The sequence below is a fragment of the Achromobacter sp. FW305-C-30-7 genome, assembly GCF_058783105.1.
The window spans coordinates 329536-385324 of record NZ_JBYSYI010000001.1; the positions used below are offsets into that span (position 1 = coordinate 329536).

The 55789-nt window shown below is 66.0% G+C and carries 55 protein-coding genes and 1 tRNA gene (1 of these 56 cut by a window edge); 24 read left to right on the forward strand and 32 right to left on the reverse strand.

What is annotated here, in order from left to right:
* The 4 genes from rimO to AC3WOB_RS01680 form a co-directional block, all read right to left on the reverse strand.
* A protein-coding gene (rimO, locus tag AC3WOB_RS01665) for a 30S ribosomal protein S12 methylthiotransferase RimO (RefSeq protein WP_492274601.1) crosses the window boundary here: on the reverse strand, positions 1–1187 show its 5' portion. Its footprint begins 151 nt before the window's first position; the window shows 1187 of its 1338 coding nt (coding positions 1–1187); the start codon lies at positions 1185–1187; its stop codon lies beyond the left edge, outside the window.
* Between the two features lie 179 nt (positions 1188–1366).
* Complete coding sequence (locus AC3WOB_RS01670; RefSeq protein ID WP_013396689.1) at positions 1367–1624, reverse strand: helix-turn-helix domain-containing protein; 258 nt, start codon at positions 1622–1624, stop codon at positions 1367–1369.
* Between the two features lie 113 nt (positions 1625–1737).
* Positions 1738–3174 carry a heavy metal sensor histidine kinase gene (locus tag AC3WOB_RS01675; protein WP_492273975.1) on the reverse strand — a complete coding sequence of 479 codons (1437 nt, stop codon included), beginning with the start codon at positions 3172–3174 and terminating at the stop codon, positions 1738–1740.
* On the reverse strand, positions 3171–3869 hold the full coding sequence (locus AC3WOB_RS01680; RefSeq protein WP_492273976.1) for a heavy metal response regulator transcription factor: 699 nt from the start codon (positions 3867–3869) through the stop codon (positions 3171–3173). Before AC3WOB_RS01680 ends, AC3WOB_RS01675 begins: the two co-directional genes overlap by 4 nt.
* Positions 3870–4044: 175 nt before the next feature.
* Here AC3WOB_RS01680 and AC3WOB_RS01685 point away from each other — a divergent pair, with 175 nt between their 5' ends.
* Positions 4045–4260: a hypothetical protein gene (locus AC3WOB_RS01685; RefSeq protein ID WP_013396686.1), complete on the forward strand. Its 216-nt coding sequence runs from the start codon at positions 4045–4047 to the stop codon at positions 4258–4260.
* Between the two features lie 19 nt (positions 4261–4279).
* Here the strand turns inward: AC3WOB_RS01685 and AC3WOB_RS01690 are convergent, their stop codons facing one another.
* The 12 genes from AC3WOB_RS01690 to AC3WOB_RS01745 all read right to left on the reverse strand — a co-directional run bounded on the left by AC3WOB_RS01690 (position 4280) and on the right by AC3WOB_RS01745 (position 15724).
* Complete coding sequence (locus AC3WOB_RS01690) at positions 4280–4831, reverse strand: cob(I)yrinic acid a,c-diamide adenosyltransferase (protein WP_492273977.1); 552 nt, start codon at positions 4829–4831, stop codon at positions 4280–4282.
* Positions 4832–4867: 36 nt separating this feature from the next.
* Positions 4868–5620, reverse strand: a complete 753-nt coding sequence (locus AC3WOB_RS01695; RefSeq protein ID WP_492273978.1) for an SDR family oxidoreductase — start codon at positions 5618–5620, stop codon at positions 4868–4870.
* 11 nt (positions 5621–5631) lie between these two features.
* The gene (locus AC3WOB_RS01700) at positions 5632–7065 is read right to left on the reverse strand and encodes an aldehyde dehydrogenase family protein (protein ID WP_492273979.1); all 1434 of its coding nucleotides are present in this window, start codon (positions 7063–7065) and stop codon (positions 5632–5634) included.
* 71 nt (positions 7066–7136) lie between these two features.
* Positions 7137–8213, reverse strand: coding sequence for an isopenicillin N synthase family dioxygenase (locus AC3WOB_RS01705; protein WP_492273980.1), 1077 nt, complete (start codon positions 8211–8213; stop codon positions 7137–7139).
* Positions 8214–8285: 72 nt separating this feature from the next.
* On the reverse strand, positions 8286–9527 hold the full coding sequence (locus AC3WOB_RS01710) for an ABC transporter substrate-binding protein (protein WP_013396681.1): 1242 nt from the start codon (positions 9525–9527) through the stop codon (positions 8286–8288).
* On the reverse strand, positions 9524–9865 hold the full coding sequence (locus tag AC3WOB_RS01715; RefSeq protein ID WP_492273981.1) for a hypothetical protein: 342 nt from the start codon (positions 9863–9865) through the stop codon (positions 9524–9526). Before AC3WOB_RS01715 ends, AC3WOB_RS01710 begins: the two co-directional genes overlap by 4 nt.
* Positions 9866–9868: 3 nt before the next feature.
* Positions 9869–10834 (reverse strand): Bug family tripartite tricarboxylate transporter substrate binding protein, encoded by a 966-nt coding sequence (locus AC3WOB_RS01720; protein WP_013396679.1) that lies wholly within the window; start codon positions 10832–10834, stop codon positions 9869–9871.
* 16 nt (positions 10835–10850) lie between these two features.
* Positions 10851–11792 (reverse strand): ArgK/MeaB family GTPase, encoded by a 942-nt coding sequence (locus AC3WOB_RS01725; RefSeq protein ID WP_013396678.1) that lies wholly within the window; start codon positions 11790–11792, stop codon positions 10851–10853.
* The gene (locus tag AC3WOB_RS01730; protein WP_013396677.1) at positions 11789–12916 is read right to left on the reverse strand and encodes a CaiB/BaiF CoA transferase family protein; all 1128 of its coding nucleotides are present in this window, start codon (positions 12914–12916) and stop codon (positions 11789–11791) included. Before AC3WOB_RS01730 ends, AC3WOB_RS01725 begins: the two co-directional genes overlap by 4 nt.
* Positions 12913–13329 carry a cobalamin B12-binding domain-containing protein gene (locus AC3WOB_RS01735; protein WP_013396676.1) on the reverse strand — a complete coding sequence of 139 codons (417 nt, stop codon included), beginning with the start codon at positions 13327–13329 and terminating at the stop codon, positions 12913–12915. The genes AC3WOB_RS01730 and AC3WOB_RS01735 overlap by 4 nt, the downstream gene beginning before the upstream one ends.
* Positions 13326–14948: an acyl-CoA mutase large subunit family protein gene (locus tag AC3WOB_RS01740; protein WP_013396675.1), complete on the reverse strand. Its 1623-nt coding sequence runs from the start codon at positions 14946–14948 to the stop codon at positions 13326–13328. The genes AC3WOB_RS01735 and AC3WOB_RS01740 overlap by 4 nt, the downstream gene beginning before the upstream one ends.
* On the reverse strand, positions 14945–15724 hold the full coding sequence (locus tag AC3WOB_RS01745; protein ID WP_492273982.1) for an enoyl-CoA hydratase/isomerase family protein: 780 nt from the start codon (positions 15722–15724) through the stop codon (positions 14945–14947). The genes AC3WOB_RS01740 and AC3WOB_RS01745 overlap by 4 nt, the downstream gene beginning before the upstream one ends.
* Positions 15725–15909: 185 nt before the next feature.
* Between AC3WOB_RS01745 and AC3WOB_RS01750 the strand changes: the two genes are divergently transcribed.
* Complete coding sequence (locus AC3WOB_RS01750) at positions 15910–16662, forward strand: IclR family transcriptional regulator (protein ID WP_013396673.1); 753 nt, start codon at positions 15910–15912, stop codon at positions 16660–16662.
* Positions 16663–16693: 31 nt separating this feature from the next.
* On the opposite strand, the gene AC3WOB_RS01755 is transcribed toward AC3WOB_RS01750, so the two are convergent.
* Entirely contained in the window at positions 16694–17326 is a 633-nt protein-coding gene (locus AC3WOB_RS01755; protein WP_013396672.1) for a LysE family translocator, read from the reverse strand.
* 93 nt (positions 17327–17419) lie between these two features.
* Between AC3WOB_RS01755 and rsmB the strand changes: the two genes are divergently transcribed.
* The 7 genes from rsmB to AC3WOB_RS01790 all read left to right on the forward strand — a co-directional run bounded on the left by rsmB (position 17420) and on the right by AC3WOB_RS01790 (position 26854).
* The gene (rsmB, locus tag AC3WOB_RS01760; RefSeq protein ID WP_013396671.1) at positions 17420–18757 is read left to right on the forward strand and encodes a 16S rRNA (cytosine(967)-C(5))-methyltransferase RsmB; all 1338 of its coding nucleotides are present in this window, start codon (positions 17420–17422) and stop codon (positions 18755–18757) included.
* 40 nt (positions 18758–18797) lie between these two features.
* Complete coding sequence (locus AC3WOB_RS01765; RefSeq protein ID WP_492273983.1) at positions 18798–19388, forward strand: DUF4390 domain-containing protein; 591 nt, start codon at positions 18798–18800, stop codon at positions 19386–19388.
* Positions 19385–21700 carry a sensor histidine kinase gene (locus AC3WOB_RS01770; protein ID WP_492273984.1) on the forward strand — a complete coding sequence of 772 codons (2316 nt, stop codon included), beginning with the start codon at positions 19385–19387 and terminating at the stop codon, positions 21698–21700. Before AC3WOB_RS01765 ends, AC3WOB_RS01770 begins: the two co-directional genes overlap by 4 nt.
* A gap of 11 nt (positions 21701–21711) precedes the next feature.
* Entirely contained in the window at positions 21712–22404 is a 693-nt protein-coding gene (locus AC3WOB_RS01775) for a response regulator (protein WP_492273985.1), read from the forward strand.
* Positions 22401–23780: a Trk system potassium transporter TrkA gene (gene trkA, locus AC3WOB_RS01780; protein WP_492273986.1), complete on the forward strand. Its 1380-nt coding sequence runs from the start codon at positions 22401–22403 to the stop codon at positions 23778–23780. The genes AC3WOB_RS01775 and trkA overlap by 4 nt, the downstream gene beginning before the upstream one ends.
* A 51-nt stretch (positions 23781–23831) precedes the next feature.
* A complete protein-coding gene (locus AC3WOB_RS01785) occupies positions 23832–25301 on the forward strand; it encodes a TrkH family potassium uptake protein (RefSeq protein WP_332014840.1) in 1470 nt (489 codons plus the stop codon).
* A 308-nt stretch (positions 25302–25609) separates the two neighbouring features.
* On the forward strand, positions 25610–26854 hold the full coding sequence (locus AC3WOB_RS01790) for a YbdK family carboxylate-amine ligase (protein ID WP_013396665.1): 1245 nt from the start codon (positions 25610–25612) through the stop codon (positions 26852–26854).
* 79 nt (positions 26855–26933) lie between these two features.
* On the opposite strand, the gene AC3WOB_RS01795 is transcribed toward AC3WOB_RS01790, so the two are convergent.
* On the reverse strand, positions 26934–27866 hold the full coding sequence (locus AC3WOB_RS01795; protein WP_013396664.1) for a methyltransferase domain-containing protein: 933 nt from the start codon (positions 27864–27866) through the stop codon (positions 26934–26936).
* Positions 27867–27916: 50 nt separating this feature from the next.
* Here AC3WOB_RS01795 and AC3WOB_RS01800 point away from each other — a divergent pair, with 50 nt between their 5' ends.
* Both AC3WOB_RS01800 and AC3WOB_RS01805 read left to right on the forward strand, forming a co-directional pair.
* On the forward strand, positions 27917–28762 hold the full coding sequence (locus AC3WOB_RS01800; RefSeq protein WP_492273987.1) for a ComF family protein: 846 nt from the start codon (positions 27917–27919) through the stop codon (positions 28760–28762).
* Between the two features lie 80 nt (positions 28763–28842).
* A complete protein-coding gene (locus AC3WOB_RS01805) occupies positions 28843–29313 on the forward strand; it encodes a tRNA (cytidine(34)-2'-O)-methyltransferase (protein ID WP_013396662.1) in 471 nt (156 codons plus the stop codon).
* A 72-nt stretch (positions 29314–29385) separates the two neighbouring features.
* Here the strand turns inward: AC3WOB_RS01805 and AC3WOB_RS01810 are convergent, their stop codons facing one another.
* Genes AC3WOB_RS01810 through AC3WOB_RS01830 form a run of 5 tightly spaced genes read right to left on the reverse strand, consistent with a single transcriptional unit; the run spans position 29386 to position 32834 of the window.
* Positions 29386–30378, reverse strand: coding sequence for a Bug family tripartite tricarboxylate transporter substrate binding protein (locus AC3WOB_RS01810; RefSeq protein ID WP_492273988.1), 993 nt, complete (start codon positions 30376–30378; stop codon positions 29386–29388).
* Between the two features lie 47 nt (positions 30379–30425).
* Entirely contained in the window at positions 30426–31508 is a 1083-nt protein-coding gene (locus AC3WOB_RS01815; RefSeq protein ID WP_492273989.1) for an NAD(P)H-dependent glycerol-3-phosphate dehydrogenase, read from the reverse strand.
* A gap of 22 nt (positions 31509–31530) precedes the next feature.
* Positions 31531–32064: a protein-export chaperone SecB gene (gene secB, locus AC3WOB_RS01820; RefSeq protein ID WP_013396659.1), complete on the reverse strand. Its 534-nt coding sequence runs from the start codon at positions 32062–32064 to the stop codon at positions 31531–31533.
* A gap of 38 nt (positions 32065–32102) precedes the next feature.
* Entirely contained in the window at positions 32103–32360 is a 258-nt protein-coding gene (gene grxC, locus AC3WOB_RS01825) for a glutaredoxin 3 (RefSeq protein ID WP_013396658.1), read from the reverse strand.
* 51 nt (positions 32361–32411) lie between these two features.
* The gene (locus AC3WOB_RS01830) at positions 32412–32834 is read right to left on the reverse strand and encodes a rhodanese-like domain-containing protein (protein WP_013396657.1); all 423 of its coding nucleotides are present in this window, start codon (positions 32832–32834) and stop codon (positions 32412–32414) included.
* 162 nt (positions 32835–32996) lie between these two features.
* Here AC3WOB_RS01830 and gpmA point away from each other — a divergent pair, with 162 nt between their 5' ends.
* From gpmA to AC3WOB_RS01865, 7 genes are all read left to right on the forward strand, one after another.
* The gene (gene gpmA, locus AC3WOB_RS01835) at positions 32997–33749 is read left to right on the forward strand and encodes a 2,3-diphosphoglycerate-dependent phosphoglycerate mutase (RefSeq protein WP_013396656.1); all 753 of its coding nucleotides are present in this window, start codon (positions 32997–32999) and stop codon (positions 33747–33749) included.
* A 7-nt stretch (positions 33750–33756) separates the two neighbouring features.
* Complete coding sequence (locus AC3WOB_RS01840; RefSeq protein WP_013396655.1) at positions 33757–35373, forward strand: murein hydrolase activator EnvC family protein; 1617 nt, start codon at positions 33757–33759, stop codon at positions 35371–35373.
* A gap of 59 nt (positions 35374–35432) precedes the next feature.
* Entirely contained in the window at positions 35433–36878 is a 1446-nt protein-coding gene (locus AC3WOB_RS01845) for a S41 family peptidase (RefSeq protein WP_492273990.1), read from the forward strand.
* On the forward strand, positions 36875–37630 hold the full coding sequence (locus AC3WOB_RS01850) for a HesA/MoeB/ThiF family protein (protein ID WP_492273991.1): 756 nt from the start codon (positions 36875–36877) through the stop codon (positions 37628–37630). The genes AC3WOB_RS01845 and AC3WOB_RS01850 overlap by 4 nt, the downstream gene beginning before the upstream one ends.
* A 107-nt stretch (positions 37631–37737) precedes the next feature.
* Positions 37738–38925: a diguanylate cyclase domain-containing protein gene (locus tag AC3WOB_RS01855; protein ID WP_492273992.1), complete on the forward strand. Its 1188-nt coding sequence runs from the start codon at positions 37738–37740 to the stop codon at positions 38923–38925.
* A 102-nt stretch (positions 38926–39027) separates the two neighbouring features.
* A complete protein-coding gene (locus AC3WOB_RS01860) occupies positions 39028–39747 on the forward strand; it encodes a FadR/GntR family transcriptional regulator (RefSeq protein WP_013396651.1) in 720 nt (239 codons plus the stop codon).
* Entirely contained in the window at positions 39744–41156 is a 1413-nt protein-coding gene (locus AC3WOB_RS01865) for an FAD-binding oxidoreductase (protein ID WP_492273993.1), read from the forward strand. Before AC3WOB_RS01860 ends, AC3WOB_RS01865 begins: the two co-directional genes overlap by 4 nt.
* A 985-nt stretch (positions 41157–42141) precedes the next feature.
* On the opposite strand, the gene thiC is transcribed toward AC3WOB_RS01865, so the two are convergent.
* Positions 42142–44055: a phosphomethylpyrimidine synthase ThiC gene (thiC, locus tag AC3WOB_RS01870; RefSeq protein ID WP_492273994.1), complete on the reverse strand. Its 1914-nt coding sequence runs from the start codon at positions 44053–44055 to the stop codon at positions 42142–42144.
* 370 nt (positions 44056–44425) lie between these two features.
* Here thiC and AC3WOB_RS01875 point away from each other — a divergent pair, with 370 nt between their 5' ends.
* Positions 44426–44986, forward strand: a complete 561-nt coding sequence (locus AC3WOB_RS01875; protein WP_013396648.1) for a SecDF P1 head subdomain-containing protein — start codon at positions 44426–44428, stop codon at positions 44984–44986.
* A gap of 109 nt (positions 44987–45095) precedes the next feature.
* On the opposite strand, the gene nadS is transcribed toward AC3WOB_RS01875, so the two are convergent.
* From nadS to AC3WOB_RS01890, 3 genes are all read right to left on the reverse strand, one after another.
* Positions 45096–45386 carry a NadS family protein gene (gene nadS / locus AC3WOB_RS01880; protein WP_492273995.1) on the reverse strand — a complete coding sequence of 97 codons (291 nt, stop codon included), beginning with the start codon at positions 45384–45386 and terminating at the stop codon, positions 45096–45098.
* Between the two features lies 1 nt (position 45387).
* The gene (locus AC3WOB_RS01885; RefSeq protein ID WP_492273996.1) at positions 45388–45699 is read right to left on the reverse strand and encodes a type II toxin-antitoxin system RelE/ParE family toxin; all 312 of its coding nucleotides are present in this window, start codon (positions 45697–45699) and stop codon (positions 45388–45390) included.
* 182 nt (positions 45700–45881) lie between these two features.
* Positions 45882–46334, reverse strand: coding sequence for a helix-turn-helix domain-containing protein (locus tag AC3WOB_RS01890; RefSeq protein WP_013396645.1), 453 nt, complete (start codon positions 46332–46334; stop codon positions 45882–45884).
* 79 nt (positions 46335–46413) lie between these two features.
* Between AC3WOB_RS01890 and AC3WOB_RS01895 the strand changes: the two genes are divergently transcribed.
* Positions 46414–47088, forward strand: a complete 675-nt coding sequence (locus AC3WOB_RS01895; RefSeq protein ID WP_013396644.1) for a response regulator transcription factor — start codon at positions 46414–46416, stop codon at positions 47086–47088.
* A gap of 4 nt (positions 47089–47092) precedes the next feature.
* Here the strand turns inward: AC3WOB_RS01895 and proB are convergent, their stop codons facing one another.
* The 5 genes from proB to AC3WOB_RS01920 all read right to left on the reverse strand — a co-directional run bounded on the left by proB (position 47093) and on the right by AC3WOB_RS01920 (position 51288).
* Complete coding sequence (gene proB, locus AC3WOB_RS01900) at positions 47093–48229, reverse strand: glutamate 5-kinase (RefSeq protein WP_013396643.1); 1137 nt, start codon at positions 48227–48229, stop codon at positions 47093–47095.
* 57 nt (positions 48230–48286) lie between these two features.
* Positions 48287–49423, reverse strand: a complete 1137-nt coding sequence (gene obgE, locus AC3WOB_RS01905; RefSeq protein WP_013396642.1) for a GTPase ObgE — start codon at positions 49421–49423, stop codon at positions 48287–48289.
* 189 nt (positions 49424–49612) lie between these two features.
* Positions 49613–49873, reverse strand: a complete 261-nt coding sequence (gene rpmA / locus AC3WOB_RS01910) for a 50S ribosomal protein L27 (RefSeq protein ID WP_006216229.1) — start codon at positions 49871–49873, stop codon at positions 49613–49615.
* A 34-nt stretch (positions 49874–49907) separates the two neighbouring features.
* Positions 49908–50219, reverse strand: coding sequence for a 50S ribosomal protein L21 (gene rplU / locus AC3WOB_RS01915; protein WP_006216228.1), 312 nt, complete (start codon positions 50217–50219; stop codon positions 49908–49910).
* A 310-nt stretch (positions 50220–50529) separates the two neighbouring features.
* Complete coding sequence (locus tag AC3WOB_RS01920; protein ID WP_492273997.1) at positions 50530–51288, reverse strand: IclR family transcriptional regulator; 759 nt, start codon at positions 51286–51288, stop codon at positions 50530–50532.
* A 103-nt stretch (positions 51289–51391) separates the two neighbouring features.
* Here AC3WOB_RS01920 and AC3WOB_RS01925 point away from each other — a divergent pair, with 103 nt between their 5' ends.
* From AC3WOB_RS01925 to AC3WOB_RS01940, 4 genes are all read left to right on the forward strand, one after another.
* On the forward strand, positions 51392–52561 hold the full coding sequence (locus AC3WOB_RS01925; RefSeq protein ID WP_492273998.1) for a fumarylacetoacetate hydrolase family protein: 1170 nt from the start codon (positions 51392–51394) through the stop codon (positions 52559–52561).
* Between the two features lie 196 nt (positions 52562–52757).
* Positions 52758–53723 carry an octaprenyl diphosphate synthase gene (gene ispB, locus AC3WOB_RS01930; protein WP_041654444.1) on the forward strand — a complete coding sequence of 322 codons (966 nt, stop codon included), beginning with the start codon at positions 52758–52760 and terminating at the stop codon, positions 53721–53723.
* 117 nt (positions 53724–53840) lie between these two features.
* Positions 53841–53917 (forward strand) — tRNA-Pro (locus AC3WOB_RS01935).
* 91 nt (positions 53918–54008) lie between these two features.
* Positions 54009–55697 carry a DUF6538 domain-containing protein gene (locus tag AC3WOB_RS01940; RefSeq protein WP_492273999.1) on the forward strand — a complete coding sequence of 563 codons (1689 nt, stop codon included), beginning with the start codon at positions 54009–54011 and terminating at the stop codon, positions 55695–55697.
* Positions 55698–55789: the final 92 nt, after the last annotated feature.

The window sequence follows — 55789 nt, forward strand, 5'->3', positions numbered from 1 at the left end:
TCGTCCACTTCGTCGATCAGTACGTCGATCTCGCGGCCCACCTTCTTCGCCAGGCGAGCGGTCGAGATCGATTGCTGCAGCTCCATGAAGCGTTCCCAGCGTTCCTGCTTGACCTCGTCCGGCACCGGATTGTCCAGCAGGTTCGCGGGCGCGCCTTCCACCGGCGAATACTGGAAACAGCCGACGCGGTCCAGCTGCGCTTCCTGCATCCAGTCCAGCAGGTACTGGAAGTCTTCCTCGGTTTCGCCGGGGAAGCCGACGATGAAGGTCGAGCGTATCGTCAGGTCCGGGCAGATCTCGCGCCAGCGCTTGATGCGGGCCAGGGTCTTGTCCTCGAAGGCCGGGCGCTTCATGGCCTTCAGGATGCGCGGGCTGGCGTGCTGGAACGGAATGTCCAGATAGGGCAGGATCTTGCCCTCGGCCATCAGCGGGATCACCTCGTCTACGTGCGGATACGGATACACGTAGTGCAGGCGCGTCCACACGCCCATTTCGGACAAGGCCGTACAGAGCTCGGTCATGCGGGTCTTCACCGGCCGGCCGTTCCAGAAGCCGCTGCGGTACTTCACGTCCACGCCATAGGCGCTGGTGTCTTGCGAAATCACCAGCAGTTCCTTCACGCCGGCCTTGACCAGGCGCTCGGCTTCGCTCAGCACGTCGCCCACCGGCCGGCTGACCAGATTGCCGCGCATCGACGGGATGATGCAGAAGCTGCAGCGGTGATTACAGCCTTCCGAGATCTTCAGGTAGGCGTAGTGGCGCGGCGTGAGCTTGATGCCTTGCGGCGGCACCAGGTCCAGGTAGGGGTTGTGATCTTTCTTGGGCGGGGCGGCCTGGTGCACGGCGCGCACCACCTCTTCATACTGCTGCGGGCCGGTCACGGCCAGCACGCTGGGGTGCACGTCGCGGATCACCGATTCCTCGACGCCCATGCAACCGGTCACGATGACCTTGCCGTTCTCGGCCAGCGCTTCGCCGATGGCCTCCAGCGATTCCGCCTTGGCGCTGTCGATGAAGCCACAGGTGTTGACGACGACCACGTCCGCATCGTCATACTCGGGCGTGACTTCGTACCCTTCGGTGCGCAGTTGGGTCAGGATGCGTTCGGAGTCGACCAGGGCTTTGGGACAGCCCAGGGAAACGAAGCCCACGCGCGGGGTTCGGCCTTCGGCGTTGACGGCGGCGATGGTGTTGGCCAGGGTGGCGGCGGCGGACGCGTTCGCGTCAGCGCTGTCGGTCTTGCCAGGGCCCTTGCCAGGCCGGGAGGTTTCGAGGATTTCCAATCTAGTTCACCAAAAAATCGCGCGGCGAGCGTGTCGCGCGGCGGATGTGTTGTTCATGTCGGGCGAGGCCGGGGCGGCGGGCCTCAAGATTCAGCGTGTTCGTTGGCGCGCCACGGGGGCAGTTCTCGCAGGGTCTCGGGGTGCAACATGGCTACCTGCAGCAGGGTCTTCGCCGCGCCCGAGGGGGTGCGCCGGCCTTGCTCCCAATCTTGCAGCGTGCGTACGCTCACGCCCAGCAGTTCAGCGAAATCCGTTTGCGGCAGGCCCACGCGGTTGCGTGCTTCGCTGATATGCGACGCCTGCCACGGTGCGCTGCGCGCCGTCGGGGCAGCATTCTTCATGGCTCTTCAAAAGTCGGGTGGCGCCTGCGTGGCGTCCCTGGGGTTCATGCCGACGTACCGTGATGGCGGCGAAGGCGAATTTTTAATTATACGGCATTGCCGTAGGTTGATTGTCATCCAACCGCCAGTCGGACAGGCTTCCCAACCTGGCTCGACATCTCTACCGTGTGAGCAGGTAAAGGGAGCGGGCAGGCCAATGTGAACCCGAAAGTATTGATGCCGCCCGCACTGCGTGCAAATACGTCGCCCTGATGGACTGTCGCGATGGCCTTGACGATCGCCAGTCCCAGGCCGTGATGCTTGCTGCTACGGCTGCGCGCGGCTTCCGCCCTGAAAAAGCGTTCGAACAGGCGCGGCAGGACCTGCTGATCGATAGGGTTTCCACGATTGGCGACGGACACGTGGGCGAAGCCGTCTTGTTCTGTCAGCCGCAAGCTGATCCTGCTTTGCGGGACTGCGTGGCGGACGGCATTTTCCAGCAGATTCGCCACCGCCCGATGGAACAATCGCCGATCCGCGTGCATGCGGACTTCACCTTCCAGAACGATTGCCAGTCCCTTTTCCTCGAATAGCGGTTCGAGGTACTCCATGGTCTTGGCAACCTCTTCCCGTAGCGAAACTTCTCCCAGGTCCAGGGCCATCTGGTCAGTCTGCGCATGTGACAGAAACAGCATATCGTTGACGATGGCCGTCATCCGCTCCAGTTCTTCCAGGTTGGACAGAAGTAATTCCTTGAATTCGTGTTCGGTCCTGCACGCGCGCAGGCCAAACTGAGTCTGACCGATGAGATTGGTCAGCGGCGTGCGCAGTTCGTGCGCAACATTGGCGTTGAAACTTTCCAGCTGTCGCCAGGCCACTTCCTGCCGATCGAGAACGCCGTTGAACGATGCGGCCAGGTCCTTGATTTCGGTGGGAAGCCGTTCCAGGCGTAGCCGCTGTCCGCTATTGCCTGGCGTCAGTTCTCGAGCCTGGCCGCCGAGACGTCGACCGTGGTGCAGGCCCGCCCGCGCAATGAAGTAGCCTAGGATCGCCACCAGCAAGGAACCCGCAATGGATAAGGAGGCAAGGATGGCCGTAAAGTCGTCGAGCGTCTGTATGTAGGGGGAGGAGTCGAGCGAGATGACCGACCGCACCGCGGGCCGGATGCCCGCCGGCGGTATGGTGGTGATAAGCACGTGCAACGGACAGCAATCGGTTGCCCCTGGCAGGATGGAAAATCCGTCGGGTAGCTGGCTCGACGTCACGCTCTTGGGCGGTTCTCCGCCATGGCGGTATAGCGGGTCGTCGCTGAGGATCCAGTGCTGCGCATTGACCATGCCGTTCGACGCAAACGGGCTGTGCGCGAATACGGCGTCATGCCAGGTCGCCGGCGACTGTCGCGACATCAGCAGCGGATCCAGAAACGAATGACGCAACTCAAGCTCGCGCTGTATCTGTTGCTGCAGCGATTGCCTGAGGGATCCCTGTAGCAGCACGGAGCAAACCGAGGCGGTGAGCGTCACCGCCAGGGTGAACATCAGCGCCAGGCGCATCGAGAGGGACGCGATCATGGCGAGGCGGCGCAGGCTTCGGCGCGGCTTTCCAGCAGATAGCCCATGCCCCTGACGGTATGCAGCAGCTTCGTGTCGTACGGCGCGTCAACCTTGAGACGCAAGCGCCGCATCGCAACTTCGACCACGTTCGCGTCGCTGTCGAAGTTCATGTCCCAGATCTGCTCGGAGATCATCATCTTGGACAGGATCTCGCCCTGGTGGCGTGCCAGCAGGCTGAGCAGCGCGAACTCCTTGGCGGTCAGGTTCAGCCGCTGGCCGGCGCGGGTGGCACGGCGCGCCAGCAGATCGACCTGGAGGTCGCCCACCTGCAACCAGGTCGAATCGCCGCCGGTGCCGACCCGGCGCCGCAGCAGGGCCTGGATGCGCGCGGCCAGCTCGATGAAGGAAAATGGCTTGGCCAGGTAGTCGTCAGCGCCCTGGCGCAGTCCCTTGACCCGCTCGTCGACGGAGCCACGGGCCGAGAGCATCAGCACCGGGGTCGGCTTGCGTGCCCGCAGTTGTCTCAGCAGTGCGTAGCCGTCCTGGCCGGGAAGCATGACGTCCAGGATGATTGCGTCGTAGTCATGCTCGATGGCCAGGAACAGCCCCTCGCTCCCATCGCCGGACAAGTCGACGGTAAAGCCCAATCCAGTCAGCCCGCGCTTGATGTGCGATGCCGTCTTTGGTTCGTCTTCCACAACCAGCAAACGCATGCGTTCCCTTAGCGGATCTTTTGAAGTTCTTTGTGCCGGTATGGACTTCGAGCGGTCTATGAAGGGACCGGCGTGGCGCAACATTTTAGGGCACCAAAGCCGTCTTCAGAGTGACTCAAGAATGACGAACTTGTCAGCAATCGCTCCATAAATATGACAGGGAACTCGCGCCGCCATGGCCACGGAAGAAACGGAATTCCCGCCGTACGCGCCTGGCACGGTGACCAGTGCGGAAATCGCCGCGGACCTGCAGGCATGGTCGAGCGCGGCCCTGCCCGAGGTGACCCGGCAGGAAGAAACGCCTGAGGTATTTGGCGCGGATTATCGTGAACGCTACGCCAACTACCTGCGTCTGCAGGAGGGCGCTTCCGCCAAGAAGGCTGTGCGCTGAGGCTCGATTCTCCGCATCGCTACCGCGAATGCCGGCTGCTCCAGTACACATCCGACACCCCCAAGCGCCGGTTCATCTCACGCGCCAGCACGAACATCAGGTCCGAGAGCCGGTTCAGGTACTGCCGCACCGTCGGGTTGAGACCCTCGGTGCGTGCCAGCGCCACCACCGCGCGTTCGGCGCGGCGGCAGACGGTCCGGGCCATGTGAAAATGCGCGGATGCGCGCGAGCCGCCCGGCAGGATGAACTCCTTCAGCGGCGGCAGGGCGGCGTTGTAATGCGCCAGGCGGCCGTCCAGATGGGCGATCTGCGCCTGGTCCAGCGCGCGATGCCCCGGGATGCAGAGCTCGGCGCCCATGTCGAACAGGTCGTTCTGGATGATGTGCAGATCGGTCGCGACTTCGTCGGGCAATTTTTCAGCAAGCAGCACGCCGATCACACTGTTTAGCTCATCCACCTCGCCCAAGGCGATGATTCGGGGCGCGTCCTTGGGCGTGCGCGAGCCGTCGCCCAGTCCGGTGGTGCCGTCATCGCCGGTGCGGGTGGCGATGACGGATAAGCGGTTGGCCATGGTTTTCTTCCTGTCTGACGGGCGCGTGCGCCCGGCCTAGATGGAGCGGCCGCCGTCGACCGGGAGCTCGACGCCGGTCAGGAAGCGTGCCTCGGCGCTGGCCAGGAATACGGCCACGTTCGCTACGTCGTCCGGGTCGCACATCCGGCCCAGCGGTATCGTCGATACGAAGCGCGCCCGGTTCTCGGCGTTGTCGGCCACACCCATGAAGTCGTTGAGCAGTCCGGTGGGCGCCATGACCGGCGAAATGAGATTGACGCGGATGCCGTCCGACGCGAGTTCGGCGGCCATCGATTTGGTCATGACCCTGACTGCGCCTTTCGAACTGTTGTACCAGGTCAGGCCGGGGCGCGGACGGATGGCGCCTACCGAGCCCACGTTGATGATCACGCCGTCCTTCTTTTCCTTCATCAGCGGAACCACGGCCAGCGCCATGAGATAGATCGACTTTACGTTGACCGCGAACACGCGGTCGAAGGTCGCTTCGTCCACCTCCAGCATGGGCTGGTTGCGGTGCGTGGTGCCGGCATTGTTGATCACCACGTCGGGCGCGCCGAAACGCTCCACGCAGTGGCGGACCATGGCTTGCACCTGGTCGCCGTTGCTCACGTCGCACGCGACAGCGCTGGCGTTTTCACCCAGCTCACGGGCGACCTGCTGCGCGGCTTCGAGATTGAGGTCGGCCAGGACGACCTTGGCGTTTTCCTTGGCGTAGGCGCGGGCGATGGCGGCACCGAAGCCGCTGCCTGCTCCCGTGACGATCGCGATCTTGTTGCTCAATCCGGACATGGTGGCATTCCTTATGCGTAGTGTTGAACAATGGTCTTGGTCGTGCTCATTTCTTCCAGGGCGAGAAATCCTTTCTCGCGGCCGTAGCCGCTTTTCTTGACGCCGCCGAAGGGCAGCTCCACGCCGCCGCCCGCGCCGTAGCAATTGATGAATACCTGGCCGCTGGCGATGCGCTGCGCCATGCGGGACTGACGGCTGCCGTTCTCCGTCCAGACGCCCGCGACCAGGCCGTAGTCCGTCGCATTGGCCAGTTGCAGGGCATCGTCTTCGTCGCTGAACCGCATGACGGACAGCACCGGGCCAAACACTTCCTGTGAGGCCAGCCGGTGGTCGCGGGGAACCGGCCCGAACAGCGCTGGCTTGACGAAATACCCGCCGCCTGACGCGTCCGGCGCCAGGCGGCCTTGCGCCAGCAGCGGCACGCCCATGGCGGCGGCCTCGGCGATGAAGGCTTGCACCTTGTCGCGCTGCCGTGCGTTGATCAGCGGACCGCAGTCCAGATCCATCTCCGGCGTGCCTGCCTTCAGCGCGTCGAAAGCGGCCGCGATGGTGTGGACGAAACGGTCGTAAATGCCCTGCTGTACCAGCAGGCGGCTGCCGGCGGAGCAGGTCTGGCCCGCGTTCTGGACGATGGCCCGGACGATGATCGGCGCGGCCTTGGCCAGGTCTGCGTCGTCGAATACGATTTGCGGCGATTTGCCGCCCAGTTCGAGCACGCACGGAACGTGGTTGCGCGCGGTAGCTTGTTGGACCTGGACGCCGACTTCGGGGGAACCGGTGAAGGTCGCGAAGTTGATGCCAGGGTGCGAGGTCAGCGCCGCGCCGGCTTCCGCGCCGTAGCCCGTCACGATGTTGAGCGCGCCGGCCGGCAGCCCGGCCAGCAGCGCCAGTTCGCCCAGTTTCAAGACGGTCAGGCAGGCATCTTCAGAGGGTTTGACCACCGCCGCGTTGCCCATGGCCAGCGCCGGCGCCAGCGTGCGTCCCATCATTTGCGCGGGATAGTTCCAGGGAATGATGTGGGCCGTGACGCCGTGCGGAATGCGGACCACGCTGACGTTGTAGCCGGCCAGGTAGGGAATGGTCTGCCCGTGGATCTTGTCGGCCGCGCCGCCGTAGAACTCGAAGTAGCGCGCCACCGCCCCGGCGTCCGCGCGCGCCACCGACATGGGCTTGCCGGTATCGCGGGCCTCCAGTTCGGCCAGCTCATCGCCATGATCCAGGATGAGCTGCCCCAGGCGCTGCAGGATCCGGCCGCGCTCGGTCGCCGTCATCCTGCCCCAGGCGCCTTCCAGCGCGCGCCGCGCCGCCGCGACCGCCAGATCCACATCCGCGGCCCGGCCGCGCGCGATCCGCGAGAAAGCCTGCCCGGTGCAGGGATCGATGACATCCATGGTTTCGCCATCGAGCGCATCGACCCAGCGGCCGTCGATCAACAATTTGCTCACGCGTTACTCCTTCAGATTGAGACGACGGCTGCGGCCCGCCAAGGCGCGCTGCCGTCGGCGGCGGCACGCCGTCAGGCCTGGGAACGGATGCCTTCGGGTTCGACCTCGCTCATGAACTTGGGATCGTTGTAGTGGTACAGATCGTCCAGGTAGGGCACGAAGAAGTCGTAGAAGGAGCGGGAGTCGTACTTGGCTTTTTCACCCGGCTTGACACAGGCCGGGATGGGACCCACGTTGGCGTCATCGTCCGGGTAGAAGAAGAAGGTCAGCGCGTAGCGCTTCATCGGGGGATTGACCACGCGGTGCGGCGTGGCGATGAAGCGGTCGTTGGACAGGCGGTTGAGGACCTGGCCGGTGTTCACGATCAGCGCGTCCTTGACGTAGGTGACGTTGAGCCATTCCTTCGAGGGGGTCATGACCTGCAGGCCCGGCACCGGCGTCATCGGCAGCAGCGTCAGGAAGCTGCCGTCGGAGTGTGGCGCCAGGGCGTACTGGCCTTCCTCCAGGCGCTCTTCCGGATGGTAGTAGGCGCAGCGCTGGTAGTACTCCGGCGCTTTGAACATATGGTTGAAATGGTCGGCCGGAAGGTCCAGCGCCCGCGCATAGATGGGCAGCAGCTTGAGCGCGAGCGCCTCCATGGAGGTCTGGTATTCGTACAAGGTCTTGCGGAACTCCGGCAGGCTTTCCGGCCATTGGTTCAAGCCGCGGTGCCGGACGTTGGCCACCACCTTGGGATCGTCGGCAGTGCGGTTGCGCATGAAAAGCCAGGCGGCGTTGGTGTCCTTCTTGGTGTTGAGCGCGATCTTCTCCATGATGGCGGTCGATTGCAGGATGGATGCCTTGGGCGGCAGGTAGCCCTGGTGGTGGAAGCCGACCCGATGCCTGAGCTTCTCTTCCATGGGAATCTCGAAGAGCTTGGCGGTCTGGCGGAACGATTCGTCGATGAGCCCCTGGGGAATGCCGTGGTTGACGATGGCGAAGAAGCCCAGGTTCTCCTGGATCCAGCGCACGTCCGCCGCCAGTTGTTCGAGCGCGCCGGGCTTGCCGGCAAGATACGGACCCACGTCGAGGATGGGCAGTCCCTGGCCGCTTTCTATGGCTTGCTTGACGCCTTCAGAAGCGCTTACCTGATTCGTTGCAGTAGTCATGATCGATGTCTCCTTGATGTATGGACAATTGCCAAACCACTCTGGTCTTCAAACACTCGGACGGCGTTTTCATCAGTTCCAGAACTTGCACTTGGATTCCGCCTTGGAGGCAAACGCCTGCTCTCCAGGAATCATCTGTACCTGCTTGTAGTAGTCCCAAGGCCCCTTGGATTCGGCCGGGCTCTTGATCTCCATGAGCCGCAGATCGTGGACCATGCGGCCGTCCTCCCGGATGTAGCCGTTTTGGGTGTACATGTCGTTGATTTTCTCTTTCCTCATCTGCGCCATCACGTCCTCGGCCTGGTCGCTGGCTGCGTGCTGGACAGCCTGCAGGTAATGCAGCGTCGCCGAGTAGCTGGCCGCCTGCATGCTGGTGGGCATCTTGCTCATCTTCTGCTGGAAGCGGGCGGCCCAGGCGCGCGACTTGTCGTCCGAGTCCCAGTACCAGGCCTCGGTCAGGTTGATGCCGCGGGTCTGCTCCAGGCCCAGGGCATGCACGTCGGTGATGAACAGCATCAGGCCCGCCAGCTTCATTGATGAAGACAGTCCGAACTCGCTGGCGGCCTTGACCGAATTGATGGTGTCGGCGCCGCCGTTGGCCAGTCCCAGGACCTGCGCGCCCGAGGCCTTGGCCTGCAGCAGGAAGGACGAGAAATCGGGGGTGGACAGAGGATGGCGCACGCTGCCCAGGACGCTGCCGCCATTGGCCCGGACGACCTCCGTGGTCTCCTTTTCCAGCGACTTGCCGAAGGCGTAGTCGACCGTCAGGAAGTACCAGGTTTTGCCGCCCTGGCGCGTCATGGCCGCGCCGGTGCCGCGGGCCAGGGCCACCGTGTCGTAGAGGTAATGGACGGTGTAGGGCGAGCATTCCTCGTTGGTCAGCTGGGCGGCGACGCCGCCCGTGACGATGACGATCTTCTTCTTCTCCGCCGCGACCGTGGCAATGGCCAGGCTGGTGCCTGAACTGGGGCCGCTGATGATCATGTCCACGCCTTGTGTGTCGAACCAGCCGCGCGCCGCGGTTGCCGCGACGTCGGGCTTGGCCGAGTGATTGGACGTCACGACCTCGATCTTCCTGCCGTTGACCTTGCCGCCGAAATCGGCGATGGCCATCTTCACCGCTTCGGTGATGCCGGCGCCGCCCATGTCGGAGTAGATGCCCGACATGTCGGCCAGCACGCCGATCTTGACAACGTCGCCGCTCGCCTGGGCCCATGTCGGGACACAGGCGGCGATGCAGAACAGGGACGCCACGACGCGGCGGCCCGACGAGGGGAGCTTGCGCAACGAACAGCTATAGGAAGAAGTTTTCATTCCTGTCTCCTGGAGTTCGATTCCGCCGGCGTTATGCCGCCGATCGGTTGGTCCGTTGTGCCGCGGCGCAGCGTCAGGACCTTCTGCAACTGCGTCGGGTCGGCCATTCCGCTTGCTACCGCATGGCAGTATTCCCACAGCGTCTCGTCGACGTTGGCGCTCAGCTGTACTGCGTTGGCCAGCCGCAGGACGGCCAGACGGTCATGCTTGAATCTCACACTGCGCTGCAGCAGGGACAGCGCGGCCGAGCGGGCGTCCTGCTGCTGCGCCGCTGACGCCTGGGCCCGGGCTCCCACGCGCTGCGTTTTCTTCAGTGACCGGATCAGTGCGCGCGACATGGATCAGTCCACTTGCGCGCCCGAGGCGCGCACCACCTCGCCCCACTTCAACGCATCGGCACGCAGGACGCGCGCGAACTCGTCCGGTTGCGTGATGTAGGGCTCCGCGCCCTGCGCCGCGAAGCTGGCCGCGACTTCCGGCAGGCGCAGGATGTCGTTCACATCGCTGTTGATTTTCCGCACCAGATCCGGCGGCGTGCGTCCGGGAGCCATGAGGCCGAACCATGGATTGACATCGAAGTCCTTGAAGCCAGCCTGCGCGATGGTCGGAATGCTGTCGAATGCCGCGGCAGGGCGCGCGCTGGTGACCGCGATCGGATAGAGGGTGGAGCTCTTGAGGGCGCCGATGACGGACGGCAGGCTGGTGAACACCACCTGGATCCGTCCGCCCATCAGATCCTGCAGCGCCGGCGCCGCGCCCCGGTAGGGAATGTGCGCGAGCTTGACGCCAGTGGCGGCGTTGAACATCTCGCCCAGCAGGTGATTGACGGAGCCGTTGCCGGCCGAGCCGTAGTTGATGTGCGAGTTGCGGGCGGCCGCCACGACTTCGGAGACGGTCTTGAATGGCGAATCCGGCCGCGTCACCATGACGAAGGGCAGGGTGGCCAGCGTGGCGACGGGCGCGAAATCCTGGACCGGATCGAAGGACAGCTTGCGGTACAGCGCGCCATTGATGGCTTGGGTGCCGACGTAGCTCATCAGCAGGGTGTAGCCGTCGGGCGCCGCCCGGACGACCAGCTCCATGCCGACATTGCCGCCCGCGCCCGCGTGGTTCTCGACCACCACCGGCTGGCCCCATTTCGCCGTGAGCTTCTGGCCGATGATGCGGGCCAGCACGTCGGAGGCGCCGCCAGGCGTCTGCGGGACGATGATCCTGACCGGCTTGTCTGGAAATGCCGCGCTCGCGCTCGCGGCCGGCGCGGCGGTGCAGACGGCGGTCAACAACGATGCGAAAAAGCGCATGAGCATGGCGGCTCTCCAGGAGTCAGGAATCGAGCGTGGCGGCGGCCGCGAGTATCCGGCCCATCTGCTGCCCGAGCGGAGCGTCGAACAGTGCGTCGTCGGCGTGGGCGATGGCGTGCGCGATGCGCAGTTCGAGCATGCGCCGCAGTCGGTAGCGCAGCCGCTGGGCGCGCAGGCGTTGGCGCCGTTCTGGATCGGTGGCGCGCCAGGCTTGGTGCCGGTCTATGGCTTGGGATAGCGCGCGGATCGAGTCCGATTGCGTGGACGAGGCCAGCAGTACCGGCGCACGCCACGCGCCCTCGGGCTGCTGGCTTACCGCGGCGATGCGCTGTATGTCGGTGGCCATTTTCTTCGCGCCCGGCAGGTCTGACTTGTTGACGACGTAGATGTCGGCCATTTCCATGATGCCGGCCTTCATGGCCTGGACCATGTCGCCGCTTTCGGGCAGCAGGACCAGGACCAGCGTGTCGACTTGCGCGCGCGCCGCATACTCGGCCTGGCCGATGCCGACCGTCTCCAGCAGCACTTCGTCAAAGCCGAACTCGTCCATGATGTCGAGCATCTCGGGCAGGTTGTCGGCCAGGCCGTCGCAGGTGCGGCGCGAACCCAGCGAGCGGATGTAAAGATCGCCGATGCCGGCCAGGTCGTCCATGCGGACGCGGTCGCCCAGGATCGCGCCGCCGCTCTTCGGGCTGCTCGGATCGACGGCCAGGACGCCCAGGCGGCCTGTCGGCGCGCGTTCCAGCGCCAGATGCCCGACCAGGGTGCTCTTGCCGGCGCCCGGAGCGCCGGTGATGCCGATCCGGCGGGCGGCGTGCGCGGTCGCATCGCGCAGCGCGAAGCGCGCCACTTCCGCGGCGTCGGCGTTGGCCATGCGTGTCAGCGCGCGGCCCAGCGCCCAGCGGTCCAGGGGCGGGGCGTCCGCCGGACTACCTTCATGCTTGAGGCGGCCCGGTGCGTTCATGTCCTGACCCTGCCCAGCACTTCGTCGCCGTGCTCGTCCAGCAGGGGCGGCAGGCCGTAGACCGGCGCATACCCCTGGAAGCGGATCGGGCTGGCCACGGCCTGCAGCGGCAGGCTGCCGTCGCCCAGCGCGACCACCAGCGCGCGCGCGGCGGCGATGTCGCTGGAGAGCGCCGCGTTCAAGGTGCCGACTTCCGCCGCCACCACGCCCAGCGGGCTCAGGCGGCGCACCCATGCGCGGGCGGGCGCCTGGCGAAGTACCTGCGCGATGGCGGCTATGACTTCGGTCCGGTGCGTCCTGCGCCCCGCCATGGTGGCGAACTTCGGGTCCGCCACCCATTCGGGACGGCCGATTTCGCAGCAGAACGTTTTCCAGAACCTGTCGTGGGTGATGAACAGCGTGAGCCATCCGTCCGCCGTCGCGAATATCTGCGCCGGCACCACATAGGGGTGGGACGAGTCCGCCAGGCGTTCTATGGTTTCGCCTGCGTTCAGCGCCGCGCCCGCCAGGTAATTGAGCTGCGAGAGCATGACGTCGTACATCGCGACATCGACCTGGCCGCCTTCGCCCTGCACGATCTTGGCCAGCAGCCCGACCGCGGCCACCAGGCCCGCCGAGTTGTCCACCGCCGAGTAGCCGGCCTTGGTGGGCGGCGCCTCGGGATCGCCGGTCAAGGCCATGACACCCGTCATCGCCTGGATGACGTAGTCGTAGGCGGGGTTGTCCGCGTAAGGGCCGTCCAGCCCGTAGCCCGTCAGCGCCACGCAGACCAACCGTTCGTTCCAGCGCCGCAACGCGTCATAGGTGAGGCCGAGCTTGCGAATCGCGGAAGGCCGCAAATTGGTCACCAGCGCATGCGAGGTTTCGACGATGCGCCCCAGCGCCTCGCGTCCCTCCATGCTTGCCAGGTCGAGCACCACGCTTTTCTTGTTGCGGTTCAGGCTGGCGAAGTAGGCATTGTGCGGGCCCACGAAATGCGGGCTGACGCTGCGGCCGATGTCGCCCTCGGGCGTTTCGATCTTGATGACCTCGGCGCCCATGTCGGCCAGCATCAGGCCGCAGTAGGGGCCGGCCAGCATATGGCCGACTTCGATGATCCGGATCCCCGCGAGCGGCGCGTTCATGACAAGCTCTGCGCCAAGGTGCGGACCATGTCGTCCAGCGGCATGTCGGCGGTGAAGATCGCGGCGACACCCAGTTCTTTCAGGTAGGGCCAGTCTTCCGCGGGGATGGTGCCGCCGACGAAGACCTTCACGCTGTGCGCCCGCAGTTCGCGCAGCTGCGCCATGACTTCGGCGACCAGCTCGCGGTGGCTGCCGGACAGGATGCTCAGGCCGACCGCGTCCACGCCTTCGTCCACCGCCACCTGCGCGATCTGCAGCGGGCTGCGGCGCAGGCCGGTATAGATGACTTCCGCCCCGGCGTTGCGCAGCGTCAGCGCGACGATCTTGGCGCCGATGTCGTGGCCGTCCAGGCCGGGCTTGCCGATCAGGATACGCTTGGCCGCCAGGGCGGCAGAGGTCTGTTGGGCGCTCATAGATTCACCGGCTCCTTGAATTCGCCCCACTTGTCCTTCAGGCGCTCCACCATTTCGCCGACGGTGGCGTAGGCGTGGCAGCACTCCACGAGGTAGGGCATGATGTTCTCGTTGTCCTTGGCGGCCACGGCGGACAGCCGGGACAGCGCGCGGTCGACCTCGGATTGGCGGCGCGTGTCGAGCACCCGCTGGTACTTCTCCAGCGCGCGCTCGGCCACGGTCGGGTCCAGCTTGAAGACCTCGCCGACCTTGATCTCTTCGTCCGCCTTCCTGAAGTAGTTCTGGCCGATGATCACGTTGCGTCCGGAGTCGGTGTTGAGCTTGCGTTCCAGGCCGCGTTCGGCCAGGCGCAGCTGGATCCAGCCGTCCTCGATGGCCGGGATCACGCCGCCGTAGGCGTCGATCTCATCCATCACCTTGGTGATCTGCTCTTCCATCCGGTCGGTGTGCTGCTCCAGGAAGTAGCTGCCGCCCAGGGGATCGACCGTGCGGCCGATGCCGCTCTCGAACGCGATGATCTGTTGCGTGCGCACGGCCAGTTCGGCCGAGAATTCCGTGGGGATCTGGAACGCCTCGTCAAAAGCGCAGGTGAAGATGGATTGCGCGCCGCCCAGCACGGCGGCCATAGTTTCCACGGCCACGCGTGCGACGTTGTTGTAGGGCTGCGGCGCCACCAGCGACGAGCCGCCGCAGACCACGCCGAAGCGGAAGTGCTGCGCTTTCGGGTCCTGCACGCCGTAGCGTTCCTTCATCAGGCGGGCCCATAGCCTGCGGCCCGCGCGGAACTTGGCGATCTCGTCGAAGAAGTCCATGTGGACGTAGAAGAAGAACGACAGGCGCTTGGCGAACTTCTCGACGTCGCCGCCGCGCGCGCGCAGTTCCTCCACATAGGCCAGGCCGTTGGCCAGGGTGTAGGCCATTTCCTCGGCCGCGGTCGAACCGGCGTCGCGCACGTGGGCGCCCGCGATGCTGATCGGGTTGAAGCGTGGCGAGACTTCGTTGGAATAGAGGATGGAGTCCGCGATCAGCCGCATCGAAGGGCGTACCGGGAAGATCCAGGTGCCGCGCGCCACGTACTCTTTCAGGATGTCGTTCTGGATGGTGCCGGTGAGCTTGTCGCGCGGGACATTCTGCTTGTCCGCCACGGCCAGATACATGGCGTAGATGATGGCGGCCGTGCCATTGATCGTGAACGAGGTCGATATCTTCGACAGGTCCAGGTCCTTGAACAGGATCTCGGCCTCGCTCAGGTTGGACAGCGAGACGCCCACCTTGCCGATCTCCGGACGCGCCATCGGGTGCACCGGATCCAGGCCGCACTGCGTGGGCAGGTCCAGCGCCACGGACAGGCCGGTCTGCCCCTTTTCCAGAAGAAACTTGTAGCGCTCGTTGGACTCCTCGGCGGTGCCGAAGCCCGAGTACTGGCGGATAGTCCAGAGACGGCCCTGGTAGCCGTCGGGGAAAATCCCCCGCGTGTAAGGGTACTCGCCCGGCGCGCCGATGCGGGCCGGGTCGATGGCGTCCGGGCCGACGCTGGTCGGCACGTCGATGCCGCTGGGGCTGGTGGAGCTCAGCTGCGGCTCCATGTCGCGCGCTTCGCGATGCTGTTCGGCGCTCATTTCGCACTCCTCGCGAGAAAGGCGTCGGACGCGCGCCAGTGATCGTCGTGCAGCCAGGTATGCATCACCTGCTGCCGTTCGACGGCGCGGCGCGCCTCATACGAGGCGCCTTGGCGCCAGGCCGCGGTTTGCGCCTTGATGGCGCGCAGTACCTGGGGCGCGCAGAGGCGCAGCGGTTTGAGGAAAGCCTGCATGTCCGCGCCGGCCGGCCCGTCGGCGACGATGGCGTCGGCCAAGCCCCAGTCCAGCGCCAGCGGCGCGCTTATCGATTCACCGCGGCTCATCATGCGCATGGCCCGGGCGCTGCCGGCCAACTGGCACAGATCGACGCCGCCGCCCCACACCGACGAGATGGCCAGGCGCGCCTGGATGAAGCCGATGTGCGCGTGGCTGGCCAGCATGCGCATGTCGCACGCCAGGGCCAGTTCGGCGCCGCCGCCGATCGCGTCGCCGTTCAGGTAGGCCAGCACGGGCACGGGACAAGCGCGCACCGCGTCCAGGGCGGCGCGGGACTGCTCGGCCATGTCGCGGGTGGAAGCCTCGTCGCGCACCTGGGCCAGTTCCACCAGATCGCCGCCGGCGGCGAAGTAGCGGTCGCCAGCGCCGGTCAGGACGATGAAGCGCGTGTCCTTGCGCGCGCCTGCCTGCAGCACCGCCTGTCCGAGTTCGGCGAGCACCTGGCGGGCGAGCGCGTTGTGCTTGTGCGGCCGTTCGATGGTGATCCACACCTCGCCACCGGCGCGCTCCTCTACCGCGATGTCCTTGTTCGTCTGCACGCTTTCTGATCTCCGTCGAGGTGTATTGCGTGCTGAGGATGGTATGAAGCAAAATATTCGGGAACAAGGACAGTTGTTCGGTATTACGAACAAAACCGTGCGGCAAATCGGAAACGGAACGGATTTATCGGATTTATTCAGCGGGCTGAATTGCGGCCATCCCACTTTCCCTAAAAGGAAGCGCCATGTCTGGAGTTACGGTGACCGGCGTCGAGCGTGTGCTTGACGTCTTTGAAGCGTTTCAGGCCAATGAACGGCCCCTATCGCTGACCGATCTGGCCGAGGCGGCCGGCATCCCCAAGAGCACCTGCCATGCCATCGTTTCGACGCTGACGGCGCGCGGCTACCTCTACACGCTGAACCGTCCGCGCACGCTGTATCCCACCAAGCGCATGTACGATGTGACAAGCGACATCCTGGCCAAGGACCCGTTCATCGAGCACGTCACCCAGGTCCTGGAGCGGCTGCGCGATTCCACCCGCGAAACCGTGATCCTGGGCAAGCGCCTGGGCGAATCGGCGATTTATCTGCAGGTCATCGAAGGGCTGCATTCCATCCGCTATTCGGCCAAGCCCGGCGAGTTCAAGCCGCTGCATTCGAGCTCGATCGGCAAGGCCTTTCTGGGCACGCTGAAAGAGCGCGACCTGCGCGCTTGGCTGGAAGACCAGCAGTTGGCCGCGATCACGCCGGAGACCAAGACCGAGCATGAGGCGCTGATCCAGGACATTCTGGAAAGCCGGAAGAACGGCTACTTCGTGACGCGGGGCGAGAACGTCTACGACGTGTGGGCGGTCGCGACGACGCTCACCATCAACAACGAAACGCTGGCCGTCGCGGTTGCCGGACCCAAGCACCGCATGGAAGGCAACGTGGCCGAATGCGCGAAGCTGCTGGTGGCGACCTGCAGCTTTCTATCGCGGCAACTGGGGCGGGCCTAGCGGGCGGTGCGCCGGCCGAGGGGCCGGCCGCTCAAGGCGTGCCGCGCCGGTACAGTGCCAGCGTCCCTGCCAACCCGATCAGCAAGCCGCCGCAGATGCGGTTCAGCCAGCGCAGGCCGGCGCCCTGGAAGGCGCGCACCATCTGCGCGCCCAGCGCCGCGTAGGCCAGCATCACGGCGATGTTCATCAAGGCCATGACGCCGGCCAGCACGGCGTACTGGGCGGGCAGGGGCGCGGCCGGATTGATGAACTGGGGCAGGAAGGCGGACATGAACAGCAGCGCCTTGGGATTGGTCAGCGCCACCGCGAAGCTGCGCAGGCCCAGCGCCAATCCAGCCGGACGCCTTGCATCCGCCTGGGCGGCGGGCATGACAAGCGCCGCGTCCGAGCGCAGCATCTTCCAGCCCAGGTAGGCCAGATAGGCCGCACCCACCCATTTGATGAGCTGGAAGGCGACTTCCGACGCCGCCAGCACCACGCCCAGGCCCGAGGCCACCGCGCCGATCAGGACCAGGTCCGCCAGCACCGCGCCGGCCATGCCCCAGCAGGCGGCGCGCACGCCGTGGCGTGAACCGTTGCTCATGGCGAGCAGGACGGTGGGGCCCGGCGTGATGATGGTGACGGCCGAGGCCAGGATGAAGAGCAGCAGGGTGGCAAGGGTCATGAGGGGCTCCGTGGCTGGGGGCCAGTGTGCCGTGGCGGGCGCGGTTCGTCCAGGTCCGGCTACCATAGCGGTCTTATCTCCTGAATTTGCACCATGTCCACGCGTTCCGACTCCCCCAATCTGGCCCCCCCGTTGTCCTCCGTCCTGCTTTCCAGCGCGGAGGTGGTCGAGGGCGTGCTGGACGGCCGTTCCCTGACGGACGCGCTGAGCGACGTGGAATCGGCCCTGCGGCCCGCCACGCAAGCCGTGTCGTTCCATGCCATGCGCTATCTGGGCTGGGCCGATGCCGTGGGCCGCGAAATGGTGCAGCGCTATCCCAGCGTGCTGTTCGAATCCCTGCTGCTGGTCTCGCTGACCTTGCTGAAAGAAGAGGGCGAGGCCGCGTCGGCTCTGCCGGGCATGCCGGTCTATGCGCCCCACACGGTGGTGGACCAGGCCGTGACGGCCGCGTCCCGCAGCCGCGAGCTGGCCTCTTTCAAGGGCATGCTCAACGCTTGCCTGCGCCGTTTCCTGCGCGAGCGCGCGGCGCTCGAAGCCGCGGTCGCCGACAGTCCCGAAGCGCAATGGAACCATCCCGGCTGGTGGGTCAAGCAGCTGAGCGTGGCCTATCCGCGCGAGTGGCGCGAGATCCTGGCTGCGGCCAATCTGCCCGCGCCGCTGACCCTGCGCGTCAACCGCCGCCGCGCCAGCCGCGAGCAGGTGCTGGCCGCGTTCCAGGCCGCCGGCCTGGCGGCCGAGCCCGTGGGCCAGTCCGGCCTAGTGCTGGCCACGCCCAAGCCAGTGACGCAATTGCCGGGCTTTGCCGAGGGCTGGTGGTCGGTGCAGGACGCCGGCGCGCAACTGGCGGCCGAATTGCTGGCGCCCGCGGACGGCATGCGGGTGCTGGACGCCTGCTCGGCCCCGGGCGGCAAGACCGCCCATCTGCTGGAACTGGCCGACATCGACCTGCTGGCTCTGGATGCCGACGCCGACCGGCTGGTCCGGGTCGGGCAGAACCTGGACCGGCTGGGCCTGGCAAGCGATCGTGTCCAGTTGAAAGCGGCTGATGCCGCCGACCTGGACGCCTGGTGGGACGGCAAGCCGTTCGACGCGGTGCTGGCCGACGTCCCCTGCACGGCCTCGGGCATCGTGCGCCGCCACCCGGACATCCGTTGGTTGCGGCGCGAGAACGACGTGCGCCGCACGGCCACCCTGCAGTCCAGCATCCTGGACGCGCTCTGGCGCACAGTGGCGCCCGGCGGGCGGCTGCTCTACGTTACCTGCTCGATCTTTCCGATCGAGGGCGCGCGCCAGGCGCTGGAGTTCATGCAGCGTCACCCTGACGCGCAGCGCCTGGAGGCGCCCGGGCAGTTGCTGCCAGTTGCGGTCGATGCAACACCTGCGGCCCAGCACGACGGGTTTTTCTACGCCTTGTTTGCCAAGCAGTCCTGAATCGCCAAGAATAGGGGGCATGACGTAGTTCCGGTGCCGTATGTCCATTATTCCGCGCTTATTTCTCGGGTTGTTGCTCGTATCTGCCTTGCTTTCGTTCGTGCCGGGCGGGCAGGCGCATGGGGCTGAACCGAAGGTCACCGAAGTTCGCCCGGCGGTGCGCGACGGCAAGCTGGAAATCGACGCGGACATCGAGTTCGAACTGAACCAGCAACTGCGGGACGCGGCCCAGCGCGGGGTTCCGCTCTATTTCACGGCGGATCTCAACATCAACCGCGAACGCTGGTGGTGGTTTGACAAATCCCTGGTCGACACTTCCCGCACCTGGCGCGTCATCTACAACGCCCTGACCCGGCAATGGCGGGTCGGCGTGGGCGAGCTGACCTTCCCGGTCGCCTCCCTGGACGATGCGATGGGCGTTATCCGCCATATCCGCAACTGGCCGGTGGGCGACGCCGACGACTTCGACGCGGGCGTGCTTTACGGCGGCCAGCTGCGCTTGCGCCTGGATACGTCGCTGTTGCCGCGGCCGTTCCAGGTCAACGCCTTGAACAGCAGTTCGTGGGTGCAGGCGACGCCCTGGCTGGACTTCACGTTCGTGCTCAGCGACAAGGAGAAAGACCCGTCATGAGGCTATTGCTTCGGCTGGCCCTGATGGTTGGCGCCGCGAGCGGCCTGGCATTGCTGGGCCTGTTGGCGTGGTCCACCGGCAATGCCTCGCGCTTTGCGCGCTACTACGACACGCTGCTGGTGCTGAACGGCATTTTTGCGCTGGCGCTCTTCGTCTGGGTGGTGGCGCTGACCGTGCGGCTGGCGCGGCAGATCCGCCGGCGCCAGTTCGGTGCGCGGCTGACGGCCCGCTTTTCCCTGGCCTTCGCCCTGATCGGCGTGGTGCCCGGCGCCCTGATCTACACCGTGTCGGTGCAGTTCATGTCGCGCTCGATCGAATCCTGGTTCAACGTGCGCGTGGACACGGCGCTGGAAGCGGGCCTGAACCTGGGCCGGGCCGCGCTGGACTCGCTGCTGGCGGACCTGGACGCCCGCGCCCGCTCCATGGCCATGGAGCTGAACCGCAACTCCGATAGCGGCGTGACGCTGGCGTTGACCCGGCTGCGCGAGGCTAATGGCGTGCAGGAAGCCATGGTGTTCACCGGCAGCGGCCGCATGATCGCGTTTTCCACCAGCCAGTACGGCCAGTTGCTGCCAGCGACGCCGCCGTCCACGGTCATCAATCAGTTGCGGCTGGCGCGCGGCTATTCCGCCGCCGAAGCCGACGATCCGGTCACGCCCGGCGCCGAAGGCGGGTTGCACCTGCGGGTGGTGATTCCGCTCACGGGGCCGGACCGCTACGACAACCTGCTGGGGGCGGCGTCCGAGCCCCGCTGGCTGCAGCTGATGCAGCCGGTGCCCGAGCAGATCGCCCACAACGCCAATCTGGTGCAGCAGGGCTTTCGCGACTACCAGGAACTGGCGCTGTCGCGGCTGGGCCTGCGCAAGCTGTATGGCATCACCCTGACCCTGGCCCTGCTGCTGGCGGCCTTCGGCGCCATCGCCGTGGCGTTGTCGCTGTCCAAGCGGCTGGTGCGTCCGCTGCTCAGCCTGGCGGGCGGCACGCAAGCCGTGGGCGTGGGCGATTACCGGCCCCTGCCCGAACCGCCGGAGCGCGACGAAGTCGGCCAGCTCACGCGTTCGTTCAACGCCATGACGCGTCAGCTCGACGAGGCCCGCCGCATGGTCGAGAGCAACCGGCAGCAGCTGGAACGCTCCAATGTCTATCTGGAAAGCGTGCTGTCGAACCTGTCGTCCGGGGTGCTGGTGTTCGACGAGTCGTTCCGCGTCACCACGGTCAACCAGGGCGCCCAGACCATACTTGGGGCGGATCTGCGTTCGGTGATCGGCCGTCCGCTGGAAACGGTGGCCGGCATGCTGGAGTTCGCCAACATCGTCCGGCAGGCCTTTTCCGCCCATGCCGCGGTGGGTTCCGAGCGCCAGCACTGGCAGCAGCAATTCGAGATTGCCCCGGGCCAGGGCGAGGCGCAGGCAGGGGCGCAGCCCTTGACCTTGCTGGCGCGCGGCACGCATCTGCGCGTGGACGGGCGCGGCAACGGCTATCTGGTGGTGTTCGACGACATTACCGAAGTGATCTCGGCCAACCGGACCGTGGCCTGGGGCGAGGTCGCCCGCCGCCTGGCGCACGAGATCAAGAATCCGCTGACGCCGATCCAGCTGTCGGCGGAACGTCTGGCCATGAAGCTGGAAGGCAAGCTGCCCCCCGCCGAGGCCCAGATCGTCGAGCGTTCCACCAACACCATCGTCAATCAGGTGGCGTCGCTCAAGCAGATGGTGGACGACTTCCGCGAATACGCCCGCACGCCGCCGGCGGTGATGCAGCGCATCGACTTCAACGCCCTGGTGGCGGACGTGCTGTCGCTGTACGGCTGGGAGCCCGAAGGCGGCTCGTCGCGCCTGGCTGAAAAGGCCCTGAACCTGGACGTGACCCTGGCGCCGGACCTGCCTCCCATCGAAGGCGACCCTACCCAGTTGCGCCAGGTGATCCACAACCTGATGTCCAATGCCCGCGATGCGATCGCCGAGCAGGGCGGGCAAGGGCGGGTCAGCGTGACCACGCAGCTCATGCGCAGCGAGCAGCCCGACCGCGCGGATCAGCAGGCCCTCAGATTTACCGTGGCCGATACCGGGCCGGGTTTTCCGCCCCAGGTCATGCAGCGCGCGTTCGAGCCCTACGTAACCACCAAGTCCCACGGGACTGGGTTAGGATTGGCAATCGTACGCAAGATCGTGGAAGAACACGGTGGGCGTATCGACCTTGCCAACCGCAAGGAAGGAGGCGCGCGGATCTCGATCTTGTTGACCCGGCTGGCTTCCGAGGCCGATACAATAGACGCGACCGCGCAAGAAAAGGATAATGCGGCTACGCAATAGGTGGATGCTTTATGGCCAGAATTCTGGTGGTTGACGACGAAGTCGGTATACGCGAGCTTTTGTCGGAAATCCTTTACGACGAAGGACACACGGTCGAGCTGGCTGAAAACGCGGCGCAAGCGCGCGCCGCACGCTTGCGCATGCGCCCGGATCTGGTGTTGCTGGACATATGGATGCCCGACACGGACGGCGTCAGCCTGCTCAAGGAATGGGGCTCGCAAGGCCTGCTGGACATGCCCGTGATCATGATGAGCGGCCACGCCACCATCGACACGGCGGTTGAAGCCACGCGCATCGGCGCCATGGACTTCCTGGAAAAGCCGATCACGCTGCAGCGCCTGCTGAAGACCGTGGCCGCCGGCCTGGCCCGCGGTCGCGCGCCGCACCCGGCGCCTGCCGCGTCGAATGCGGCCGTGGCCAGCGCCGCCGTGGCGCTGGAAGACGAACTGGATCCCCCGGTCCTGGCCGCCGCGCCGGCCAACGAAGTCCCGGTCACGTCCAACGGCCAGCTCGGCAGCATTTCGCTGGACCAGCCGCTGCGCGAGGCGCGCGACGAATTCGAACGCATCTATTTCGAATACCACCTGGTCCGCGAAAGCCACAGCATGACCCGGGTATCGGAACGCACCGGGCTGGAACGCACCCACCTGTACCGCAAGCTCAAGCAATTGGGCATCGAGTCCGCCCGTAAGCGGAGCTCATGAAGATCCTGATCATGGGCGCTGGTCGCGTAGGCACCAGCGTGGCCGAGAACCTGGTGTCCGAAGAGAACGACATCACGGTGATCGATTCGGATCCCGTCCAGCTTCAATACCTGCAAGAACACTTCGATCTGCGCGTCGTCCTTGGCGACGGCTCGCAGGTATCGGTGCTGGAGGCCGCCGGCGCTGCCGATACCGACCTGCTGATCGCCTGTGCGGCCTCCGATTCGGCCAATATGGTGGCCTGCAAGATCGCGCGCCAGCTGTTCAACATTCCCCGCCGCATCGCCCGCATCCGCTCGGTCGAGTTCGCCGAACATCCGGAGCTCATGAGCGAAGAGGGCTTCTGCATCGACGCGCTGATCAGTCCCGAGCGCAGCGTCACCACCTATCTGCATAGCCTGATCGAATTTCCCGAGGCCCTGCAGGTGGTGGAGTTCGCCGAAGGGCGGGTCAGTGTCGTGACCGTGCGGGTCGGGGCCGGCAGCCCGATGGCCCATTCCCCCGTCGACAAGCTGCGAGACGTCTGGCCCGACGTGAAGGCGCGCGTGATCGACGTGCTGCGCGGCGGCCGGCCGCTGCGCGCCGGCAGCGGCACCGTCATCGCCCCGGGCGACGAGGTCGTGCTGGTGGTCGATTCGCGCGATGCGCGCCGCGCGGTGCGGCAGCTGCGCGAGGCCGAGCGCGCCGTGCGCCGCGTGATGATCGCGGGCGGCGGCAACATCGGCCTGCGCCTGGCGCGCCAGCTGGCCGAGGAAAAATACAGCGTCCGCATCATCGAGCGCGACCAGAAGCGCTGCGAGTACCTGGCGACCCAGCTGCCCGACAGCGTGCTGGTCCTGCACGGCAGCGGCACCGACGAAGCGCTGCTGGAACGCGAGAACATCGAGGACATGGACACCTGGCTGGCGCTGACCAGCGACGACGAGGACAACATCATGTCCTCGCTGCTGGCCAAGCGCCTGGGGGCGCGCAAGGTGATCGCCCTGATCAACCGGCAAGCCTACGGCGAACTGATGCAGGGCAGCCATATCGATATCGCCGTGTCGCCGTCCCAGGCCACCATGAGCGAACTCCTGCGCCACGTGCGCCGCGGCGACGTGGCCGCCGTGCACCGGCTGCGCCAGGGCGTGGCGGAAGCGCTGGAGGCCATCGCCCACGGCGACCGCTCCACCTCCAAGGTGGTGGGCCGCTCGGTCGGGCAGATCAGCCTGCCCAAGGGCGCCAGCATCGGCGCGCTGGTGCGGGAAGACGAGATCATCCTGCCGGACGCCGATACCGTGATCGAATCCGACGACCACGTCATCGTCTTCGTGCCCTCGCGCCGGCAGATGCCGCGCGTGGAAAAACTGTTCCAAGTCTCGGCGTCCTTCTTCTGATGGGCGCCGCCTCCTTCCTTTTGCGCGGGCCGCGCGCGGCCGGATAGCTCCATGAAGCGCGTCCTGGGCACCCTCTACATCCTGGGCCTGACGATGGTGATGTTCGCACTCACCATGCTGATCCCGCTGACCGTCGCCTACGTGGGCGGCGATGCGGCGCGGGAGGCCTTCCTGGACGGGTTCCTGATCTCGGTGGGCATAGGCGGGGGGCTGGCGGCGGTGACGCGTCGCGCCCGCTGCGAACTGCGCGCGCGCGACGGCTTCGTGCTGGTGTCGGCCGTGTGGGCGGGCCTGCCCCTGCTGGCGGCCATTCCGCTGCTGCTCTATTTCCACGGCGCCGGCTTGCCGTTGTCGTTCACCGGCGCCTACTTCGAGGCCATGTCGGGCCTGACCACCACCGGCGCCACGGTCCTGACCAACCTGGACACGCTGCCCGCGTCGATCAATCTGTGGCGCGCCACGCTGATCTGGATCGGCGGCATGGGCATCCTGGTGCTGGCCGTGGCCATCCTGCCCTTGCTCGGGGTGGGCGGGCATCAGGTGGTGCGGGCCGAAACGCCCGGACCGATGAAGGACGAGCGCCTCACGCCCCGCATCGCCAGCACCGCCAAGGCGCTGTACGCGGTCTATTTCGTGTTCTCCATCCTGTGCTTCCTGGCGTACCGGGCGGTCGGGCTGTCGTGGTTCGAGGCCTGGTGCCATATGGCCACCACCATGGGCCTGGGCGGCTTTTCGACCTGGGACGACGGCTTTGCCCACTTCGATTCCGTGGCGGTGGAAATGGTGGCGATGGTGTTCATGCTGATCGCCGGCATCAACTTCGCCACCCACTTCAATGCCTTCCGCCAGCGTAGCGGGCGGGCCTATCTGCGCTGTCCGGAAGCGATTCCCTATCTGGTGGTGGTACTGGGAGTCGGGCTGGTCATTTCGGTGTTCCTGTTCCTGAAGGGGGTCTATGACGATCCGCTGCAGGCGCTGCGCTATGGCATGTTCAACACGATTTCCATGGCGACCACCACGGGCTACGCCAATACCGACTTCGCGCAGTGGCCGCTGTTCGCCCCGCTGACCATGCTGCTGCTGTCGGGCTTTGCCACCTCCGCCGGGTCGACCGGCGGCGGCATCAAGATGATCCGCGCGATCCTGCTGGTCAAGCAGGCCCGCAACGAACTGGTCACAATGTTGCATCCGCACGCGGTCAGCCCGGTGCGCATCAACGGCCGGGCGGTCGAGACCCGCACCATGTCGTCGGTCTTGGCCTTCATGCTGTTCTACGGCCTCTCCATCGCCGTGTTCACCAGCCTGCTGCTGTTGTCCGGCCTGGACCCGATCACGGCCTTCTCGGCCGTTTTCGCCAGCGTCAACAACACCGGACCCGGCCTGGGCCCGGTTGGCCCCATGGGCAACTTCGCCGTTCTGTCCGATTTCCAGATCTGGGTCTGCACCTTCGCGATGCTGATCGGGCGCCTGGAACTGCTGACGGTGCTGGTGCTGTTCACCCCTATTTTCTGGCGAAAATAGGCTAGGGATAACCCGTATAAGGGTTGTCCCACCCCCTTCCGGAAGCCCCTTCCAGGCTCGCTATCCGGCCGTCATGGGCCGGGAGCCCGCGCCGTTTCTATGCCGTGAGCGCTCGCTCACTTTCCTTCACAGGGAAAAACCGATTGCTTCGTGATGTTGCACATAAATGTCACGATTTTCCATCTTCTTGCCACAAAACAGCGGCTATCATGCGTGCACAAGCTGCCGTCTAGTGCCCCCCGGGATGTTGCCGGGCTTCAAGGTCGAACGGCGCACACCCTCATCAAACATTCAGAAAGGAGTCCGAGATGGAACAGATCCCGTTCATTTCGTCGGCCCCCAACACCCTGGGCATCGAGCTCGAGCTGCAACTGATAGATCCTCGCAGTTTTGACCTGACCGCAGCCTCGGACGAGCTGCTGGCCCAAATGGCCAACCATCCCATCGCCGACCGCGTTAAACCGGAAATCACGCGGTCCATGATCGAACTGAATTCCTCGGTGCACGAGCACCCCATGGGTCTCTTGGCCGAGATGCGCGAAATGCGCGACGCCCTGATCGAAGCGGCGGACGCCGTGGGCGTGTCGGTCGCCGGCGGCGGCGCGCATCCCTTCATGCGCTGGCAGGAGCGCTCCATTTCGGACACCCCGCGCTTCCAGTACCTGGCCGAAATGTACGGTTACCTGGCGCGTCAATTTACGGTCTTTGGCCAGCACATCCACCTGGGCGTCAAAAGCGGCGACGATTCCATCAAACTGTTGCGCCGCTTGTCGCCCTACGTACCGCATTTCATCGCGCTGTCGGCCTCCTCGCCGTACTGCGAGGGCGTGGATACCCTGTTCTCGTGCTCGCGCCTGAACGCGGTCAACAGCTTCCCGCTGGCCGGCCACATGCCGCCCGAAGTGAAGGACTGGTACCAGTTCGAGGCCCATCTGGCGCAGCTGCGCGCCTATGGCCTGGCGGAGAGCATCAAGGACCTGTACTGGGACATCCGTCCCAAGCCGGAGTTCGGCACGGTCGAGATCCGCGTGTGCGATACGCCGCTGACGGTCGAGCGGGCTTGCCAGCTGGCGGCCTTCGCCCAGGCGCTGGCGGTGCTGCTGATGCGCGAGGGCGATCCGGGCGACGGCGCGTGGCTGTCCTATCGCAGCAACCACTTCCAGGCCTGCCGCTTTGGCCTGCAGGGCAGCTATGTGACGCCGGATGGCCAGCGCCTGCGGCTGATGGACCATCTGCGCAACCTGTTCCAGCGCCTGATGCCGGTGGCCGAAGAGCTGGGCACGGGCGACATGATCGCCGCCTTGCGCGACGAATCCATGCGCAGCGGCAACGATTCCCGCTGGCTGCGCAGCCAGTTCCATCGCCTGCGCGACCTGCCGCTGGTGGTGGAGGCCATGTCGAACGCTTGGCGCGGCGTGGCCGCGCCCGGGGTAGGACCGGCGGAACCCACGGCAGTCCTGAGGCGCCGCATCCGCGCCACCTCCGAGCCTATGTCGGCCTTGCCGGCTTCCGAGCCCGGGGTCAGCGTGCCATTGCCGGAACGTTTGCACTGAGCCGGTTGGCCGGCGCTCGATGTAGCGCCGGCCAATTACCAGCCGGCCGCCGGGCGGGCAAACTCCGCCGAGCCTAATCTCAAGGCGTGTGGTGCCGGCCGCCGATCGCGCTGACCGACAGCCGGGTTTCGCCCGCAGTGGTGCGATGCGCGGCGGCGCGCCAGGCGTGGCCGTAGGCAACTTCGATGCTCAAGACGATCAGGCCGTCGGGCCGGCGCTGCGCTTCCAGCGCGGCGCAGAGGCGGTCGCGCCAATCCCGGCCCACCAGCCCGCCGCGCCGGCCTTCGGCGGGGTTGCCGCCCAGCGCGCGCACGTCCTGCAGCAGTTTTTCGGGGCTGCGGTAGGTCAGGGTCAGGATCTCCTGGTCCATGACCGGATCGGCGAAGCCGTTTTCCACCAGCAGATCGCCGAAATCGTGCATGTCCACGAAGGACGGCGTGGCGGTACGCAGCCCCGCGTCGTCCAGGGCCTGGCGCAGCTCGCGCAGCGTGGCCGGCCCCAGACAGGAAAACATCGCCAGCCCGCCCACCTTCAGGATGCGCCGCCATTCCGCCAGCACGGCGTGCGGGGCTCGGTGCCAGTGCATGGCCAGGTTGGACCACACCACTTCCAGCGATTCGGGCGCCAGGCCGGTCGCCGCCAGGTCGGCGTTGACGAAGGCCGGGGCGGCCGGGCCGCGGCGCGCCAGCTTGCCGATCCAGGCGGACAGGCCGGCGGGCGCGTGGCGCTTGCGCGCCTGCTCCAGCAGCGGCTCGCAGTTGTCCAGGCCGGTATAGGCGGCGTCGGGGTAGCGTTCGCGCAGCAGCGGCAGGTTGTCGCCCGCGCCGCAGCCAGCGTCCAGCATGGCCTGGGGTTGGACCCGGATATATTGCAGGCGCCCCAGCATGCGGCGGGCGATTTCCCCGTACAGGAACTGAGCCTCGGCCAGGTCGCCGCGGCGGGCGAATTGCCGGGGCACGTCGGCGCTGACGATGGGCAGGGAGGGGAGCGTTGCGGATTCTGGCAGGGACATTTCGGTCGCGCCCGCGTCTACACCGCGGGCGGATCATGGTTTCATGAGGGATGGCATCCATTATTGCCCATCCGGGCCGCGGCTTCCGATTGTCCCTACGGGCCATGGGGCGGTGGCTGCTGTCGCGGGTCGGCTGCGAGTGTCCCCTGTGCGGCGCCCGGGTGGCGGGGGCGCGGCTCTGCGCGGGATGCGAAGCCGATATCTGCGAGACCGATAGGGAACCTGGCATCCACGAAACCGACATACGCGATGCAGACATCCGCGGGGCGGCCATCCGCGGCGCAACCCTCGGCGCTCCTTCCATCGCGCGCCAGCAAGCCTTGTCGCGCTGCCCCCGTTGCGCGTTGCGCCTGCGCCCGGGCGCGCCGCACTGCGCCAGTTGCCTGGGCACCCCCCGGGCTTTCTCGCGCACGGTCGCCGCGTTCGACTACGCGCCGCCCGCCGATACCCTGATCCTGATGTTGAAGACCCGGCTGCGGCTCAGCATGGCGCCGGTGCTGGCCCGGCTGATCGCGGCCGCCGTGGGCCGTGACGGCCCCTTGGCTGATGGCGCCTTGCTGGTGGCCATTCCGGCCAGCCGCGCCTCGCTGCGCCAGCGCGGCATGAACCCGGCGGCCGAGATCGCCCGCAGCCTGGCGGCCGAACTCGGACTGCCTCTGGCGCGCGGCTTGCTGCGGCGGCGCCGCGAGACCTCCAGGCAGACCGCGCAGGGCCGCCGCGCCCGCCGGCTCGGCGCGCAAAACCTGTTTTATTGCGCGGGTGAGGTGCGCGGACGGCACCTCGTCGTGGTTGACGACGTCATGACCACGGGCAGCACGGCCAATGCCGCTGCTGCCGCCTTGGTGGCCGCGGGGGCGGCGAGTGTCACAGTGCTGGTCGCAGCGCGCACACCCTGAGTCTGGCCGCAGGCAAATCGGCGACAATTCCAGGTGTGCGGCGATCTTCCAGCCGCAAGCCGTTTCGAGCTCCCAGCGCCATGTTCCACGTCATCCTCGTCTGTCCCGAAATTCCTCCCAATACCGGCAACGCTATTCGTCTGTGCGCCAATACCGGCGCGCAATTGCACTTGGTCCGCCCCTTGGGCTTCGAACTCGATGACGCCCGGATGCGCCGCGCCGGCCTGGACTACCACGAATGGCAGCCGGTGCGCGTGCACGACACCTTGCAGGAAGCGCTGGCTGACACCGGCGCCGCGCCCTCCAGCATCTACGCGTTGACCACGCACGCGCAGCGCAGCGTGGCGGATATCGGCTTCAAGCCGGGCGACGTGTTCGTGTTCGGCCGCGAAACCGCGGGCTTGTCGGAGGAACATCAGGCGATGTTCCCGCCCCAGCAGCGCCTGCGGCTGCCGATGCGCGCCGGGCAGCGCAGCCTGAACCTGTCCAATGCCGTCGCGGTGACGGTGTTCGAGGCCTGGCGGCAGCAGGGGTATGAAGGGGGAGTGTGACGAGAGTGGCGCGAAAAAAGCGGGGCAAAAGCCCCGCCATCTATCGCGCTTGACCCATTAGCGGTCCTGCAATCAGTCCAGCGACAGATTCAGCTTCTCGATCACCTGATCCCAGCGCGCTTTTTCGTTCTTGATGCGGGTGGTCAGGGCTTCGGGCGTGGACGGCGCGGGCGTGAAATATTGCAGCGCCAGCTGCTTGCGTACCGCATCGCTGCCGATGATGCGCGCGAGTTCGCTGTTGAGGCGCTCGACGATGGGCGTGGGCGTGCCGGCCGGGACCAGCACGGCGTTCCAGGAAATGGCTTCGAAATCCGGATAGCCCTGCGACGCCATCGTCGGCACGCCGGGCAATGCCTCGCTGGGCTGCAGGCTGGTCACGGCCAGCAGCTTCACCTTGCCGTCGCGCGCCTGGGGCACGGCGATGGCGGGCACCATGAAGCCGGCCTGGACGTCGCCGCCGATGATGGCCGAAATGACCTGCGGGAAGCCGGAATAGGGGATATGCGCCAGGTCGACGCCTGCGCTTTCCTTGAACATTTCCATTGCCAGATGGGCCGAGCTGCCGGGGCCGACAGAACCATAGTTCAGCGAATTGCCGCGGCCCTTCACCAGCGCGACGAAATCCTTGACGTTGTCCACCTTCAGGCTGCTGGGCACGACCAGCACGTTGGGGCTGGTGCCCACCAGCGACACCGGCTGCAGGTCGCGCAGCGGGTCGTAGCCCAGCGTCTTCTTGTACAGCGTGGGCGCGGTGACCAGCGGGCCGTTGATCGTGTAGAGCAGCGTGTAGCCGTCCGGCTTGGCTTGCGACACGATGCGGGTGCCGATATTGCCGCCCGCGCCCGGCTTGTTGTCGATCACGATGGGCTGGCCCAGCGCCTGGGACAGCGGCTCCGAGATCGTACGCGCCAGGATGTCGGGCGACGAGCCGGGCGGGAAGGGCACGACCATATGGATCGGGCGGTCGGGCCAGTCGGCGTGGGCGGCGGCCGGCAGGACGGCGGCCAGGCTCAGGCACAGGCCGCGTAGCAGCGGGCCGACCCGGAACTTGCGGGTTTGCGTCATGAAGGATGTCTCCTCGGGGTTGTGCGTTGTGTTTGTTATTGAGCGGGTCAGTGGGGCCGGTTGTCCGGCGCCGATTCCGGCTGGCTGCCCGCCACGCTTTCATAGCGGGCGTCGCGCGCCAGCAGGGCGGACACAGCGGTCATGGGGGCCACGCCCTCGAACAGTACGGCGCAGACGGCCTCGGTGATCGGCAGTTCGACCCCGATGGCGCGGGCGCGGTCCAGCGCGGCGCGCGCGCAGCGCACGCCTTCGGCCGTGATACCGCTGGCCAGGATGTCGGCCAGCTTGCGGCCGGAGCCGATCTCCAGGCCCACGCGGCGGTTGCGCGACAGCTCGCCGGTGGCGGTCAGCACCAAGTCACCCAGGCCGGTCAGCCCGGCGAAGGTCTCGGCCTGCGCGCCCAGCGCCACGCCGAAGCGGGTCATCTCGGCCAGGCCGCGGGTGATCAGCGCGGCGCGGGCATTGGTGCCCAGGGCCAGGCCGTCGCCGATGCCGCAGGCGACGGCGATCACATTCTTGAGCGCGCCGCCCACTTCCACGCCGACCAGGTCGGTGCTGGCATAGACGCGCAGCGCCGCGCCATGGAAGGCGGCGGTGGTGGCCTCGCGCAAGGCGGGATTGTCGCTGGCCACGGTCAGCGCCACCGGCAGGCCCTGCGCGACTTCGCGCGCGAACGAGGGACCCGACAAGGCGCCGCCGGTCGCGCCAGGCAGGGCCTCGCGCATGATTTCGTGGGGCAGCCTGGCCGTGTCGGCTTCAAAACCCTTGCAGGTCCAGACGATGGGGGTGTCCTGCAATCCCAGCGCGGGCAGCCGGCGGGACAGCTCGCCGCAGATGGCGGTCAGGCCGGCCACGGGCACGCCCAGCACGATCAGGCGGCGCGCGCCGTCTTCTTGCAGGCTGCACAGCGTGGCGTCGAGATCGGAGGATATGTTCAGTGCCTTGGGCAGCGGGATGCCAGGCAGGTAGCGCGCGTTTTCGTGCGAGGCGGCCATGTCGACCGCCTGCGCGGCATCGCGCGCCCAGAGTACGGTGGCGTGACGGCGGCTGGCGGCCGCCGCCAGCGCGGTGCCCCAACTTCCCGCACCCAGGACGGCGACGCGCAGGCGTGGCACAACGGGATTGTTCATGGGGGGCACGCCGCGGCTTGCTTTACTGGCGGGTCGCGCCGGGGGGCAGGATGATGCCCGAGTCGCTGCCGTTGCCGTTGGCGGCGCCTTGCTGCTGTTGCAGCTCGGCCAGGCGCTGTTCGTACAGGGCCTGGAAGTTCACTTCGGTCAGGTGCAGCGGCGGCATCGAGGTGCGCGTGATCGCATCGGCGATGTTGGCGCGCAGGTAGGGGTACAGCATGGTCGGGCAGACGATGCCCAGCAGCGGATCGAGCTGCTCTTCGGGGATGTTGGCGGCTTCGAAGATGCCGGCTTGCGTGCCTTCGACCAGGTACACGACCTTTTCATTGATGCGGGTGGTGACCGTGACGGTGACCGTGGTTTCGAACACGGTTTCAGCCAGGCGCTGGCCGCCCACGGTGATGCTCACCTCGACCTGGGGCGCTTCCTGCTCCAGGAAAACGTGGGGCGCATTCGGCATTTCCAGCGAAAGGTCTTTCAGGTAGACGCGCTGCAGATTGAACGAGGGCGCGTCGTTGCCGCCTTCTTGCTGGGTGTTTTGGTCTTGATCAGCCATGAGTGTTTCCGTTGGTGGGAGGGGCAAAAGGGGGGCGATTAGTTGGACAGCATGGGGGCGAGGCCACCCGAGCGGTCCAGGGCCATCAGGTCGTCGCAACCGCCGACATGGGTATCGCCGATGAAGATCTGCGGGACGGTGCGCCGGCCGGTGCGTTCGATCATGACCTCGCGCTGGGACGGATCCCGGTCGATCTGGATGATTTCCAGGTCGGTCACGCCGCGCTGCTCGAGCAAGGCCTTGGCGCGGGCGCAATAGGGACAATAGTCCTTGCTGTACATGACGACTTTGTTCATAGGCGCTCCTGGGGGTACAAGAATAGGTAGATGGGGGCGCGGCCCCAGGCTTCAACCCTTCTGGGTCACCGGCAGGCTGGCGGCCGACCAGGCGCGCATGCCGCCATCCAGCGGCACGACGTCGGCGAAACCCTGGGCGCGCAGCTTGGCGGCGGCGCGGGCCGAATCGCGGCCATTGTCGCAAACCACGACCAGCGGCTTGTTCTTGGGCAGGGAGGCGGCCTTCTGTTCGATGTCGGCTGCCGGCACGTTGCGTGCCTGGGCGATGTGGCCGGCCTGGAACTGCTCGGCGGGGCGCACGTCGACCCAGACGGCCTGGCGCTGGTTGACCATCTGGATGGCCTCGGTCGTGCTCACGGCCGAACCGGTGCGGCCCTTGCGCAGGGCAGGGATGGCCAGCATGATGCCGGAGATCACGGCAACGGCGACGATGAAGACGTTGTTTTTATCGATCAAGAATTGCAAAAGGTCCACGGGGCATCCTGAAGTGCGGCGACTAGCCTGGTATAGGCAAACCCTGAAGCGCCGCGCCGCGGAAATGGGCGGGTGCGCCGGGGCAAAATCAAGGGCAAAATCGCTCAATTATAAAATGAGCGCATTCCTTCACTTTAACCCGCGTTACAAGCGTCCCAAATCATGCACAAACTCGTTCTGATGCGCCACGGCGAAAGCCAGTGGAATCTGGAAAACCGCTTCACCGGCTGGACCGACGTCGACCTCACCGAGACCGGCCGCGAACAGGCCCGCAAGGCCGGCGAACTGCTCAAGAAAGAAGGTTTTACCTTCGACCTGGCCTACTCCTCGCTGCTCAAGCGCGCCATCCGCACCCTGTGGATCGCCCTGGACGCCATGGACGCCATGTACACCCCGGTTGGCGTGACCTGGCGCCTGAACGAACGCCACTACGGTGCGCTGCAAGGCTTGAACAAGGCTGAAACCGCCGCCAAGTACGGCGACGAGCAGGTGCTGATCTGGCGCCGCGCCTACGCCATCGCCCCGGAACCGCTGCCCCTGGACGACGAACGCCATCCGCGTTTCGACAAGCGCTATGCCAAGGTGCCGGCTGACCAGTTGCCCGCCACCGAATGCCTGAAGGACACGGTGGAGCGCGTGCTGCCGTTCTGGAACGAATCCATCGCCCCGGCCATCCGCGCCGGCCGCAATGTCCTGATCGCCGCCCACGGCAACAGCCTGCGCGCCCTGATCAAGCACCTGGACAACGTCTCGGACGAGGACATCGTCAACCTGAACATTCCTACCGGCCAGCCGCTGGTCTACGAATTGGATGATGACCTGCGCCCGATCCGCCACTATTATCTGGGCGATGCCGCCGAGATCGAGGCGGCCATGGCTGCGGTGGCAGCCCAGGGCAAGGCTAAGAAGGACTGATATTTCTATGCGTCGCGCGGCAGGGTTGTTGTTGGCGGTCATGCTGACCGGTGGGGCGTTGTCGGCTCGCGCCGCGCCCAACGACCTTGCCGGCCGCCAGTCCGACGCGGAAAAGCAGCAGGCCGCCTTGCGCGACCGCATCGAGAACCTGCAAAAGGACATCGATGACCGCGAGGCTGCCCGCAAGGAAGCGGCCGACGCCCTCAAGCAGTCCGAGTCGGCCATTTCCAAGATCAACCTGCGCCTGCGGGAACTGGCCGAGTCCAACCGCCAGGCGCAGACCGACCTGACCGGCCTGGAAAAGCAGATCGGCACGCAGCAGGTGGTGCTGGCCAAGCGCCGCACCGAACTGGCTGAACAGCTCCGCACCCAATACACCAGCGGCCTGTCGCCCTGGACGGCCCTGCTGTCCGGCGACGATCCTCAGGTGCTGGGACGCAACCTGGGCTATCTGGATTACGTCTCGCAGGCCCGCGCCAGTGCGGTGCAGGCCCTGCGCGAGGACATCGAGCGCCTGGCCGCCTTGCAGGGGCGCGCCGACGCCCGCCGGGCCGAAATCGAAAAAGTCGTGGCCGAAACCTCCGAGCAGAAGACCGCGCTGGTCGGTCAGCAGAAAGAGCGCGCCACGCTGCTGGCGCAACTGGAGGGGCAGATCGCCGCCCAGCGCGCCGAAGCCAACAAACTGGGACGCGACGACCAGCGCCTGTCGCGGCTCATCACCGATCTGGACGCGGCCATCGCCAAGCAGATCGAGGACGCCCGAAAGGCCGAGGAAGCGCGCAAGCGGGCCGAGGAAGTGCGCCGCGCGGAAGAAGCCCGCCGGGCCGCCGAGGAAGCCAAAAAGCGCGCTGACGCCGAACGCCGTGCCGCCGAGGACGCCCGGAAGAAGGCCGAAGCCGACCGCAAGCTCGCCGCCGACAACGCCAAGCAGGCCGCCGACAATGCCAAGCGTGAGCGCGACGCCCGTGACGCTCGCGATGCCGCCCAGGCACGTGAGCAGGTCGAAGCCGCCTCGCGCCAGAATCGCGGTCCGGTGGCCGTGGCCGATCCGGACGCCGCCGGCCTGCGCCCGGCTGAGCAGAGACAGTCCCGCCTGACCACGCCCGAGCCGCCACCCCAAACCAAACCCGCGGAACCGTCCAAGAAGGCGGAACCTCCAGAGGAAAAACCCACTCCAAGCCGTAGCGAGCCCGCCCAGCAGACCCAGACCGCGCGCGCCGCGCCGGTTGGTGGCGGCAATGGCTTGCGCCACGGGCTGTCCATGCCGGTGCGCGGCCAGGTGCAGGGGCGCTTCGGGGTCGACCGTCCGGATGGCGGCGTCTGGCGCGGCGTGGTGCTGCGCGCGCCCGAAGGCACGCCGGTCAAGGTGGTGGCCCCCGGCACGGTGGTCTACGCCGATTGGCTGCGCGGTTTTGGCAACCTCATCATTGTGGATCATGGGCAGCAATACCTGACCGTCTATGCTTACAACCAAAGTCTGCTCAAACGGGTGGGTGATTCGGTGACGGGTGGCGATACTATTGCTACGGTAGGGGCAACCGGCGGCCAAGTGGAATCCGGCCTATACTTTGAAATTCGCCATCGTGGCGCTCCTGTGGATCCGGCACAATGGCTGGCGCAGTAGATTGATGTCGTTGGTAATTACCAAACCCCATCGGCGAAAACAAAATTCGGGAAGTGTGCATGGGCACTCGTAAGTTTCGCGGTTTCGGTCTGATTGCCATCGGTGCGGTGGCTGGTGTTTTGCTCAGCGTAGGCGTGACCGCGGTCGCCCAGCGCGGCAGTCCCCTGCCGTTGGACGAGCTCAGGCAACTGAGCAACGTGTTCGCCGCCATCAAGAACAACTACGTCGAAGCCGTCGACGACAAGACCCTGATCGACAACGCCATCTCCGGCATGGTGTCGAACCTGGATCCGCACTCCGCCTACCTGGACGCCGACGCCTTCCGCGAAATGCAGACGGCCACGCAAGGCGAATTCGGCGGCCTGGGCATCGAGGTCGGCGCGGAAGACGGCTTCGTCAAGGTCATCTCTCCGATCGAAGACACGCCCGCCGCCCGCGCTGGCGTGATGGCCGGCGACCTCATCATCAAGATCGACGACACGCCCACCAAGGGCATGACGCTCAACGACGCCGTCAAACTGATGCGCGGCGCGCCCAAGTCGCCGATCACGCTGACCATCATGCGCGCCGACCGCCCGCAGCCCATCGTGCTGAAGATCGTGCGCGACATCATCAAGGTGCGCAGCGTGCGCAGCAAGATGCTGGACAACGGCATCGGCTACGTCCGCGTCGCCCAATTCCAGGAAAAGACCGGCGCCGACCTGGCCAAGCAACTGAAGGACCTCGGCGCCAAGGAAGCCCCCAAGGGCCTGGTGCTGGACCTGCGCAATGACCCGGGTGGCCTGCTGACCAGCGCCATCGGCGTGTCCGGCGCCTTCCTGCCGCCCGACTCGGTTGTCGTCACCACCGACGGCCGCACCCCCGACGCCCGCCACAAGTACCTGGCCACGCCGTCGGAATACGCCCGCGGCGAAAGCAACTACCTGGCCGGCCTGCCGGCCTGGACCAAGACGGTGCCGATGGTGGTGCTGGTGAACGTGGGCTCCGCCTCGGCCTCCGAGATCGTGGCCGGCGCGCTGCAGGACCACAAGCGCGCCAAGGTCCTGGGCAACCGCACCTTCGGTAAGGGCTCGGTGCAGGTGATCCTGCCGCTGTCCGAAACCACCGCGGTCAAGCTCACCACCTCGCGCTACTTCACGCCCAGCGGCCGCTCCATCCAGGCCACCGGCATCGAACCCGACTACGTCGTTGCCGACACGGCCGAAGGCGACCTGTTCCGCCTGCCGCGCGAAGCCGATCTGCAGCGTCACCTGTCCAACCAGCAGACCGCCAACGAAGTGAAGTCCAGCGGCGGCGACGACAACGCCGACGTGCCGACCAAGGTGTTCGAATTTGGCGGCAAGGACGACTTCCAGCTGCAACAGGCCTTGAACGTGCTGGCCGGCAAGCCGGTGCAGAAGGGTTCGGCCCGCGCCCAGGCCAAGGCTGACGCCAAGGCCGGCGGCGGCACGCCCCAGCGCATGAAGATCACGCCGACCGGAGTCGAGCCCAACAAGGACAAATGAACGACGAGCAACTGCTGCGCTACGCCCGCCACATCCTGCTCGACGAGCTGGGAATAGAAGGGCAGGAAAAACTGCTGGCGGCGCGTGTGCTCATCGTGGGGGCGGGTGGACTGGGTTCCCCCGCCGCGCTCTACCTGGCCACTGCCGGCGTGGGCGACATCACCCTGGCCGACGACGACGTCGTCGAGCTGAGCAACCTCCAGCGCCAGATCCTGCACACCACCGCCAGCGTCGGCCGCCACAAGGCCGAGTCCGGACGCGACAGGCTGGCGGCCTTCAATCCGCAGACCCGGGTCCATGCCCGTGTCGAGCGGCTGGAAGGCCAAGCCCTGTCCGACGCCGTCGCGCAGGCGGACCTGGTGTTGGACTGCACCGACAATTTCGCCACCCGCCACGCCATCAACCGCGCCTGCGTGCAACACCGCAAGCCGCTGGTATCCGGCGCCGCGATCCGCTTCGACGGCCAGGTCAGCGTCTACGACCTGCGCGACGACAACGCGCCCTGTTACCACTGCCTGTTCCCGGAAGGCGATGACGTCGAGCAAGCCAATTGCGCCACGATGGGCGTGTTTGCGCCGGTCGTCGGCATCATCGGCAGCATGCAGGCCGCCGAGGCCCTCAAGCTGTTGTCCGGCGTGGGTGAAAGCCTGTCCGGCCGCCTGTTGTGGCTGGACGTGCGCACCATGCAATGGCGCAGCGTCAACGTCCAGCGCGACCCCGAATGCGCCGTCTGCGGGCATCGCGGGCACTGATTTCACGGCCCGAATTGGCCCCGCGGACAATATTAAAGGCTTGAAATACCTGCTATAACGCCAGCCAGCCTACCCGAAATCGGGTGGATGGCCAGGGACGTTACCGCGTGGATACAGCACTTAAGTTCAGCTTGCCCAAATGGCGCCTGACGCGTTGGTTGACGCATTCCGGGCACGATACCCCTGCGGATATCCGCTCGGCCCTGATCGCCAGCCTGTTCGGCACGCTCCCCATCTTTGCCGGCGGGGTCATCAACACCCTCATGATTTCCGGCGTCGTGGCCTGGCGCCGCCCCGAGCCGCTGTACCTGTCCTGGCTGGGGATGGAGGTGGTGCTGGCGTTGGTCCGCGTCCTGATACTGCGATCCGCCCTGCGCGCCGCGCCCAAGGGCGGCAACACCCATACCGACATCTACATTCTGCTGGCGCTGCTGTGGGCGTTCAGCGTGGGCTACGGCGTTTTCGTCACCTTCATCAACGGCGACTGGCTGGCCGCTACCCTGGCAGGCGTGTCCTGCGGGGCCATGGCCGGCGGCATCTGCTTCCGGAACTACGGCGCGCCGCGGCTGGTGGGCGCCATGATCTTCCTGAGCCTGGGGCCGATGTGCCTGGGCGCGGCCTTCACTGGCGAATACGTCACGGCCATCGTCTTCATCCAGATCCCGTTCTACCTGGTCAGCATGAGCGTCGCCTCGCACCGGCTCAACCGCATCCTGGTGTCCACCATGCTGGCCGAGCGCGACAGCGAGCGCCGCGCCAGCCAGGACGCGCTGACCGGACTGGCCAACCGCGCCGGCCTGCAGGCCGCGCTGGAGCGCGTCTGCACCAGCGCGCGCGGCCAGGACAGCTCCGCAGCGCTGCTGTACATGGACATGGACGACTTCAAACTCATCAACGACACCTACGGCCATGCCGCGGGCGACCAGGTGCTGATGACCATCGCCCAGCGCATGCGGTCCATGCTGCGAGTGGACGACGTGGCTGCGCGCATCGGCGGCGACGAGTTCATCGTGCTGGTGACCGGCATTGACGCCACGGCCGCGTTGAAGCTGGGCGAACATCTGCTGCAGGATGCTTCCCAGCCGATCACGCTGGCGGATGGCACGCGAGTCAGCGTGGGCCTGTCCATCGGCATTTCCATCGTGTCCGGCGCCAACCGCAACCCGGAAACGGCCCTGCATTCCGCCGACGCCGCCCTCTACCGCGCCAAGGCGCAAGGCGGCCGCTGCTGCGCCGTGGCTGGGGCCGAAGAGACCGAGACGACCGTGCCGGACGGCGAACCCGCCGTCGCCTGAGTACGCTGCCCGCGGCGGTCCACGGAACCTGAACCTCGATCGCATGCGGCTTGCTTCTCAAAAGTTATCAGATAACCTGAGAAGTGTGCCTATAATGTCCCGATGTTGACCAAGAGCCTCACCCTGACCGAACAGGTCGCCCGCCAGATCGCCGCCGACATCGCCGGGGGCGCCTACCCCGTGGGCGCCAAGCTGCCGGCGGGCCGCGTGCTGGCGGAGCAATACGGCGTCAGTGCCGCGGTCATCCGCGAGGCCACCGAACGCCTGCGCGCCCAAGGGCTGATCCAGAGCCGGCAGGGCTCCGGCAGCACCGTGCTGTCGCGCACCGGCGCGCAGGGCTTCCAGCTGTCCGCAGGAATCGCGGTGGACCGCCAGCAATTGGCCGGCGTGTACGAATTGCGCATGGAACTGGAAGGCGGCGCGGCAGCCCTGGCCGCGTTGCGGCGCGACGACGCCGACCTGGCCGCCATGGCGCGCGCCCTGGCCGACCTGGAGTCGCATCTGGAAGATCCGGAGCGGGGCGTGGAGCATGACATCGCCTTCCATCGCGCCATTGCCGCCGCCACCCACAACAGCTGCTATCAGGATCTGCTGCAGTACCTGAACTTGCAGCTCAGGCTGGCCGTCAGCACCGCGCGCAGCAACAGCCGCCTGCAGGCCGGCCTGACGGCCGCCGTGCACCAGGAACACGTGGCCGTTTTCGATGCCATCCGCGCGCGCGATCCCGAACGGGCGCGGCACGCCGCCGCCCGCCATCTGCAACAGGCGGCCAGCCGCCTGCAACTCGATCTACTCCCTCCCGCCGCAAGGCAGACATCATGAGCGCATCCGACTTTACGCAACGCCTGGTCCAGGCCCTGGGCCCCGACACCGTCATCACCGCCGAGGCCGATATCGCGCCCTGGCTGTCCGATTGGCGTGGCCTGTACAAGGGCCGCGCGCAGGCCGTGGTGCGCCCGCGCACGACCGCCGAGGTCGCCACCTGCCTGGCGCTATGCCAGGAGGCGGGCGTGCCGGTGGTGCCGCGCGGCGGCAACACCGGCCTGTGCGGCGGCGCCACGCCGGACGGCGGCGCGGGCAACGTGGTGCTGAGCCTGGATCGCATGAACGCGGTGCGTTCGATCGATACCATCGCCAACACCATGGTGGCCGAGGCCGGCGCCATCCTGGGCAATCTGCGCCGTGCCGCGCAGGATGCCGGCCGCCTGCTGCCGCTGAGCCTGGCGGCAGAAGACTCCAGCCAGATCGGCGGCAACGTGGCCACCAACGCCGGCGGCGTGAACGTGGTGCGCTACGGCATGGCGCGCGAACTGGTGTTGGGTCTGGAAGCCGTGCTGCCCACGGGCGAAATCTTTCATGGCCTGCGCACGCTGCGCAAGGACAACACCGGCTACGACCTCAAGCAATTGCTGATCGGCTCCGAAGGCACGCTGGGCGTCATCACCGCCGTCGCCTTGCGCTTGTTCCCGCGCACCGACGTGCGCTCGGTGGTGCTTGCCGCCGTCGAATCGCCGGCGCAGGCCTTGCAGCTGTTCGAGATCCTGTTCGAACAATGCGGGGCGCGGCTGCAGGCGTTCGAATACTTCTCGGGTGATTGCCTGGACCTGGTGCTGGCGCATGCCGCGGGCGTGCAGGAACCTTTTGATCAGCGCTATCCAGCGTATGTGCTGGTGGAGCTGGCGGACACGGCCGACGAGGCCGCGCTGACCGGTCTCGTTGAAAATGTGATCGGCACGGCGCTGGAACGCGGCTTGTGCCTGGACGCGGCCGTGTCCGCATCGCTGGCGCAATTGCAGGCGCTGTGGAAGCTGCGCGAGGAAATCTCCGAAGCCCAGCGCGCCGACGGCCCGCACCTGAAGCACGACGTGTCGCTGCCGATCGAGCGTATCCCCGACTTCATGGAATCCGCCGAAGCCCGCGTGCGCGCGCTGTACCCGGACATCCGCCCCTTCATCTTCGGCCACTTCGGCGACGGCAACCTGCACTACAACCTGTCGCGCCCGGCCGGCGCGGACCGCGACTGGGTGGCGGTGCATGGGGCGGCGATCACGGACGCGGTGCTGGACGAGGTCAATCGCTATGGCGGGAGCATTTCTGCTGAGCATGGGATCGGGCAGTTGAAGCGGGATCATTTCCTGCATAGCAAGGATGCGCTGGAGTTGCGGTTGATGCGGGAGATCAAGGCTGTATTGGATCCTGCGGGGATCATGAATCCTGGGAAGCTGCTGTAGGTTTTTGGGGGCTTTTGAGCGGGGCCTTGAGGGTTGTTCATTTGTGCGTATGGGGACGAGGCTTCGTAGGCCGCACGGCTGCGCGGGCGGCATGGCGGCGAGCGCCCACGATTGCGGTCCGGAGCCTTCGCTCCGGACTGCCCCTTCGTCATCTTCGTCACCGCCTTCGGCGGTTCCTTCAGATTCCCTCGGGCGCATCGAGGTTGCTCGCCGCCATGCCGCCCGCGCCGCCGTGCTACCCGCGTCTCGGTTTGATGCGCTGCTAGAGCCGTGGTCGGTTGCGAGTTTTGCGGGGCCCGCCGATTACGGCCGCCCGGGCGGCCGTAATCGGCATACGCGGTTGCGTGCGCCGTGAGGGTTGCGCTTGCGCGAATGCAATGGGTCGTTTGCTAGTGGTTGTCGCCGTTTTGGGGGAGAGGCGGCGATGGGCGGCGCGCGATGGATGGTGGCTTGCGCACGCAGATCCTCTCGCGCGCGCCGCCCATCCGGCGGCGGAGTTGAAATGACGAATTGCCAGCACCCCAACATGATCTGCATGCATCGATGATGGGGTACGTGCGAAATGTGTCGTCGCTTGTGGGCATCCCTGTACCCACTTCATCCATTCGACGCGATCATCATCAGCGCGCAGCGTCATTACCTGACGCCAGACACCGCGTAAGCCCCCAAAGGCCGCCCGCGCGGCCGGCCGGGGGCGGGCCCCGCAAGATCCTCGCCCACCCCCACCGGTGGCGAAAACGCCAAGCACACTGCCCGACCCGGCGTCCGTGAAGATTCAACAAACAGAGCACGGCGCGGCAGCGGCTTGCCGGGTGCGGGGCGTCGATAAGCCCGAGGGAATCCGAAGGAGTCGCCGAAGGCGAGGACGAGGATGACGACGGGGCAGTCCGGAGCGAACGCTCCGGACCGCAATCGTTGCCCCGCACCCGGCAAGCCGCTGCCGCGCCGTGCGTCTCAAGAACTCAAAACAGACGCCCCAAGAACATCACTGCCGATGATAAACCTCGGCCCCTTTCTTAACGAACTCAATCGACTTCTCCTCCATCCCCTTCTGCAACGCATCCTTCTCGCTAACCCCCTGAGCCGCCGCATAATCCCGCACGTCCTGGGTGATCTTCATCGAGCAGAAATGCGGTCCGCACATCGAGCAGAAGTGCGCCACCTTCATCGAATCCTTGGGCAGCGTTTCGTCGTGGAATTCCTTCGCGGTGTCTGGGTCCAGCCCCAGGTTGAACTGGTCGTCCCAACGGAACTCGAAGCGCGCCTTGGACAGCGCGTTGTCGCGGATCGCCGCGCCCGGGTGGCCCTTGGCCAGGTCCGCCGCGTGGGCTGCGATCTTGTACGTGATGATGCCGTCCTTCACGTCCTTCTTGTTCGGCAGGCCCAGGTGTTCCTTCGGCGTCACATAACAGAGCATTGCCGTGCCGTACCAGCCGATCAGCGCCGCACCGATGCCGGAGGTGATGTGGTCGTAGCCCGGGGCGATGTCGGTGGTCAGGGGCCCCAGCGTATAGAACGGCGCCTCGTGGCAGTGTTCCAGTTGCAGCTCCATGTTCTCCTTGATCATCTGCATCGGCACGTGGCCCGGGCCTTCGATCATGACCTGCACGTCATGCTTCCACGCCACCTGCGTCAGCTCGCCCAGCGTCTTCAGCTCGGCGAATTGCGCCTCGTCGTTGGCGTCGTAGCCAGAACCCGGGCGCAGGCCGTCGCCCAGCGAGAAGCTGACGTCGTAGGCCTTCATGATTTCGCAGATTTCCTCGAAGCGCTCGTACAGGAAGCTTTCCTTATGATGCGCCAGACACCATTTCGCCATGATCGAACCGCCGCGCGAGACGATGCCGGTCATGCGGTCGGCCGTCATCGGGATGAACGGCAGGCGCACGCCCGCGTGGATGGTGAAGTAGTCCACGCCTTGTTCGGCCTGCTCGATCAGCGTGTCGCGGAAGATCTCCCAGGTCAGGTCCTCGGCCTTGCCGTCGACCTTCTCCAGCGCCTGATAGATCGGCACGGTGCCGATCGGCACGGGCGAGTTGCGGATGATCCATTCGCGCGTTTCGTGGATGTGCTTGCCGGTGGACAAGTCCATGACCGTGTCGCCGCCCCAGCGGATCGCCCACGTCATCTTTTCCACTTCTTCACCGATGCCAGAGCTGACTGCCGAGTTGCCGATGTTGGCGTTGATCTTCACCAGGAAATTGCGGCCGATGGCCATCGGCTCCACTTCCGGGTGGTTGATGTTGGCCGGAATGATGGCGCGGCCGCGCGCGATCTCGTCGCGCACGAACTCGGGCGTGATGGCGGCGGGAATGGCGGCGCCGAACGATTGCCCCGGGTGCTGGCGCAGCAGGCGCTTGACCATCTTTTCGCCATCGGGGCCGCTGTCGCGCAGCGTCTGCAGATAGTGCTCGCGGCGCAGGCTTTCGCGGATCGCCACGTATTCCATTTCCGGCGTGATGATGCCGCGGCGGGCGTAGTGCATCTGCGAGACGTTGGCGCCGGACTTGGCGCGGCGCGGCGGACGTTGGAGGTCGAAGCGCATGGCCGTCAGCTTGGGATCGGTCAGGCGTTCCTTGCCGTAGTCGCTGGTGGGGCCGGACAGCACTTCCGTATCGCCGCGCTCTTCGATCCAGCCGCGGCGCAGTTCGGGCAGGCCGCGGCGGATGTCGATCTTGGCTTTCGGGTCGGTGTAGGGGCCGCTGCAGTCATAGACGGTCAGGGGCGGGTTCTTCTCGCCGCCGAACATCGTCGGCGTGTCGTCCTGTTCGATTTCGCGGAACGGCACGCGGATGTCGGGGCGCGAGCCCACTTCATACACGCGGCGGGATTTGGGCAGCGGTGCGACGGCCGCCGCGTCGACTTCGGCGGTAGCGGCCAGGAATTTGGGATTGGCGTTCATGGAAAGCTCCAAGCGAGTGGTTGGAGCCGATCGGGAAGGAACTCCCGCCACGCGCGCAAAGACGCATGGCGGGAATACGGCTCCCAGCATCGGCATTATCCGTACTGGTACGAAGGGACTCTCTCAACACGTCCTGCCCTGTAGGCGGGACGAGTACCCCTGCGCGAAACCGAAGTATAGAGGCTGGCGCGCGTTCCGACGAATCGCGCGGCTGCTGCGCCGCGAAGACCGGTGCAGGCCGAAGCTGGTATTACCGCTTTACAATTGGATTCAGACTGGGGCGACACTGTCATTCAGGTTCGGTACACTTTTCCCATTACCGGCCATGGAGAAGTGGCCTGGTCTTAGTCCACTTAAGAAGGAATCGAGCATGCAACTGACCCTACGCAAATTGGCGCCCGCCCTGGTAGTCGTGACGTTGGCGCTAGCGGGTTGCAAGACCGCCCCGACTAAGACGTCTGGCGACACCGCCACGCCGCAAGCTGGCCAAGAGACGACCAAGCCCGCCGCCGCGGCCTCCGTGGACTTTTATCTGGCGCAGAAGCAGCCCGGCGCCGGCATGCGCGAAATCGCGCTGCCCGACGGCAAGCTTTACATGCAGTCCGTCCCTGTCCTGACGCGCGCCGACCTCACCGACGCCGCCGCGCTGGTCGACCGCCAAGGTCAGAACTTCGTCGGCCTGCGCTTCTCGGAAGCCGGCGCCCGCAAGCTCAATGACGTCAGCACCAAGAACGTCGGCAACATGCTGGCGCTCGTGATCGACCAGGAACTGGTCGCCGCCCCGCTCATCGGCGAACCGCTGAACCGCGGCGTCCTCGCCTTCGGCGTGGCCTCGGCCCAGGCCGCCTCCGAAATCGCCGCCAAGATCCGCGGCGACGCTGCCACGCCGCCGGCTGGCGGCGCCGCCCCGGCGCCCGCTGCCAAGCCCTGAGCGAAGCAAGCGAAAAAAAGCCCGGCCTGTGCCGGGCTTTTTTACGGACACGCGCGAAGCGCGCGGGAGGGCGATGGAGGGGGGCAGCGTCTCGCACGGCCCCATGCGTCTAACGATGCAAGGCGCGTATTGCGATCTCAGGCGCGTTGGCCACGACTTTCAGCAGCGCGGCGGCGGGTCCGGTAGGCACTCGGCGTCTCTGCTCCCAGTTTTGCAAAGTGCGAACGCTGACCTGCAATGCCGCCGCAAATTCGGCCTGAGACAGCTTGGTCTGTTCGCGCACCTGCTTTACATCCAAAGGATCAAGCTTGGATGCCCGCGAGGGGCGTGTTTCGCCCTTGCGTATCGCTGCGGCCTCTTTGAGGCTTGCCTTCAAATCGGCGAACAACTGCTTGTCCATTTCACAGATCCTTTACCAGCGCTCGCAGTTCAGCGATTTCCGCCGGGCTCAAGTTGTCCCGTACGCTCTTGGGGTAGGCCAGCAGCATCAGAATCTGGTCGTCATCGGTGAGCCAGTAATAGATCACCCGTAGCCCGCCGCTTTTGCCTATGCCCGGCCGAGCGTAGCGCATCTTCCGAATTCCGCCTCCACCAGGAATCACATTGCCGCATGCTGGATCCTCCAGCAGCATTTGCTGCAATTCTCGATAGCCATCATCTGGGAGCAGGGATGTGACTTGCCTGGTAAAGACGCTGGTTTCGATGAAAACCATGATCGCATTGTACGCCAATGGCGTAGGTGAAACAGCACGGGGGACCGCCAGCGGCGGCGCGGAGAGGCGCCGACGAATGTACGTGCTTTACCGGGAGATTGGGTGGCTAGCGCGCGATTTCTGTCACTGGCATGCGCGTGGCGAAAGCGTGCTCGGGAGGGGCCAGGAAAGATGGCCTGCGATCAACCCGGCTTGCGGCCGCGCGTCTTCGCTCCGCGGCGGAGCAGGATGGTTTTTTCGATGTAGGCCTGCGTGATCGATTCGAGGATCAGACGGTCGTCAGCCGTGAGCGATTCGAACTGCGAAGGCGAAATATTCGGGAAGGGCCAGGGCGCCATCGGGCGCGGTCGGCCGCCGGGGCGCGGCGCGGGTTCGGCCACGCCAGGTGCGGGCAGGGTGTTGCTGAGGTCGTAGCCTTCCACGGGGAGTTCCATGGGGCCTTTGCCGGTTTCCAGCCATTCGACCTCGATCTTCAGGACTTGCGCCAGCTTGCGGGCCGAACGGCTTGAATGCCGCAAGTCGCTTTCGTAGCTGCCGATGGCACTTTGCGAAATGCGCGCCAGACGGGCGAGATCCTTCTGCGTGTGGCCACGCAGCAGGCGCGCATGCTTCAGTCGGTCTGAGAATGTTTTCACACCGGCGATTGAAGCTTGCTGGTCACGCGCTTTGGTGGTTATAAATATTACTTAAGTGATATTTATCAAAGGTGAGCGCATGGAGCAACGAGGCAGCGTCTTCGTCGTACGGCTCGACGAAACGGCGGGCGAGGATTTCGCCGAGGCCTTGCGTCTGTTGCGTTGGCAGGCCCGGGTCTTCGATACGTCCGCCGGGGTATTGGAACACTTGCAGGCCCAGGCGGCTGATGCCCTGGTACTTTTGGGAGGTATCAAGGGCGTGCCGGCTCTCATCGCCATGTTGCGCCGTGCGGCGCCAGCCGCGGCGGTGCTGTGGCATGCTGCGGCGGCCAGCGCGTCCGACCGCATCGCCGCGCTGGATGCGGGCGCGGACGTCTGTATGTCCGCAGACAGGGACGTGCTGGAATGGGATGCCCTGCTGCGCAATCTGCACCGGCGCGCGCCGGCCGTTGCCCTGCCTTGGCGGCTCGACCCGCACGCTGGCGCGCTGGCCGGGCCTGCTGGCGAGTACCTGCCGTTGACGGTAACGGAGCGCGCTTTTTTTGTCCGCTTATTGAACGCGCCGGGCTACTGCCTGCGCCGGGAATGCTTCTTTCCCGCCGGCACGCGCAAATCCCTGGATGGGGCGCGGCGGGTGGATGTGCTGTTGTCGCGGCTGCGCAGCAAGGCGCGCCGTCTCAATATCGACCTGCCCGTGCTCGCGGTGCGCGGATGGGGCTACATCCTGCTGCCCGAGGGCGCCGCGAGAGGGTAGGGCTTCAGAGTACTACCAGGTTGTCTCGGTGCATGAGCTCGGGTTCGGTCATGCTGCCCAGGATGCGCGCAATCTGCGACGAAGGCTGGCGCAGGATGCGGCGGGTATCGGCCGATGAGTAATTGATCAGGCCCCGGGCGCATTCGCGGCCTTGGCCATCCACGCAGGCGACCACATCGCCGCGGCCGAACTCGCCGTCTACCTCGGTCACGCCGATGGGCAGCAGGCTCTTGCCCTCGCGCAGTAGCGCCTGCACGGCGCCGTCGTCCAGCACCACGCGTCCGCGCAGGCGCAGGTGGTCGGCCAGCCATTGCTTGCGCGCGGACCACACAGGTAGCACGGCGCGCAATTCGCTGCCGATGCACTCGCCCTGGGCCAGGCGCGTGAGCACGTTGCGTTCGTGGCCCGACGCGATCACGGTATGCGCGCCGCTATGCGCCGCGCGCTTGGCCGCCAGCACCTTGGTCAGCATGCCACCGGTGCCGATGCCGCTGCCGGCGCCGCCAGCCATGGCTTCCAGCGCCGGGTCGCCGGCCTGGGCGTGCGACATGAACTTGGCCTCGGGATTCTTGCGCGGGTCGGAGTCATACAGGCCGCGCTGGTCCGTCAGGATGATCAGCGTGTCGGCTTCGATCAAATTGGTGACCAGCGCGCCCAGGGTGTCGTTGTCGCCCAGCCGGATTTCGTCGGTGACCACCGTGTCGTTTTCGTTCACGATCGGCACCACGCCCAGGCGCAGCAGCGCGAACAGCGTGCTGCGCGCGTTCAGGTAGCGGTGGCGGTCGGCCAGGTCTTCGTGGGTCAGCAGGATCTGGGCGGTGCGCAGGCCGTACTCGGCGAAAGCCGCCTCATAGGCCTGGCACAGGCCCATCTGGCCCACGGCCGCGGCGGCCTGCAGTTCGTGCATGACCGAGGGACGTTTACGCCAGCCCAGGCGCGCCATGCCTTCCGCGATGGCGCCGCTGGAGACCAGCACGATCTGCTTGCCCTGCTTGTGCAGGGCGGCGATCTGCGCGGCCCAGTGCGCCACGGCGGCGCGGTCCAGGCCGCGGCCTTCATTGGTGACCAGCGACGAGCCGACTTTGGCGACGAGGCGCTGGGCGTTGGTGACGACGGAAACGGCGGGTGTTTCAGCAGACATGATGGCGGCCGGCTGCGGCGATAAAAAAGGCGTAATCGTAAGGACTGCGATTATGGCTTATTCGTCGTCGCCGCGCGGCGCGGGCCGCTGGTCGGCAGTCGAGCGCTTGTCGTCGAAGCGCGGGTCCGGCGCGACATAGTCGGCTTCGGCCTGATCTTGCGACAGGTATTCCTTTTCGCGCTCGGCGTCCAGGTAGTCCTGCAGCGCGTAGATCAGGTCTTGCGTGCCTTCGCCCGACAGGCCGGAAATGCCGAACACCGGGCCCTTCCAGTCGTACAGTTCAAGGAAGCGGCGCTTGGTGTCCTCGGGATCGGGCACCATGTCCAGCTTGTTCAGCACCAGCCAGCGCGGCTTGGCGGCCAGTTCCGGATCGTAGCGGCGCAGTTCCTCGACGATGGCGCGCGCGTCCACCACGGCTTGCTCGACCGGATCCGCATCGGGATCCGGGGTGGACACATCAACCAGGTGCAGCAGCACGCGGGTACGCGCCAGGTGGCGCAGGAACAGGTGGCCCAGGCCGGCGCCTTCGGAGGCGCCTTCAATCAGGCCGGGAATGTCGGCCACGACGAAGCTGCGCGACGGCGAGGTGCGCACCACGCCCAGGTTGGGGTGCAGCGTGGTGAAGGGGTAGTCCGCGATCTTCGGCTTCGCATTGGAAATGCGGGTGATCAGCGTGGACTTGCCGGCGTTTGGCAGGCCCAGCAGGCCCACGTCCGCCAGTACCTTCAATTCCATGCGCAGGTAGCGGTGCTCGCCTTCCTTGCCGGGCGTCCACTGGCGCGGTGCGCGGTTTACGCTGGACTTGAAATGGATGTTGCCCATGCCGCCCTGGCCGCCAGCGGCCAGCACGACTTTTTGTTCGTGCTGGTTCAGGTCGAACAGGACTTCGCCGGTTTCGGCGTCATGGATGATGGTGCCCACCGGCACGCGCAGCGTGATGTCGGGAGCGGCCGCGCCGTACTGGTCCGAGCCGCGGCCGTTTTCGCCGTTCTTGGCGCGGTGCAGACGCGCGTAGCGGTAGTCGATCAGCGTGTTGATGTTGCGATCGGCCACCGCGAAGATGGTACCGCCGCGTCCACCGTCGCCGCCGTCCGGGCCGCCTCGGGGAATGAATTTTTCGCGGCGAAAGCTCGCCACGCCATTGCCGCCTTTGCCGGCGACGACTTCGATGGTGGCTTCGTCTACGAATTTCATGATGTCCGCGCGTGTAGTAGGTAGTGGGGCGGGGAGCCGTCATCGGGCGCCGCCAGGAGGCAGGGGCCGGAACCGTCCGGCTGCTGCCCTAAAACGAAAAAGCTTAAAACAAAAAAGCCCTGCCGCATGCGACAGGGCTTTTGCCGTTCTGAAACGCGGCGAACCGCGTTGCTGACCGTGCTTGTCCGATTACTCGGCAGCGACGATCGAAACGGTCTGCTTGTTCAACGCGCCCTTGAAGCCGAATTGAACCTTGCCGTCGATCAGCGCGAACAGGGTGTGATCCTTGCCCATGCCGACGTTCACGCCAGCGTGGAAGCGCGTGCCGCGCTGACGCACGATGATCGAACCAGCGGGAATCAATTCGCCGCCGAATGCCTTGACGCCCAGACGCTTCGATTCTGAGTCGCGTCCGTTCCGCGTAGAGCCGCCGCCCTTTTTCTGTGCCATGTTTAGCTCCTGCTAAGTGGTACCGAGTCGCTTCTTAAGCCGTGATGGCTTCGATGCGGATTTCGGTGTAGTTCTGACGGTGGCCCTGACGCTTCTGATAGTGCTTGCGACGGCGCATCTTGAAGATCTTGACCTTGTCGTGGCGGCCTTGCGCAAGAACCGTTGCCTTGACCACGGCGCCGGAGACGAGGGGCGTGCCAACTTTCAGCTGGTCGCCTTCGCCCACGGACAACACTTGGTCCAGGGTGATTTCTTGCCCAATGTCTGCCGGTATCTGTTCTATCTTGAGTTTTTCGCCAGCGGCAACGCGATACTGCTTGCCACCGGTTTTTACGACCGCGTACATGGGGTGTTCCTTAAATAGGTAAATGGGTTCATCCGCGCTGCCTGCCCTGCTGGGCGGGACTGCCGCTCTGGCGGGACACTTTTTTCATCTGGCGCCAGAGTCTGGCGGAAAGAAAAAAGGCCTTGATGCTTAAGGAAGATCCAAAACCGGATTGGACCGGGTCTGAAGCCTACCTCTGCACCCAGAGGGGTGACGCAAATGCAACCGACGTAATTCGGGCATTGCTGACCGAATCCGGAATATTAGCCCGGGACTTTCGGAAAGTCAAAAAGCTGTTGCAGGCTAAGGGCTTAGGTGTGGCGTGCGCGCTTCAAGTGCCGGGGATCACCCGCAGGGCGATGTCGCGCGCCACCAGCCGGATTCCGTCGATCACGTCACGGCGGTGCGCGTCGTCCAGCCGGTCGGTGGGGATGGAGGTGCTCACGGCCACCCGCTTGCCCAGCGGCGTCATGCCCACGTAGGCGGCAAAGCAGACCAGGCCGGTCGCCACTTCCTCCAGGTCCTGCGCCAGTCCGGTGCCACGCACCTGTTCCAGCTCCTGGTCGAGCGCGGCGCGGGTGGCGAGGCTGCGCTCGGTGACACGCGGCAACACCGCAGGCACGCAGGCGGCCAGCTCTTGCGGCGGCAGGCTGGCGAGCAAAGCCTTGCCCAGCGCGCAGGCGTGCGCGGGCAGTCGCAGGCCCAGGTCCGACACCAGCCGCACCGGGCGGCGCGCGTCCTCGCGAGCCAGATAGACCACATCGAATCCGTCCAGCGTCGCCAGCTGCACCACTTCGTTGTGCCGCGCCACGAAGACACCAGCGGCGGCCTGGAATGCCGCTTGCAATCCATCCTGGCGCAGATAGGCGTAGCCCAGCGCCATCAGTTCGATGCCGATGACGTAGCCGCCTTCACGGCGCTCGATCCAGCGGCGTTGCTCCAGGCAATCCAGCAGCAAGTACAGCGTGCTGCGGGCGAGCTGGCAGGATTCGGCCAGTTCCGATGCCTTGACCGGCGCGCGGCGGCTGGCGAGCACCCGCAGGATGTCGTGGGTGCGGCGGATAGCGGGGACGTCGTACTCGGAAGCCATGTTGGTTGTCCAATATATTGGACATAAATTCAGGATGTTGGACATGATAATCGAACTCTCCTAGACTGCCCCGCACATCATTCGAGCAAGGCGAGGGAGACTCATGGATCAAGCAAAGGCGCTGCCTGCCGACCTGGAGCAGGCGTTGCTGGTGGGGCGGGTGTGGCGGCCAGGGTCGGTGAATGGCCCCAGTGTGGTGGCGGTCCGCCAGGGCGAGGTGATCGACATCACGGGGGTCACGCCCACCATGGCGGACCTGCTGGACCGCCCCGACCGCGTGGCGTTGGCGGCCAGCGCCACCGGCGAGTCGCTGGGCGACGTGCGGACCCTGATGGCCGCCAGCCTGGCGGGCCAGGACGGACTGCGCCTGTTGGCGCCCTGCGACCTGCAACCCGTCAAGGCGGCGGGCGTCACCTTCGCCATCAGCCTGCTGGAACGGATGATCGAGGAAGAAGCGGGCGGCGACGCCAGCCGCGCCGAGGAAATCCGCGTCCGCATGCAGGCCCTGATCGGCTCCGATCTGTCCCGCCTGCGTCCGGGCTCGCCGGAAGCGGCCAAACTGAAGGCCGAACTGACCGAGCGGGGCCAGTGGTCGCAGTACCTGGAGGTCGGCATAGGCCCGGACGCCGAGGTCTTCTCCAAGGCGCCGCCCATGGCGTCGGTGGGCACGGGCGCGCGGATCGGCGTACTGCCCGAATCCCGCTGGAACAATCCCGAACCCGAGATCGTGCTGGCGGTGGACAGCCGCGGCGAAGTCGTCGGCGCCACGCTGGGCAACGACGTCAACCTGCGCGACATCGAAGGCCGCAGCGCCTTGCTGCTGACCAAGGCCAAGGACAACAACGGTTCCTGCGCCATCGGACCCTTCATCCGCCTGTTCGACGGCGGCTACACCCTGGACAGCGTGCGCCAGGCCGACGTCTCCCTGCGCATCGAGGGCCTGGACGGCTTCGAGCTGGACGGCGTCAGCCACATGCGCGAGATCAGCCGCGACCCGCTGGATCTGGTGCGTCAGGCTTGCGGCCGGCATCACCAGTATCCAGACGGTTTCATGCTGTTCCTGGGCACCATGTTCTCGCCCACCCAGGATCGCATGGGTCCAGGCACCGGCTTTACCCACAAGCTGGGCGACCGCGTCGTGATCGCCTCCGAACGCCTGGGGGCGCTGGTCAACGAAGTGCGGCTGGCCACCGAGATCGAACCCTGGACCTTCGGGGCGCGCGCGCTCTACGCCAATCTGGCAGCCCGCGGCCTGCTGCGGCAAGAGGCCTGATCCGCTGCAAGATGGCGCCGGGCAGGGGGAGGGCGCGCCGGGCGCCGTCCCCGTCGGCGATTCTGCCAGGGTGACGGCTCACGTCCGTCACTCCCCGTATAATCCTTGGTCGAATCCCCCGCCCTCTGCGGCGGGCCCAGCGGTAAGAGCCGGCACGCGTCCGCGCCACGGCTCGTTTCACTCTCCCGGATACGTCTTGAATCTCCCCGAGCTTGTTGCCCCCATTGCAGACGATATGAAAGCCGTCGACGCGGTCATCCGCGAGCGGCTGAATTCCGAAGTGGTCCTGATCCGCACGATCGGCGACTACATCATTGGAGCGGGCGGCAAGCGCATGCGGCCGGCCATGGTGCTGATGGTGGCGCGCGCGCTGGGCTACGAGGGCACGCACCACCAGTTGCTGGCCGCCGTGGTTGAGTTCATCCATACCGCCACCCTGCTGCACGACGACGTGGTCGACGAATCCGACCTGCGCCGCGGCCGCGACACCGCCAACGCGGTCTTCGGCAACGCCGCCAGCGTGCTGGTGGGCGATTACCTGTATTCGCGCTCCTTCGAGATGATGGTGGAAGCGAACTCCATGCGCGTCATGAGCATCCTGTCCGAAGCCACCACGGTGATCGCCGAGGGCGAGGTGCTGCAGCTGCTGAACGTGCACGACCCGGACGTCTCCCAGGAACGCTATCTGCAAGTCGTGCGCTACAAGACCGCCAAGCTGTTCGAGGCAGCCGCCCAGGTGGGCGCCGTGCTGGCGGGCGCCACTCCCGAACAGGAAGCCGCTGCGGCCGCCTATGGCCGCCACGTGGGCACCGCCTTCCAATTGGTGGACGACGTGCTGGACTACAGCGGCGACGCCGCCGCCCTGGGCAAGAACGTGGGCGACGACCTGCGCGAGGGCAAGCCCACGCTGCCGCTGATCCGCGTGATGGAAGTGGGCACCCCGGAACAGCAGCAATTGATCCGCGACGCCATCAAGACCGGCGACGCCGACTTCGCCGCCGTGGCCGCCGCCATCCAGGCCACCGACGCCCTGGAGCACGCCCGCCAGGCCGCCGTGGCCGAGGCCGATCTGGCTCGCCAGGCACTTTCTGGCTACCCCATTTCCCCTTTTCTAAATTCTCTGTTAGAATTCTGCGCTTTCGCGGTGAATAGAGATCGCTAAGCGAATTAGGCGAAAAATCTGGGGTAACCCAGCAGTCTGAAACGTAGCGGTTCTGTCAAAGCGAAAATGGTTTGGTTGCACTGAGCGCAACGAGATCAGCAGTAAGGTAGTAAGACTCGGGGCGTAGCTCAGCCTGGTAGAGTACTGCGTTCGGGACGCAGGAGTCGGAGGTTCGAATCCTCTCGCCCCGACCATCTTTTGATGGTCATTCCCGAAGGAAGACCCTTTAGCCCAATGGCTACAGGGTCTTTTTTGTTGGGACTGCGGCAAGGCGGTGTGTCAATTATGAAGATGACAAAGCACACAATGTCTAAGCTACCTCCTGGCCTGAAGATGCGCGGCGGCGTTTGGCACCTGCGCATCGGCATCCCCGACAACATCCGCGACACCTATCCACCGACGCGTAGTGGCAGGCCCGCTACGGACGCATATCGTGGGTCGCTCGGCACCAGTGACCGCGCCGTTGCCATTGTGCTGGCGCACGCGAAGATCGCCGAGGTTCGTCAGGAATTCGCGGACCGCTTGGCGCTCAAGCAGGCCAAGATTGCTCCGCCCCTCGTTCCGATCACTCCCGAGCTAGTTGCTTTCGTGAATGCCTCGGCCGTTCGGCAGGTTTTGGCAACCGACGATGCTCTGCGAACTGAACCGCATGCGGCGGAAGCCTTCCTGGCCCCGTTGAGGTTCTTGGGCCAGATGGACCCCGCTGCCGACTTCTTGGACAAATTTCAGGCAGGTGCTTTGCAGGGCGTGCAGGGCCAGATTGCTCGCAGCCTCGCTCGCGATGCAGCACGAGGTTACTTGGGCGCTGCGCAACGTATTGCCGACCCGATACTGTTGGGAATCGGGGTCCGCGTGGATTGGTCGCAGCCTGGGGGCCGTATCGCGTTGCTGGGAATCTTGCGCGAGCTTGCGAGGGCGTGGACAAGCGCCGCGTCTCGGGGTGACGGCGAACTCATTGCTACTCCTGTGCCGCCTGTCGCGCCTGTAGTCGCCGCGCCTCCCGAGACCTCCGGCCTTAATCTGCGGGATATCGTTCCCGAATGGAAAGCCCTGAGCCGCGCGAAGCCCAACGCGATTCAACGCGTGGAACGCGCCCTGAAGCTGTTTGAAGAGGCGGTGGGTATCCTGCCGTTGGCACAGCTAGATCGCGGCGTCGGTGGGCGCTTTCTGACCTTCCTGTTGGATAGCGAGGCTCGGAAGTTTGGCGACAGTACCGCCGCCAAGCAGACTGCCGCAATCAATGCGCTTGTGAATGTGGCGGTCAAAGTCGGCAAGTTGCCCTCGAAGCCCTTTGACCTGTCCTTCGAGGTTAAGAATGCCGAGAAGCGCGAAGCGTGGACGGGGGCAGAATTGCAAACAATCTTCGGTTCGGCTTTGTTTCTCGGAGGCCCGGCGCAGTTCCCCACGCTTCGAGCAACCCACGCATCGGCCGGATACTTCATCTTGGCGATGCTGCTTTACTCTGGGGCTCGGATTGGCGAGTTGGCCCAGCTAGAAGTGGCCGACGTGCAGAACCGAGACGGCATATGGGCCTACGAAATCCACGGACGCGCCGGGACCGTTAAGACCGACGAATCGGCGCGATGGGTTCCAATTCACAGCGACCTTGTTCGGCTGGGCCTGCTGGACTATCACGCGGGCTTGAAGAGGGCGGGGGCCGTCAAGTTATTCCCCAGTCTCCATCGTGGCAAGGAAGCTCCCGCCAGCAATGCGACCAAATGGTTTGCCGCGTTTCGGGCGCTCGTCGGGTTGCCGTCAGGAAGGCTGGAAGGCTCGCACAAATTCCGCCATTTGGTCCGCACTGCGCTAGATGAGTTGGGCGTGGGGCAGGGTGTGGCGGATGCGCTCACGGGGCACGCCGCGACTGGCAGCAGCGGGCGCACGGTCTATACGAATGCGCGGCTTCCTGCGGTCGCTGAGGCCGTGGAGCGGCTGGACTTCGGCTTGAGTCTGCCGAGGGTGTGGCGCCCTTAGCGCGGCTTGAATTTTGTCCCAAAAATGCGTGACCAGTCTTCGAGCCGCCGCGTGGGGAAATCCCCCCGTGGGGGACGCCCCTGGCCGCAAGG

Bases quoted from the DNA above. Each gene is read 5' to 3' on its own strand.
- AC3WOB_RS01785 (WP_332014840.1), top strand. From the start codon at position 23,832: ATGAAGCGCGTCCTGGGCACCCTCTACATCCTGGGCCTGACGATGGTG.
- AC3WOB_RS01765 (WP_492273983.1), top strand. From the start codon at position 18,798: ATGTCCATTATTCCGCGCTTATTTCTCGGGTTGTTGCTCGTATCTGCC.
- rpmA (WP_006216229.1), bottom strand. From the start codon at position 49,873: ATGGCACAGAAAAAGGGCGGCGGCTCTACGCGGAACGGACGCGACTCA.
- grxC (WP_013396658.1), bottom strand. From the start codon at position 32,360: ATGAACAAAGTCGTCATGTACAGCAAGGACTATTGTCCCTATTGCGCC.
- AC3WOB_RS01720 (WP_013396679.1), bottom strand. From the start codon at position 10,834: ATGCTCATGCGCTTTTTCGCATCGTTGTTGACCGCCGTCTGCACCGCC.
- trkA (WP_492273986.1), top strand. From the start codon at position 22,401: ATGAAGATCCTGATCATGGGCGCTGGTCGCGTAGGCACCAGCGTGGCC.
- AC3WOB_RS01920 (WP_492273997.1), bottom strand. From the start codon at position 51,288: ATGGCTTCCGAGTACGACGTCCCCGCTATCCGCCGCACCCACGACATC.
- AC3WOB_RS01675 (WP_492273975.1), bottom strand. From the start codon at position 3,174: ATGATCGCGTCCCTCTCGATGCGCCTGGCGCTGATGTTCACCCTGGCG.
- rplU (WP_006216228.1), bottom strand. From the start codon at position 50,219: ATGTACGCGGTCGTAAAAACCGGTGGCAAGCAGTATCGCGTTGCCGCT.
- secB (WP_013396659.1), bottom strand. From the start codon at position 32,064: ATGGCTGATCAAGACCAAAACACCCAGCAAGAAGGCGGCAACGACGCG.
- AC3WOB_RS01740 (WP_013396675.1), bottom strand. From the start codon at position 14,948: ATGAGCGCCGAACAGCATCGCGAAGCGCGCGACATGGAGCCGCAGCTG.
- obgE (WP_013396642.1), bottom strand. From the start codon at position 49,423: ATGAAATTCGTAGACGAAGCCACCATCGAAGTCGTCGCCGGCAAAGGC.
- AC3WOB_RS01810 (WP_492273988.1), bottom strand. From the start codon at position 30,378: ATGACGCAAACCCGCAAGTTCCGGGTCGGCCCGCTGCTACGCGGCCTG.
- AC3WOB_RS01685 (WP_013396686.1), top strand. From the start codon at position 4,045: ATGGCCACGGAAGAAACGGAATTCCCGCCGTACGCGCCTGGCACGGTG.
- AC3WOB_RS01925 (WP_492273998.1), top strand. From the start codon at position 51,392: ATGGATCAAGCAAAGGCGCTGCCTGCCGACCTGGAGCAGGCGTTGCTG.
- AC3WOB_RS01680 (WP_492273976.1), bottom strand. From the start codon at position 3,869: ATGCGTTTGCTGGTTGTGGAAGACGAACCAAAGACGGCATCGCACATC.
- AC3WOB_RS01840 (WP_013396655.1), top strand. From the start codon at position 33,757: ATGCGTCGCGCGGCAGGGTTGTTGTTGGCGGTCATGCTGACCGGTGGG.
- AC3WOB_RS01805 (WP_013396662.1), top strand. From the start codon at position 28,843: ATGTTCCACGTCATCCTCGTCTGTCCCGAAATTCCTCCCAATACCGGC.
- AC3WOB_RS01860 (WP_013396651.1), top strand. From the start codon at position 39,028: ATGTTGACCAAGAGCCTCACCCTGACCGAACAGGTCGCCCGCCAGATC.
- AC3WOB_RS01875 (WP_013396648.1), top strand. From the start codon at position 44,426: ATGCAACTGACCCTACGCAAATTGGCGCCCGCCCTGGTAGTCGTGACG.
- AC3WOB_RS01670 (WP_013396689.1), bottom strand. From the start codon at position 1,624: ATGAAGAATGCTGCCCCGACGGCGCGCAGCGCACCGTGGCAGGCGTCG.
- gpmA (WP_013396656.1), top strand. From the start codon at position 32,997: ATGCACAAACTCGTTCTGATGCGCCACGGCGAAAGCCAGTGGAATCTG.
- rsmB (WP_013396671.1), top strand. From the start codon at position 17,420: ATGTCCACGCGTTCCGACTCCCCCAATCTGGCCCCCCCGTTGTCCTCC.
- AC3WOB_RS01730 (WP_013396677.1), bottom strand. From the start codon at position 12,916: ATGAACGCGCCGCTCGCGGGGATCCGGATCATCGAAGTCGGCCATATG.
- thiC (WP_492273994.1), bottom strand. From the start codon at position 44,055: ATGAACGCCAATCCCAAATTCCTGGCCGCTACCGCCGAAGTCGACGCG.
- AC3WOB_RS01795 (WP_013396664.1), bottom strand. From the start codon at position 27,866: ATGTCCCTGCCAGAATCCGCAACGCTCCCCTCCCTGCCCATCGTCAGC.
- AC3WOB_RS01770 (WP_492273984.1), top strand. From the start codon at position 19,385: ATGAGGCTATTGCTTCGGCTGGCCCTGATGGTTGGCGCCGCGAGCGGC.
- AC3WOB_RS01790 (WP_013396665.1), top strand. From the start codon at position 25,610: ATGGAACAGATCCCGTTCATTTCGTCGGCCCCCAACACCCTGGGCATC.
- AC3WOB_RS01715 (WP_492273981.1), bottom strand. From the start codon at position 9,865: ATGTCGCGCGCACTGATCCGGTCACTGAAGAAAACGCAGCGCGTGGGA.
- AC3WOB_RS01775 (WP_492273985.1), top strand. From the start codon at position 21,712: ATGGCCAGAATTCTGGTGGTTGACGACGAAGTCGGTATACGCGAGCTT.
- AC3WOB_RS01865 (WP_492273993.1), top strand. From the start codon at position 39,744: ATGAGCGCATCCGACTTTACGCAACGCCTGGTCCAGGCCCTGGGCCCC.
- AC3WOB_RS01850 (WP_492273991.1), top strand. From the start codon at position 36,875: ATGAACGACGAGCAACTGCTGCGCTACGCCCGCCACATCCTGCTCGAC.
- AC3WOB_RS01815 (WP_492273989.1), bottom strand. From the start codon at position 31,508: ATGAACAATCCCGTTGTGCCACGCCTGCGCGTCGCCGTCCTGGGTGCG.
- AC3WOB_RS01800 (WP_492273987.1), top strand. From the start codon at position 27,917: ATGGCATCCATTATTGCCCATCCGGGCCGCGGCTTCCGATTGTCCCTA.
- AC3WOB_RS01735 (WP_013396676.1), bottom strand. From the start codon at position 13,329: ATGAGCGCCCAACAGACCTCTGCCGCCCTGGCGGCCAAGCGTATCCTG.
- AC3WOB_RS01710 (WP_013396681.1), bottom strand. From the start codon at position 9,527: ATGAAAACTTCTTCCTATAGCTGTTCGTTGCGCAAGCTCCCCTCGTCG.
- AC3WOB_RS01695 (WP_492273978.1), bottom strand. From the start codon at position 5,620: ATGTCCGGATTGAGCAACAAGATCGCGATCGTCACGGGAGCAGGCAGC.
- AC3WOB_RS01705 (WP_492273980.1), bottom strand. From the start codon at position 8,213: ATGACTACTGCAACGAATCAGGTAAGCGCTTCTGAAGGCGTCAAGCAA.
- AC3WOB_RS01845 (WP_492273990.1), top strand. From the start codon at position 35,433: ATGGGCACTCGTAAGTTTCGCGGTTTCGGTCTGATTGCCATCGGTGCG.
- proB (WP_013396643.1), bottom strand. From the start codon at position 48,229: ATGTCTGCTGAAACACCCGCCGTTTCCGTCGTCACCAACGCCCAGCGC.
- AC3WOB_RS01750 (WP_013396673.1), top strand. From the start codon at position 15,910: ATGTCTGGAGTTACGGTGACCGGCGTCGAGCGTGTGCTTGACGTCTTT.
- AC3WOB_RS01755 (WP_013396672.1), bottom strand. From the start codon at position 17,326: ATGACCCTTGCCACCCTGCTGCTCTTCATCCTGGCCTCGGCCGTCACC.
- AC3WOB_RS01725 (WP_013396678.1), bottom strand. From the start codon at position 11,792: ATGAACGCACCGGGCCGCCTCAAGCATGAAGGTAGTCCGGCGGACGCC.
- AC3WOB_RS01940 (WP_492273999.1), top strand. From the start codon at position 54,009: ATGAAGATGACAAAGCACACAATGTCTAAGCTACCTCCTGGCCTGAAG.
- nadS (WP_492273995.1), bottom strand. From the start codon at position 45,386: ATGGACAAGCAGTTGTTCGCCGATTTGAAGGCAAGCCTCAAAGAGGCC.
- AC3WOB_RS01690 (WP_492273977.1), bottom strand. From the start codon at position 4,831: ATGGCCAACCGCTTATCCGTCATCGCCACCCGCACCGGCGATGACGGC.
- AC3WOB_RS01885 (WP_492273996.1), bottom strand. From the start codon at position 45,699: ATGGTTTTCATCGAAACCAGCGTCTTTACCAGGCAAGTCACATCCCTG.
- AC3WOB_RS01895 (WP_013396644.1), top strand. From the start codon at position 46,414: ATGGAGCAACGAGGCAGCGTCTTCGTCGTACGGCTCGACGAAACGGCG.